General features: G+C 32.7%; 49 protein-coding genes (2 of these 49 cut by a window edge). 31 read left to right on the forward strand and 18 right to left on the reverse strand.

All coding sequences use genetic code 11. The features are described from left to right. From BXU01_RS02120 to rlmH, 6 genes are all read left to right on the forward strand, one after another. Nucleotides 1-472, forward strand: partial view of a pirin family protein gene (locus tag BXU01_RS02120; RefSeq protein ID WP_083691484.1) — the 3' portion only. It extends 410 nt beyond the left edge of the window; 472 of the gene's 882 nt are visible here — the last part of the coding sequence; its start codon lies off the left edge, out of view; it ends in the stop codon at nt 470-472. 3 nt (nt 473-475) lie between these two features. After that, complete coding sequence (locus BXU01_RS02125; protein WP_083691485.1) at nt 476-871, forward strand: OsmC family protein; 396 nt, start codon at nt 476-478, stop codon at nt 869-871. A 6-nt stretch (nt 872-877) separates the two neighbouring features. After that, nucleotides 878-1,162, forward strand: a complete 285-nt coding sequence (locus tag BXU01_RS02130; RefSeq protein WP_083691486.1) for a GNAT family N-acetyltransferase — start codon at nt 878-880, stop codon at nt 1,160-1,162. 247 nt (nt 1,163-1,409) lie between these two features. Continuing rightward, complete coding sequence (locus BXU01_RS02135) at nt 1,410-2,825, forward strand: adenosine deaminase (protein WP_083691487.1); 1,416 nt, start codon at nt 1,410-1,412, stop codon at nt 2,823-2,825. A 170-nt stretch (nt 2,826-2,995) separates the two neighbouring features. After that, complete coding sequence (locus BXU01_RS02140) at nt 2,996-3,298, forward strand: antibiotic biosynthesis monooxygenase (protein WP_083691488.1); 303 nt, start codon at nt 2,996-2,998, stop codon at nt 3,296-3,298. Between the two features lie 122 nt (nt 3,299-3,420). Beyond that, entirely contained in the window at nt 3,421-3,894 is a 474-nt protein-coding gene (gene rlmH / locus BXU01_RS02145; RefSeq protein WP_029269532.1) for a 23S rRNA (pseudouridine(1915)-N(3))-methyltransferase RlmH, read from the forward strand. A 38-nt stretch (nt 3,895-3,932) separates the two neighbouring features. Here rlmH and BXU01_RS02150 read toward each other — a convergent pair whose 3' ends face one another. Continuing rightward, on the reverse strand, nt 3,933-4,565 hold the full coding sequence (locus BXU01_RS02150; RefSeq protein WP_083691489.1) for a hypothetical protein: 633 nt from the start codon (nt 4,563-4,565) through the stop codon (nt 3,933-3,935). Nucleotides 4,566-4,833: 268 nt separating this feature from the next. Beyond that, nucleotides 4,834-5,658 carry a dihydropteroate synthase gene (gene folP / locus BXU01_RS02155; RefSeq protein WP_083691490.1) on the reverse strand — a complete coding sequence of 275 codons (825 nt, stop codon included), beginning with the start codon at nt 5,656-5,658 and terminating at the stop codon, nt 4,834-4,836. A 225-nt stretch (nt 5,659-5,883) separates the two neighbouring features. Between folP and BXU01_RS02160 the strand changes: the two genes are divergently transcribed. From BXU01_RS02160 to tpiA, 4 genes are all read left to right on the forward strand, one after another. Further along, nucleotides 5,884-6,423 (forward strand): DUF1599 domain-containing protein, encoded by a 540-nt coding sequence (locus BXU01_RS02160; protein WP_083691491.1) that lies wholly within the window; start codon nt 5,884-5,886, stop codon nt 6,421-6,423. A gap of 50 nt (nt 6,424-6,473) precedes the next feature. Beyond that, a complete protein-coding gene (locus tag BXU01_RS02165; protein ID WP_083691492.1) occupies nt 6,474-7,595 on the forward strand; it encodes a BT_3928 family protein in 1,122 nt (373 codons plus the stop codon). A gap of 494 nt (nt 7,596-8,089) precedes the next feature. Continuing rightward, nucleotides 8,090-8,584: a TlpA disulfide reductase family protein gene (locus BXU01_RS02170; RefSeq protein WP_083691493.1), complete on the forward strand. Its 495-nt coding sequence runs from the start codon at nt 8,090-8,092 to the stop codon at nt 8,582-8,584. Between the two features lie 93 nt (nt 8,585-8,677). Then, on the forward strand, nt 8,678-9,430 hold the full coding sequence (tpiA, locus tag BXU01_RS02175) for a triose-phosphate isomerase (protein WP_083691494.1): 753 nt from the start codon (nt 8,678-8,680) through the stop codon (nt 9,428-9,430). Between the two features lie 146 nt (nt 9,431-9,576). Here the strand turns inward: tpiA and BXU01_RS02180 are convergent, their stop codons facing one another. Continuing rightward, nucleotides 9,577-11,913, reverse strand: coding sequence for a hypothetical protein (locus tag BXU01_RS02180; protein ID WP_083691495.1), 2,337 nt, complete (start codon nt 11,911-11,913; stop codon nt 9,577-9,579). Further along, nucleotides 11,873-13,009, reverse strand: a complete 1,137-nt coding sequence (locus tag BXU01_RS02185; RefSeq protein ID WP_083691496.1) for a hypothetical protein — start codon at nt 13,007-13,009, stop codon at nt 11,873-11,875. Before BXU01_RS02185 ends, BXU01_RS02180 begins: the two co-directional genes overlap by 41 nt. A 113-nt stretch (nt 13,010-13,122) precedes the next feature. Between BXU01_RS02185 and prmA the strand changes: the two genes are divergently transcribed. The 10 genes from prmA (at nt 13,123) to BXU01_RS02240 (ending at nt 22,218) form a co-directional block, all read left to right on the forward strand. Next, entirely contained in the window at nt 13,123-13,956 is an 834-nt protein-coding gene (prmA, locus tag BXU01_RS02190) for a 50S ribosomal protein L11 methyltransferase (RefSeq protein ID WP_083691497.1), read from the forward strand. Between the two features lie 142 nt (nt 13,957-14,098). Further along, a complete protein-coding gene (locus tag BXU01_RS02195; RefSeq protein WP_055097989.1) occupies nt 14,099-14,374 on the forward strand; it encodes an ATP-dependent Clp protease adaptor ClpS in 276 nt (91 codons plus the stop codon). 448 nt (nt 14,375-14,822) lie between these two features. Beyond that, complete coding sequence (locus BXU01_RS02200; protein WP_083691498.1) at nt 14,823-16,085, forward strand: sterol desaturase family protein; 1,263 nt, start codon at nt 14,823-14,825, stop codon at nt 16,083-16,085. A gap of 14 nt (nt 16,086-16,099) precedes the next feature. After that, entirely contained in the window at nt 16,100-16,777 is a 678-nt protein-coding gene (locus tag BXU01_RS02205) for a lysoplasmalogenase (RefSeq protein ID WP_083691499.1), read from the forward strand. 137 nt (nt 16,778-16,914) lie between these two features. Then, complete coding sequence (locus tag BXU01_RS02210) at nt 16,915-17,367, forward strand: 2-dehydro-3-deoxyphosphooctonate aldolase (protein WP_083691500.1); 453 nt, start codon at nt 16,915-16,917, stop codon at nt 17,365-17,367. 23 nt (nt 17,368-17,390) lie between these two features. After that, nucleotides 17,391-17,876 carry a hypothetical protein gene (locus BXU01_RS02215; RefSeq protein ID WP_083691501.1) on the forward strand — a complete coding sequence of 162 codons (486 nt, stop codon included), beginning with the start codon at nt 17,391-17,393 and terminating at the stop codon, nt 17,874-17,876. Nucleotides 17,877-18,243: 367 nt separating this feature from the next. After that, the gene (gene kdsA / locus BXU01_RS02225; RefSeq protein WP_055097995.1) at nt 18,244-19,062 is read left to right on the forward strand and encodes a 3-deoxy-8-phosphooctulonate synthase; all 819 of its coding nucleotides are present in this window, start codon (nt 18,244-18,246) and stop codon (nt 19,060-19,062) included. Nucleotides 19,063-19,081: 19 nt separating this feature from the next. Beyond that, complete coding sequence (locus BXU01_RS02230) at nt 19,082-19,993, forward strand: hypothetical protein (RefSeq protein ID WP_083691503.1); 912 nt, start codon at nt 19,082-19,084, stop codon at nt 19,991-19,993. A gap of 255 nt (nt 19,994-20,248) precedes the next feature. Continuing rightward, nucleotides 20,249-20,932 carry a YiiX family permuted papain-like enzyme gene (locus BXU01_RS02235; protein WP_083691504.1) on the forward strand — a complete coding sequence of 228 codons (684 nt, stop codon included), beginning with the start codon at nt 20,249-20,251 and terminating at the stop codon, nt 20,930-20,932. Nucleotides 20,933-21,117: 185 nt separating this feature from the next. Continuing rightward, on the forward strand, nt 21,118-22,218 hold the full coding sequence (locus BXU01_RS02240; RefSeq protein WP_083691505.1) for a PAS domain-containing sensor histidine kinase: 1,101 nt from the start codon (nt 21,118-21,120) through the stop codon (nt 22,216-22,218). Nucleotides 22,219-22,285: 67 nt separating this feature from the next. Here BXU01_RS02240 and BXU01_RS02245 read toward each other — a convergent pair whose 3' ends face one another. From BXU01_RS02245 to corA, 12 genes are all read right to left on the reverse strand, one after another. After that, nucleotides 22,286-23,674 (reverse strand): M20/M25/M40 family metallo-hydrolase, encoded by a 1,389-nt coding sequence (locus tag BXU01_RS02245; protein WP_083691506.1) that lies wholly within the window; start codon nt 23,672-23,674, stop codon nt 22,286-22,288. Between the two features lie 96 nt (nt 23,675-23,770). After that, on the reverse strand, nt 23,771-25,690 hold the full coding sequence (locus BXU01_RS02250) for a family 43 glycosylhydrolase (RefSeq protein WP_083691507.1): 1,920 nt from the start codon (nt 25,688-25,690) through the stop codon (nt 23,771-23,773). Nucleotides 25,691-25,695: 5 nt separating this feature from the next. Then, entirely contained in the window at nt 25,696-26,481 is a 786-nt protein-coding gene (locus tag BXU01_RS02255; protein WP_083691508.1) for a glycerophosphodiester phosphodiesterase family protein, read from the reverse strand. Nucleotides 26,482-26,592: 111 nt separating this feature from the next. Beyond that, on the reverse strand, nt 26,593-28,893 hold the full coding sequence (bglX, locus tag BXU01_RS02260) for a beta-glucosidase BglX (protein WP_083691509.1): 2,301 nt from the start codon (nt 28,891-28,893) through the stop codon (nt 26,593-26,595). 10 nt (nt 28,894-28,903) lie between these two features. Then, nucleotides 28,904-29,617, reverse strand: a complete 714-nt coding sequence (locus BXU01_RS02265; RefSeq protein WP_083691510.1) for a prolyl oligopeptidase family serine peptidase — start codon at nt 29,615-29,617, stop codon at nt 28,904-28,906. An 8-nt stretch (nt 29,618-29,625) separates the two neighbouring features. After that, the gene (locus tag BXU01_RS02270; RefSeq protein WP_083691511.1) at nt 29,626-30,999 is read right to left on the reverse strand and encodes a glucoamylase family protein; all 1,374 of its coding nucleotides are present in this window, start codon (nt 30,997-30,999) and stop codon (nt 29,626-29,628) included. 69 nt (nt 31,000-31,068) lie between these two features. After that, nucleotides 31,069-32,532: a RagB/SusD family nutrient uptake outer membrane protein gene (locus tag BXU01_RS02275; protein WP_083691512.1), complete on the reverse strand. Its 1,464-nt coding sequence runs from the start codon at nt 32,530-32,532 to the stop codon at nt 31,069-31,071. 4 nt (nt 32,533-32,536) lie between these two features. Next, entirely contained in the window at nt 32,537-35,560 is a 3,024-nt protein-coding gene (locus BXU01_RS02280; RefSeq protein ID WP_083691513.1) for a SusC/RagA family TonB-linked outer membrane protein, read from the reverse strand. Nucleotides 35,561-35,804: 244 nt separating this feature from the next. Further along, nucleotides 35,805-38,549, reverse strand: a complete 2,745-nt coding sequence (locus BXU01_RS02285) for a histidine kinase (protein ID WP_083691863.1) — start codon at nt 38,547-38,549, stop codon at nt 35,805-35,807. A 100-nt stretch (nt 38,550-38,649) separates the two neighbouring features. Continuing rightward, complete coding sequence (locus BXU01_RS02290) at nt 38,650-39,834, reverse strand: acetate/propionate family kinase (protein WP_083691514.1); 1,185 nt, start codon at nt 39,832-39,834, stop codon at nt 38,650-38,652. Between the two features lie 94 nt (nt 39,835-39,928). Continuing rightward, nucleotides 39,929-42,022 carry a phosphate acetyltransferase gene (gene pta, locus BXU01_RS02295; RefSeq protein ID WP_083691515.1) on the reverse strand — a complete coding sequence of 698 codons (2,094 nt, stop codon included), beginning with the start codon at nt 42,020-42,022 and terminating at the stop codon, nt 39,929-39,931. A gap of 62 nt (nt 42,023-42,084) precedes the next feature. Further along, nucleotides 42,085-43,155, reverse strand: coding sequence for a magnesium/cobalt transporter CorA (gene corA / locus BXU01_RS02300; protein ID WP_083691516.1), 1,071 nt, complete (start codon nt 43,153-43,155; stop codon nt 42,085-42,087). A gap of 178 nt (nt 43,156-43,333) precedes the next feature. Here corA and BXU01_RS02305 point away from each other — a divergent pair, with 178 nt between their 5' ends. Then, the gene (locus tag BXU01_RS02305; protein WP_083691517.1) at nt 43,334-43,936 is read left to right on the forward strand and encodes a transposase; all 603 of its coding nucleotides are present in this window, start codon (nt 43,334-43,336) and stop codon (nt 43,934-43,936) included. 111 nt (nt 43,937-44,047) lie between these two features. Here the strand turns inward: BXU01_RS02305 and dnaK are convergent, their stop codons facing one another. Next, nucleotides 44,048-45,931 carry a molecular chaperone DnaK gene (gene dnaK, locus BXU01_RS02310; protein ID WP_083691518.1) on the reverse strand — a complete coding sequence of 628 codons (1,884 nt, stop codon included), beginning with the start codon at nt 45,929-45,931 and terminating at the stop codon, nt 44,048-44,050. A gap of 394 nt (nt 45,932-46,325) precedes the next feature. On the opposite strand from dnaK, the gene BXU01_RS02315 reads away from it, so the two are divergent. The 5 genes from BXU01_RS02315 to BXU01_RS02335 all read left to right on the forward strand — a co-directional run bounded on the left by BXU01_RS02315 (nt 46,326) and on the right by BXU01_RS02335 (nt 50,200). Continuing rightward, complete coding sequence (locus BXU01_RS02315; RefSeq protein WP_083691519.1) at nt 46,326-47,597, forward strand: Na+/H+ antiporter; 1,272 nt, start codon at nt 46,326-46,328, stop codon at nt 47,595-47,597. A gap of 148 nt (nt 47,598-47,745) precedes the next feature. Continuing rightward, entirely contained in the window at nt 47,746-48,408 is a 663-nt protein-coding gene (locus BXU01_RS02320) for a hypothetical protein (RefSeq protein WP_083691520.1), read from the forward strand. 33 nt (nt 48,409-48,441) lie between these two features. Then, nucleotides 48,442-48,909 carry a hypothetical protein gene (locus tag BXU01_RS02325; protein ID WP_083691521.1) on the forward strand — a complete coding sequence of 156 codons (468 nt, stop codon included), beginning with the start codon at nt 48,442-48,444 and terminating at the stop codon, nt 48,907-48,909. A 32-nt stretch (nt 48,910-48,941) separates the two neighbouring features. Next, entirely contained in the window at nt 48,942-49,616 is a 675-nt protein-coding gene (locus tag BXU01_RS02330; protein ID WP_083691522.1) for a hypothetical protein, read from the forward strand. A 146-nt stretch (nt 49,617-49,762) separates the two neighbouring features. Further along, nucleotides 49,763-50,200 (forward strand): thioesterase family protein, encoded by a 438-nt coding sequence (locus BXU01_RS02335; RefSeq protein WP_055098026.1) that lies wholly within the window; start codon nt 49,763-49,765, stop codon nt 50,198-50,200. 78 nt (nt 50,201-50,278) lie between these two features. Here BXU01_RS02335 and BXU01_RS02340 read toward each other — a convergent pair whose 3' ends face one another. After that, a complete protein-coding gene (locus BXU01_RS02340) occupies nt 50,279-53,269 on the reverse strand; it encodes a LamG-like jellyroll fold domain-containing protein (RefSeq protein ID WP_083691523.1) in 2,991 nt (996 codons plus the stop codon). Between the two features lie 418 nt (nt 53,270-53,687). Here BXU01_RS02340 and BXU01_RS02345 point away from each other — a divergent pair, with 418 nt between their 5' ends. The 5 genes from BXU01_RS02345 to BXU01_RS02365 form a co-directional block, all read left to right on the forward strand. After that, entirely contained in the window at nt 53,688-54,548 is an 861-nt protein-coding gene (locus tag BXU01_RS02345) for a mechanosensitive ion channel family protein (RefSeq protein WP_083691524.1), read from the forward strand. Nucleotides 54,549-54,556: 8 nt separating this feature from the next. Further along, nucleotides 54,557-55,399 (forward strand): maleylpyruvate isomerase N-terminal domain-containing protein, encoded by an 843-nt coding sequence (locus tag BXU01_RS02350; protein WP_083691525.1) that lies wholly within the window; start codon nt 54,557-54,559, stop codon nt 55,397-55,399. A gap of 103 nt (nt 55,400-55,502) precedes the next feature. Continuing rightward, the gene (locus BXU01_RS02355; RefSeq protein WP_083691526.1) at nt 55,503-56,495 is read left to right on the forward strand and encodes an alpha/beta fold hydrolase; all 993 of its coding nucleotides are present in this window, start codon (nt 55,503-55,505) and stop codon (nt 56,493-56,495) included. Nucleotides 56,496-56,608: 113 nt separating this feature from the next. Beyond that, nucleotides 56,609-56,998, forward strand: a complete 390-nt coding sequence (locus BXU01_RS02360) for a DUF1398 domain-containing protein (protein WP_083691527.1) — start codon at nt 56,609-56,611, stop codon at nt 56,996-56,998. Between the two features lie 42 nt (nt 56,999-57,040). Beyond that, nucleotides 57,041-57,671 carry the 5' portion of a sulfurtransferase gene (locus tag BXU01_RS02365; RefSeq protein ID WP_083691528.1) on the forward strand. 224 nt of this gene lie beyond the right edge of the window, so 631 of the gene's 855 nt are visible here — the first part of the coding sequence; the start codon lies at nt 57,041-57,043; its stop codon lies beyond the right edge, outside the window.

A 57,671-nucleotide genomic window follows, 5' to 3' on the forward strand; every position in this document is an offset into this window, starting at 1 on the left:
CCATGTAGAAGCAGATGATATCCCGGCTTGGGAAGAAGATGGTGTTTCATATAAACTAATTGCCGGAGAAGCTTTTGGAAAAAAATCACCGGTTCCGGTTTATAGTCCGTTATATTTTATTGAGATTAAAAGTACCGAAGCTAAAAAAATAAATATTGGACAGCATTTATTTGGCGAAAGCGGTTTGTATATTCTCGAAGGAAGTATCAAAAGCGGTGAACACGTTTACGATCCAAAACAAATTTTAATTACAAACGACAGTACTTTATGCGAGTTTGAAATTTCTGAAAATTCAACCGTTTACATTTTTGGAGGAACTCCTTTTCCGGAAGAGCATTTTATATTTTGGAATTTCGTTTCCTCAGATAAAGAACTATTAGAAAAAGCAAAAAAAGACTGGACAGAACAAACTTTCCCAAAAGTTCCGGGTGAAACTGAATTTGTGCCTTTACCTCAACCAAGAAGTAAATAATATATGGATACTATATCAGCACAAATTGATACTCGATTGTATCGAACGGAAATAAAATCAGCCAGTGAAAATATTTTAATTTCTGATGAGCCTCAGGAATTGGGCGGTAAAAACTTAGGTTTAAATCCAACAGAACTTTTAGCAGCATCATTAGCTTCCTGCACCGTAATTACTTTGCGAATGTATATTAATCGCAAGGAATGGAATGTGTCAGAAATAAATGTCAAAATTGATTTTGACAGGGATTCAGACCGAAATGTTTCTCTATTTACAAGAAAAATCGAAGTAATTGGTGAAATTGACGAAACACAAAGACAACGATTAGAAACAATTGCTAATAGTTGCCCAATTCATAAAGTACTAACACATTCAATCGAAATTAAAACCACATTAATATAACTTATAATGGAAATTCAACAAACAAACGATACAAGAAGAGGCTATTTTGAAGCCATAGAAGACGGAAAAGAAGCTGGAAAAATGACTTATACATGGGCTGGAGAATCAAAATTCATCATTGATCACACTGAAGTAAGTCCGGATTTTAACGGAAAAGGCGTTGGTAAAAAACTGGTTATGGCAGCCGTAGAATACGCCAGAACCAACAATGTAAAAATTATTCCGCTTTGTCCTTTTGCAAAAAGCGTTTTTGATAAAGTAGAAGAAATTCGTGATGTATTGTTCTCTTAAAGGTACTAAGGTTCTGAGTTGCTATCCCGAAGCTTCGGGACTAAGATTTTTTTAACCGCAAAGTTCGCAAAGAATTACGCAAAGTTCGCAAAGTTTTTCAGACAAAGCTTTGCGAACTTTGTGTTTGGTATTAAGTCTTACAGATAAAAAACCTTGCGCTCTTTGCGGTAAAAATCAGCCACTGTAAAAATCAATTTTAAAATCTCCTCAAAAACCATTATATTTGCATGTAATTTAAACTTAGAGTATGACGAGGATAATTACACTTTTCTGTTTTTTTATAGCACAAATTGGCTTTTCTCAAACGGCTGAAAACTATTTAGAAAAAATTAGAAATAACGAAGCTCTCTTAACAGCTTTTTTTCAACAAATGCCTAAAGGCGGCGATTTACACCATCATTTTTCAGGATCAATTTATGCAGAACCTCTTTTAGAAAGAGCAATTGCAGAAGATTTTTATTTGAATTTAGAAACTATGGCGGTTTCGAAAACTAAACCTGAAAAAGGAAACTGGCAAACTTTCTCCACTCTTAAAAACGAAGGAAAACTGGCTTTTTACGAACAACAAGTCATGCAAACCTGGTCTGTTAAAGATTATAACGGTTCTGTTCCTTCTGACGATCAGTTTTTTGATTCTTTTATGAAATTCGAACCTACTATTCAAGGTCATTTTGCAGAAGGAATGCTAGAATTAAAAAAACGTGCTCTTGCTGAAAATGTAAGTTATATCGAAACCCAATTATCAACGATTCCGTGTGATATGAATGTTTCTGACTTAACAGATTTCAATACAAAATTACGCCAGGCGGCAAGTCTAAAAGACGAAAAAGCAGTTCTAAAACTTTTAGACGAATTGTATAAATCTCTTCAGCAAAAAGACGCCAAAAAATATGCTGCAGATTTCAACACTAACTTTATTGCAAAACTTCATAAAGACTTAAAAATTGACGATAACCGTTTTACAATGCGTTATCAAAATTTTGTGCTTCGTTTTATGGATCCGGTTGATTTATTCAAAAACCTGACAATCGCTTTTATCTCTGCAAACGACAGTAAATTGCTTGCTGGTGTAAACATTGTTTCTCCGGAACATGGCGAAAACTCTATGAAAGATTATTGGTTACACATGGTAATGTTTAAATACTGTCATTCTAAATATCCAGACGTAAAATATACACTTCATGCAGGAGAATTAACTTTAGGATTAGTTCAGCCAGAAGATTTAACGTGGCATATAAACGATGCAATTTATGTTGCCGGAGCAAACAGAATTGGTCACGGAGTTGATATTGCTTACGAAGCAAATTCATACGATTTGTTGCGTTATATGGCAAAAAATAATATTCCGATCGAGATTAATTTGACGAGTAACGAATTCATTTTGAAAGTAAAAGAAAACAGACATCCTTTTACACTTTACAAAGAATTTAATGTGCCAATCGTAATTAGTACAGACGACGCCGGAATCTTAAGAACAAATATGACTGAACAATATGTTTTATTAGCAAAAAGATATCCTGATGTTTCGTATGCAATCATAAAACAATATGTTTACAACAGTATCAATTATAGTTTTATTCAGGATGCATCAGTAAAAAAGCAATTAGTGAAGGATTTGGATGCAAGATTTAAAACTTTTGAATCTAAATTTTCTAAGAACTAGAATGTTTAATCGTTGAGAAATTGCACGCAGATTTAAACAGATTGAACAGATTAATGCAGATTTTTTATTTCTGAATGCTTTAAATAAAATCTGCTTGATCTGCTAAATCTGCGAGAAAAAAATTACCTCTCGCAGATTTAGCAGATCAAGCAGATAAAAAGAATATAATTATGATTCTAGAAGCTGTATTTCTTTATGTAAAACCAGATTTTGTGACTCAATTTGAAACTGATTTCATCAAAGCAAGTCAATACATTTCGTCGATTCATGGTTATTTGGGACATCGATTAGAAAAATGTCTTGAAGTCGAAAACAAATATCTTTTATTAGTTGACTGGAATACGCTTGAAGATCATACAGTAGGTTTCAGAAATTCTGAAGCTTATCTGGAATGGAAAAAGATGTTGCATCATTATTACGAACCGTTTCCTGTTGTTGAACATTTTGAAACTGTTTTTATCTATAAAAAATAGCCCACGGATTTTTACAGATTGAACTGGTTTACGCCGATTTTACGCTTTAAAAATTTATGCTAATTCGTGCAATTGCTTCGCCTGTTCACTATCATTCGAGTCGTGGCAAAAAAAACAAACAAATGAATATCAAACTTATCGCCATTGGCAAAACAGATAATAAATCGCTTCAGACTTTGATTGACGATTATACCAAACGTTTGTCCTTTTACATCAAATTTGATTTGGAGATTATTCCGGATATCAAAAACGTAAAAAACTTATCTGAAAGTCAGCAAAAAGAAAAAGAGGGCGAATTGATTCTCTCCAAATTAACACCAACTGACCAATTAATTTTATTGGATGAAAACGGAAAAAACTTCTCCAGTGTTGGTTTCTCTGAAGAATTACAAAAGAAAATGAACTCGGGAATCAAAACTCTAGTCTTTGTAATTGGCGGTCCTTACGGATTCTCAGATACAGTTTACAGCAAAGCACAAGGCAAGATTTCGCTTTCATTAATGACATTTTCACACCAAATGGTCCGTTTATTTTTTATCGAACAATTGTATAGAGGATTTACGATTTTAAGAAATGAACCTTATCATCATCAATAGTTTTTTGTTTCAAGTTTTCTTAGTTTCAGGTTCAAGTTTTAGAAAATGAATTCTACCGGAAGTTTATCAAGATTGTGAGTTACATATTTTTGTAGTAAAATTTTATTCTGAATATATTCTTCATAACTCATATTCTTATCAAATAAGAATACCAGATCTGGTACTTTTTGAAACTTGAAACTATAAAAATATTTCAATATATCTGATATTTTTATTTCCTTATTTCCCATCAAAACCTGTTGTTTTCCTTTTCTAAAATAAAATACAAAGTTTCCTTTATTTGGTTTCTCCATTTTATAATACACTTTCGTGAAAGGCAAAAAGGCTAAATTTTTCCCGATAGAATCTGCATACGAATAATAGTTTTCGGCATTTTCATTTTTGTGGGCACTATCAGCACGTTTTTTCTCCTGTAGTTTTATTACTTCTGGAATTACCAATTTTAAAGGCAAACGCTTGTCGATATTCAAAATCCAATTGGTTGAGATAATACTGTTTTTTCGGTTCACATCTGCAATTGTATCTTTTCCTTCGGTTTTAAAAAAGATGTAAATTGGGGAATGATCCTGAACATCTTTCACAATTGTTACGTTTGATTTTGGAAGTAAAACGTCTTCTTTTTTTCCACATGAAAAAAGAAGGAAAGCGATAATTAGAGTAACGTATTTCATGTTTAATCTTTTTTAAATTAGCTAATAAATAAAAACATAGATTATGATCTTAGTAAAAAACTCTCTAAATAAAAACCAATCTTTGTCGATTTTACAACGGAGATTTCTCCTTCGTCGAAATCACAAACTGTGTGGTCATTATTATTTTCTCCTCGTATGTCATTTCGACGAAGGAGAAATCACACTAGTTTTCTTCAAAGAAACTTGCCAATCTTTGTCGAGTTTCGAGTGTGATTTCTCACTTCGGTCGAAATGACAAACTGGAATATTATAAACTCATTTTACCAAACAATTCCACACATTCCACAGCTTCTTTTACATCGTGAACCCGAAGAATCTTCGCTCCTTTTGTCAATGCAATTGTATTCAGAAACGTTGTTCCGTTGAGCGCATCTTGTGCTGTAATATTAAGTGTTTTATAAATCATTGATTTTCTCGAAACTCCGGCTAAAACAGGTAATTCTAATAAATTAAAAAGTTCCATTTTTTGCATAACCTCATAATTCTGATCGGTTGTTTTTGCAAATCCAAAACCTGGATCAAGAATCAAATCGTTGATTCCGAGGCTTCTTGCTTTTTTTACTTTTTCTGAAAAATAGAAAAGCATTTCTTTTACAATATCGTCATATTCTGTAAGGCTTTGCATCGTTTGCGGATTTCCGCGCATGTGCATCATAATGTACGGAACATTATAATGGGCAATAACATCAAACATTTTATCATCCAGTCCTCCCGCCGCAATATCATTTATAATTGCTGCTCCGCTTTCTATACTTGCTTTTGCAACCTGAGACCTAAATGTATCAATCGATAATAAGGCTTTGGGGAAATGTTTTAAGATCAATTTTATTGCCGGAACAATTCGGTCAATTTCTTCTTGTTCAGTTACAAACTCAGCGCTTGGTTTACTTGAATAAGCTCCAATATCTATAAATGTCGCACCCTCAGACAGCATTTTATCTACTTGTGAGATAACTTCATCTTCATTTTTATATTTTCCTCCATCAAAGAAAGAATTGGGCGTAACATTTAAGATTCCCATTACTTTGGGAATCGACAAATCTATAAGTTGACCTTTGCAGTTAATGAGCATTTTGTTATTTTGTTTCAAGTTTTATTTGTTTCAAGTTGACTCAGATTGCACGAATTTCAAAACTTGAAACCTGAAACTTGAAACTTTTCACATTATTTCCTGGTTTCAAGTTGTTGGCATTAACACTTTGTTTAGAAAAAACTTGAAACAAAGAAAACCTTAAACTTGAAACTCTTTATTATTATCCTTATTTTTGAAGAAATTTTAGCAAATATACAGCAATAAATGAAGAATACTTCCCTTGAATATGATAATGTAATTACGGTTTGCCGCACTTTATTTATCAATAAAATGAAAGATTACGGCAGTGCGTGGCGCATTTTAAGATTGCCTTCATTGACAGATCAAATCTTTATAAAAGCACAAAGAATAAGAAGTTTACAAGAAAACGAAATCCGTAAAGTTGATGAAGATGAAAAAGGAGAATTTATCGCAATCATCAACTACTCGATTATGGCTTTGATTCAATTAGAATTGGGCGTTGTTGATCAACCGGATCTTGATGTAGAAAAAGCAACCGAATTATATGATGCTAAAATCAAATTAACAAAGGAGTTAATGGAAGCAAAAAATCATGATTATGGCGAAGCCTGGCGTGATATGCGCGTAAGCTCATTGACTGATTTGATTCTGCAAAAACTACTTCGCGTAAAGCAAATCGAAGATAACAAAGGGAAAACCCTGGTTTCTGAAGGTATCGATGCTAATTATCAGGATATGATTAATTATTCGGTTTTTGCCTTAATCCTTGAACCCATCAAATAAAGAATAGAATTTCCAAAAAATCAATTGGAATTTAAATTAAACTGTATATCATGAAAAACATCATTACTCAATTCTCAAGATTATTCGTTGGAGTATTATTTATAATTTCCGGATTAATTAAACTGAACGATCCGGTTGGATTCTCTTATAAGTTAGCCGAATATTTTAGCGAACCGGTTTTCAATATGCCTTTTTTAGAACCATTGGCTTTAGGATTAGCGATTTTTCTAGTGATTCTTGAAGTAGTTTTAGGAGTAATGTTATTGATAGGTTACAAATCAAAACTAACGATTTATGCTCTGTTGTTATTAATCGTCTTCTTTACATTCCTTACTTTTTACTCGGCTTATTTTGATGTGGTAAAAGATTGTGGATGTTTTGGAGATGCCTTACACTTAACCCCTTGGGAGTCTTTTACAAAAGATATTGTATTGTTATTCTTTATTCTTATTTTATTCATTAATAAAAATCTTGTAAAACCTTTATTTTCAAGTGCTGTAACCAATATCATTACTTATGCAAGTGTTGTATTGTGCATTTTTATGGCAGTTTGGGTTTTAAATCACAATCCTATAAAAGATTTCCGTCCTTATAAAGTAGGAACAAACATCGAGAAAGGAATGGAAATTCCTGAAGGAGCACCAAAATCTGTCGTAGAAATGATTTTTATCTATAAAGTAAATGGTGTTGACAAAGAATTTACAGAAAAAGATCTGGCTAATATCCCTGAAGGCGCAAAATTTGTTGACAGAAAAGATAAAGTAATTACTGAAGGTTATGTACCGCCAATTCACGATTTTACAATGGTAAAAGATGATTCTGATTACAAAGAGGAATTATTGAAAGAACCAAAATTATTAGTTTTTGTAACCTACGATCTTGCTTTGTCTAATCCTGACGGAATGAAAAAACTGGAAGGTTTAACGAAAGATGCTAAAGCAAAAGGTTACAAAGTAATTGCAATGACAGCTTCCGGAGCTGATGAAATTGCAAAAGCCAAAAAAGAATACCATTTAGATGTTGACTTTTATTTCTGCGATGCTACGGCCTTAAAAACTGTAGAAAGAGCAAATCCAAGTATTGTAGTAATTCAAAAAGGAACTATTATTAAAAAAGTTCATTATAACGATATAAAGGATCTGAAATTATCTGATGTATCGTATAGTCTTTAAAAAATAATAAAAATATAAAGAACGCCAATATCTCTATCTTAGATTTATTGGCGCTTTTTTTTATACTATACAATAGCACAATATGTTTCAATATATTTGGTAAATCCCGATTAATTTTGTTTTATTGGTTGTTTTTATTGAAGGCTTTTTTTACACCAATCTGACGTTTTTTTATCTGTAAAATTTCTTCATTAATAAAAAAACGGAACCTTTTTTTATTTCTCTTTAAATCCCTTCGCACAAAAAACAGGAAAATTGAAGTTTTTTGAGCCTACTATTACGATTTCATTATTGTTTTTCTAACCAAAATTTTCCGTTTTGTGATAAAATAAAGCTGTCTTCAAATTTTGTTAATCTCCATTTCTCATTCGATTTGTTTGTTTAACTTTGTTCGGGATGTTTTTATTTTATGAAATCAATAGAAATTGAAATCTTAAAAAATCAAAAGATCTAAAGAATTTAAATCTAAATAAAAAAGCAAATATTATCACCTTATGAAACAAATAGCCCTAGTTGTAATTGCATTTATTACATTTTCATGTTCACAGGCTCAGAAAACAAGTTTTTCTAAAGAAGCTTTATCAGAAAAATTATTATCGACAGATGATAGTCAGGTAACTTTTAAAAACATATTAAAAAAATACAAAGGCAAAACTTTGGTAATCGAAGTTTGGGCTTCATGGTGTGGTGATTGTGTAAAAGCAATGCCAAAAGTAAAAGAACTACAAGAAAATAATCCTGATGTTTCTTACTTGTTTCTTTCTGCTGATAAAACGGCTGATAAATGGAAAATTGGAATTGAAAAACACAATTTAAAAGGCGATCATTTTATGATGAACGACGGTATGAAAGGTGTTTTTGGAAAAGCTATAGATCTAGATTGGATTCCAAGATACATTATTGTTGACAAAACAGGTAAAATAGTATTATACCGTGCCATTGAAACTGACTTTGATAAAATCAATGAAACTTTAAAAAGCCTGAAATAAAATTCATAAAGGCAATTTAAAAATTCAATATCAATATTGGCATCACCCTAATAACAAGAATAAAAACAAAAAAATAAAATAAAAACTACCAAAATGAGAAAAAAGATTGTTGCAGGAAACTGGAAAATGCATAAAAACGCAGCACAAACTGAAGAATTATTAAGCGAATTAATTACTAAAATACCAGCTCATACTACAGCTCAGGTAATTGTTGCCCCAACATTTGTAAACTTACAGGCAGCTGTTGCTAAAGTTAAAAATACAACTATTGGAGTTGCAGCTCAAAATGTTCACCAAGCTGAAGGCGGAGCTTTTACAGGAGAGATTTCTGCTGATATGTTAACTAGTATTGGTGTAAATACCGTAATTCTTGGTCACTCTGAGCGTAGAGCTATTTTTCACGAAACTGATGCTTTAATCGCTAACAAAGTAGATACTGCATTGAAACATGACTTAACTGTAATTTTCTGTTTTGGAGAAGAATTAAAAGATCGTCAATCAGGAAATCACTTTAATATTGTTGAAAACCAATTGCGTGACGGATTATTTCAAATTGCAAAAGAATCATGGTCTAAAGTTGTTTTAGCATACGAGCCAGTTTGGGCTATTGGAACTGGAGAAACTGCTTCACCAGAACAAGCACAGGAAATGCACGAATTTATCAGAGAAGTTGTTCGTAAAGCTTTTGGAGCTGATATCGCTGACGAAGTTTCTATTTTATACGGTGGTTCTGTAAAACCAGACAACGCTAAAGAGATTTTTGGTAAACCAGATGTAGACGGTGGTTTAATTGGAGGAGCTGCTTTAAAAGCAGATGACTTTTTAGCAATTGTTACTGCAATCTAAAAACATCTAATCATAGATTAAAAATATTAAAAGCGTTCGCATTAGCGAGCGTTTTTTTTACCATATAAGTGATATAAGTTCATTTAAAGTTTTTGCGCAAAGTCAAGCTTAAATTTACTTATATCACTTATATGGTGAAAATTTATTTAGTTTATAAATTCTTTCAACAAAGGACAATCGTATTTTTTAAATGTTGCCGTGGTTTTATAAACCGAATAAAAATTGATTAGCTCCTTCCCTGCCTTAAACGGATTTTTAGCTTCTTCTTCGGCAGAAATTATATTAGTATAATGATTATAATAATTACATTCAAAAATCATTAAACTCGCCATTGCTTTTTCGTTATTATTTTTAGACATTTTCAGGGCTTTCTCATAATACATTTTAGCCATAGTCAGGCTATAATAGTTTCCTTTTTGATATGTTTTTTCATTCTCAGAATTGTCTCCGTAAACATAATCTACATATGATTCGCCTGATGTCCAGTCGTACGCAACCATCATCCAGGAATTTCCTAAATATGAAACATTAAAATACGCATGTGCCAATTTCAAATTACTTGCTGCCGTATTTTGTTTTTTTAACTGAATTAACGTGGCTATAAAGTCGGCTTTGTTAAAACGGTAATCAAATTTGCGTTCTTTATCTTTTTGCAGGATTTTGGGTGTAAATGGATCTTCGTTTAAATAATCTGTAAACGCATAATTCTTTTCCCAGAAATCTTTTGGCATACTTGCAAAGGTTTCATAAGCCAGTTCTAAATTATTATTTCTAAAGGCAATTGTACCTTTAAGGTCTTTATAATAATTTATATTGGGTGCAATTGTTCCGGAACAAATGTATCTCTCAAAAGGTGTTTTATCTTCTTTTTGCTGTAAAGCCATCAGGCGATCCATATCTTCAACAGTTGCAGAACGGTCAAAATAACCTATATAACTGTAAAAATAAGGATTATTGTAAGCTGAATATTCTCCATCGTTTTTAAGATCTGATTTCATCATTAGTAAATTTGCCGTAACACGATCTTCTTTTTTATAGAAATCTGCACTTGCAATACGATACAAACTGTAAAGGTTCTTAAACAATCCGTGATCTGTTTCTACCAGACTTTCTACGGAATCAAAATATTTGAAAAGCTGATTTTGAACTTTCTCACTTTTTAGATCATCTTGTTTTAAAGAAACCAAAGCCAGTTGAATATTCTTTTGCATTTGTATCGATGCATTGGCTTTATCAGAAATCATGTTGGTATATTTTTTACCTAAATCAATATCATCATCTATAAAACAAAGCTGTGCAATTGCTGCCGTGATATACTCTTTTTGCCCGCCTGAAGTTTGTTCACGAATCGAAATCAGGAAATATTCTAATTCTCTTAAGTATGAGATATCTTTATTAAAATTTTCGTCTCTTGCTTTTGCATAATTTCCGTACCAGTCTGTTCCTTCAAATGTAACTGACGGACTACCATTATTGGTATATTGTGGCGTAAAAATCCAGTCTTCTAGTTTGTTGATTTCTCTTCCTATCAAAAAACTCAAGTTGATACTATTGGGACTTAATTTATAAACTTCTTCAATCGTCTTCAAATCTGGCGCAGGATTACGAAAACTTTCAATAGAAAGTATTACGCTTCGTTCTTCGTCATTTTGAGCCAGAGCCAAAGTTTGTTCCGTTAATTTCCAGTTATAATGCTGTAAAACCGCAAATGATTTCTCTTCGCAAGTCGCAAAAACCCTACTCAATAAATAATTTTGCAAAGGCAAATCTTCTAAACACAAAGCTTTATAATACAAAGCCCACGGCTCTAAAATCGTGTTTTTATTTTCGGCAAAATAAGTATCATATAAACGAATCACTTCATTTTTTTCCTGAGCGTAAAAACTATATCTTAACATTAAAAAAGCATATCGCTGCTTTAAGAAAGCATCTTTTGTCGTTTTTATTTTCTTTTCAAAATCTCCTGTATCAGCCAATTTATGATCTTTACTGCCATAACCTACCTGATCCCATGATTCCCATTTTACATCAGTATTGCTGTTGTATTCCAGCTTTTTTGCAAACAAAATGTAGTTTAAAAACGCTTTGTTTTTTGACAATAATAAAGCTTCTATAAACGTATTTTTTTCGAACGCCTTTTTTAGGTTTTTGTTTTCATAAGCTGTTTCAAACAATTCGCCATCTGTTTCATACAAAATGATATGAACATCTTTAGGATCAATTGTATTGCCTAATTTTTTCTTCCATTCCTCGCAATTCAGTTCCTGATCAACACCAGAAACAGTATTGGTCGAATAGTAATAATCTGCTGAATAATAGAAGGGTGTCAGCTTAAAAAAACTTTCCCTTTGCGCTTTAAACAAAGCCAGACGACTGGTTTCCGGCGAAACACTCCAGCCACAGGCAAAAGAAACCTGAAAGCTTAAAACTAAAAGTAAACTACTAAAAACGCGCATAATAACTGGATATATTTTGGGTTCCATAATCGTTGATGTATTTTTTATCAAAAGAGAAAAACGTTACTTTGGTCTGATTATCAATCTTAATTTTACTGGTAATAATCGAAATCATTTTCTCTAATTCTTCTTCAGAAATTTTCTCGATCCTGATCTCGTCTCCATTTCGCAAATACGTTTGACCTACCAAAACATCATCCTGCAGAATATATTTCGTATCTGATGATTTCTTTAATTTAATGCTGTCATTTCTTAACTGATCATAATCTGATAAAATTCCTTTAAACTGATTTCCCCTAAAAACAACTGCCCAACTATATAATGGCAGCGCAATATCAAGTTTTAGTTTGTATTTATCGTGAGTAATATATTGTGCCAGTTCTTCGCTTGTTCCTATAGAATTTTTAGCTTTAAAATCGTCTGGTTTAGTCAAGTTATAACACATCAACAAACCTTTATCTACTGGCGGAATTCCTGCTTTTTCAACATATTTATATTGCCAGAGTCTAATTGTTGCTGAAACCTGCGCAGTTGGAAATTCTTTCTTAATTTGTTTTAATAGATAAAAATAATTGTCTTTTGATTTTTCAGACCAGTCACAATCAATCAGAATTTCTTTAAAATCAACTTTTAATTTTGCAAGTTCAATTGATTTTACTGAGTCATAGTTGATTCGTTTATAGTTTTCCTGTTTGTAATAATCCTTTGGATACACAATTTCATTTGCGATTTTATCAGCTTTTGTTTCATTTAATCTCACACCAATTTTCTGTATGCGTTTTCCAATTCTTGCCGCCAAACTATCGAGTTGTTTTTTATTAGATTGTAAAACAACTTCATTCGTTATAAAAATACTTGGCGTTATTTCAGGATTGCTTTCATTTAACCTTATATCATTAATTGTGGCAACTGGCAGAGGCTCTTTGGCGTAAGGATTCCAGTCGACATCAAAAAAACGAACATACATATGCTGTACTTTCAAATCTTTGATCAGTGAATCCTCTTCTTTCTGGAAATATAAATCGGTTTTCCAATAACAAAATGATCTTACTACTTCATGTTCCTTCTCACAAGTTGCTCCATTAAGTACCACAAAGAGCAAAATAAAAATGATATTCTTCATATTTTAAAAATCCTTACAAATTCAAATCAAAATTAACATTAATAAAGGTAAGGATGTCGATTATTTATGAACAACTTCTACTTTGGATTCTTACCTTTGCAAAAAATTTATTTATGTCGAATATATATTTAGGATATCATTTTACGATTGAACCAAAAGAACCGGGTTCAGAAATTTTAATTGCTGAATTAGGCGAAAAAGCGTTTGAAACTTTTACAGAAACAGAAACTGGAATTTCTGCTTTTGTGAAAAAAGATTTATGGGATGAGAATATTCTGGATGACATCTATATCTTAGAATCTGAGGAGTTTAAAATTGAATATACGATTGAAGAAATCGATCAGGTAAACTGGAATGAAGAATGGGAAAAGAATTTTGAAGCGATTGATGTAGATGGAAAATGTCATGTTCGTGCTCCTTTTCATGAAAAAACTGATGCCGAATTTGATATTGTAATCGAACCAAAAATGAGTTTTGGAACTGGCCACCATGAAACAACACACATGATGATTCAGCATTTACTTGAAATGGATGTTAGAGGTCTTAAAACTCTTGATATGGGTTGCGGAACTGCAATTTTAGCCATTTTAGCTGAGATGAAAGGGGCTGAACCAATTGATGCGATCGATATTGATAACTGGTGTTATTTGAATTCTATCGAAAACGCAGAACGCAATAATTGCAAGCATATTACCGTTTACGAAGGCGACGCAGCTTTATTGGCAGGTAAAAATTACGACCTGATTATTGCAAACATCAATCGTAACATTTTATTGAATGACATGCAAAGTTATGTTGATTGCTTAAATAAAGGCGGCATTATATTGTTTAGCGGTTTCTATGAAGAAGACATTCCGTTTATTGATGCTTCTTGTACAGAAAAAGGCCTGACATATGTTAAAAAATTTCAAAGAAACAACTGGGTTTCATTAAAATACGTAAATTAGATAGTTAATTTTCTAAAATACAAATGATTCACAGATCAATCAATTAGAATATTTACAACGATTTTAGTTTTAAGAATTGATATAAAAATGTAATCTGTGACAAAAGAAATTAGTAATTACAAAAGTACAAAAACCTAAAAAAATGAGTACTAAAGAAAAAGTAAGAGAAAGAGTCCGCGAAAAGGAAGCGACAGGTTTCAATAACGAAATCATTGTTTACAACGACGATGTAAACACTTTTGATCACGTAATTGATACTTTAATGCGTGTTTGCAGTCACACGCCGGAACAAGCAGAACAATGTTCCTTAATTGTACATTATAACGGAAAATGCACTGTAAAAACGGGGTCAATGGACAAGTTAAAACCTCAATGTACACAACTTTTGGAAGCTGGACTAAGCGCCGAAATTGTTTAATTGAAAAATATTTTTTTTTAAGACATTCTGTTTTATTCTGATTTTGAATAAAACAGAATGTTTTTTTTATACAAAAACTTCAAGGCTTTTTTATTGCTGTATTTTAAGTAGTTTGATATGACTTTGATCTAATTGAAAATATTTATCCTATTTTGGAATTTATGTGAATCAATAAAAAAACATAGAATAACAAATGTCAAGGACTAAATATTGAAAAGCTTAAATAGGATTCTTTTTTAAATCTTAAAGGAATACCTCCGGTTTAAGATAAAAAATCAAAAAATTAAAAGTATATGCTGTAATCAATTTTCCTAACTAATTGACTGCTTTACGGCTGCCCGAAATAAATCATAATTGAATATGATTTATTTATAAATCGTTTAATTGAAAATAATTTAAAAAACATTCTATTTTATTCTATATTTGAATAAAATAGAATGCTTTTTTTATGGAAGAATACGGAAAGATATTGATTATCGCAACGCCTATTTTTTTAGTATTAATTATAATCGAAAAAATATACGGCATTTACAAAAAGGACGATACCGCTCCTTTGATCGATAGCGTATCGAGTATTAGTTCCGGAATTACCAATTCTGTAAAAGATGTTCTTGGGTTAAGCCTTACATTCCTATCATATGAATGGATGGTTTCTAAAATTGCCATCTACCATCTTGAAGCCAGCGTTCTCTCCTATTGTATTGCTTTTTTTGTCATTGATTTTTATGGTTACTGGAGTCATAGATGGGCGCATCAAATTAATCTTTTTTGGAACAAACATGCGATTCATCACAGCAGCGAAGAATTTAACCTTGCATGTGCCTTGCGTCAGCCTGTTGCAAGTTTAGTTAATCTGTTTACTTTTTTACTGATTCCCGCGGCATTATTAGGCGTTCCTGCTACTGTAATTGCAATTACTTTACCACTACATTTATTTTTGCAATTTTGGTATCATACCAAACACATCAAAAAAATGGGATTTCTGGAATATATTCTCGTTACGCCATCACATCATCGTGTACATCACGCTATAAACCCGGAATATTTAGACAAAAACCATTCACAGATTTTTATTTTTTGGGATAAACTCTTTGGCACTTTTCAAGCCGAATTAGATGATGTTCCGCCTGTTTTTGGTATTACAAGACCTGCGAATACCTGGAATCCCATCCGGATTAATTTTCAGCATTTGACTTTATTGATTAAAGATGCCTGGAGAGCTGAAAACTGGAAAGATAAATTTACAATCTGGTTTAAGCCAACAGGATGGCGGCCAGAGAATTTTGAAATTAAATATCCTGTAAACAAAATTGATAATGTTTTTGAATTTGATAAATACGGCACACAAAACTCACAGCAACTAATTTACTGGTCTGTTACACAAGTTTTAATAACACTTTTGTTTGTGACTTATTTATTCGATAATATTTCAAAAATTGGCTTGCCTAATATTTTTATCTATGGATTATTTATTCTGATAACAATCTATAGCTACACAGAGCTAATGGATAAAAGCAAATATGCCGTTTTCTGGGAAGGTTTGCGCTTTGCTATTGCCATTGCCATTATAACATATAATGGAGACTGGTTTGGTTTAAATCATGCTTTCTCCATAAGTAATTATATAATTATCAGTTATTTATTTTTATCATTTTTAATTACGATTTACTTTGTAACTACCCATTTCAGAACCCCAATAAATCAAATATAAATTCATAACCGCTTATGAAAAATGTTACTTTTTTTAAAATATACATTATTTTTAGTATTCTATATCTCATTATTCTATTTTTAGGAGATGATAATTTAGATTTATTTTTAAAACCTGTGTTGATTCCATTATTAGGCTTTGGAGTTTACTTTCATCAAAAATTCAGCTCCCGGAAAACCCTTTTAATCGCATTATTATTCTCCTGGATTGGAGACGTTATTTTGCTTTTTGCTGATATTGCCGAAATCTACTTTATTCTGGGTTTGGTTTCTTTTTTAATTGCTCATCTCACTTATTGCTCCCTTTTTAATAAACAAATTGTAGGCGAAATTCAGATTAACAAATTCTTGTTTAGTCTTGGAAGCCTTCTGATTGCTTTTTATCTCATTGCAATGGTTTTGTTTTTGATGCCCAATTTAGGTGATTTAAAAATACCTGTAATTGTTTACGCAGCTGTAATTTCGATTATGCTTTTATTTGCTTTTAATGGCTATTTAATTTGGAAAAAACCCGGAAGATTACATGTTTTTTTAGGTGCTACAGCTTTTGTTATTTCTGATAGTATTCTGGCAATCAACAAATTTCACACACCTATAGAAAGAAGTTCATTTTTTATTATGCTAACTTATCTTGTGGCACAATATCTGATTGTTGTTGGTATTTTAAAATTAAATGCAAAAGAGATAGAATAGTTAGTATATAAAAACATATTTACGGTTTCTTTTTGCACACTGATTGGAAGATACGAACAGATTTTTTGTAAATTTTTTCTAATTCTTTAATCTGTGGCCTAAACATTTTACATTTGCATGACCAATACTTTTTAACCATGAAAAAAATAGTCTTTTTTATTGTTTTGTTAATCACTGTAATTTCTTGCGTGAGCACAAGATCGACCTTGAAAAATGTCGATGACAACGCTCCTGATTTAGTTTTAAAGAAAGACAATACTTTTGTTATTACTCTTTTTAGCACTGATAAAAAATATGGCTATGATCCTGATTATCCTGTAAATATATTTTATAGAAATACAAAAGATGAAGCATTAAACGAAATTCGTTTTTTAAATGCTTTAGCAGGACCAAACGGAGAAAAAATCACTTTTACACGTTTAGAAACCTGTTGTCCTTTCCCAACAAAAAGAAGCGATATGGGCGCGGGATTTTTGAATGTTTATGAATTAAAATGGGAAGGACAGAAGAAACCTGTAAAATTATATCTGAACATTTATGAAAAAGGAATTTTAATGGTTCCAATGGGATTGAGTTTGAAGAAGGGATAGTTTTACTCTTAATGTTATTATCTATGAATCCCGGAATGTTCCCATTAAAAACTAAAACTGCTTTTGCAATTTTCTCATTTGTAACTGTAATTATATTTCCTTATTATATTATTATCTCCGGAATTAATTCAAGTTTTTTAAACTCGATAATTCCGGATTTAAATACCATTATTATACCAGCAAAATTAATTGCGACCTTAATTAAATTTTTTATTCTAATAGTTGTTTCCTCTTATTATTGGAAATTATCTAAAATTACAAAAGAAATAAATTTCAAGAAATTCTTAATTCATTTAACACTAATCGTTCCCGGGATTCTGATAACTAAAATTAATGTATATCAATTCGTTACAATGAATTTTCATGATTTTGAAAGCATATTATCACAAATTCAATTGGTTGTTTTGATTAATATATTAGCGAATATTCTGTTTTTTACCGGACAAATTTTATTTGGGTTTTCTTATCTGAAAATTTCAAAAAACACAATTGTTACGTACAGAAAATAATTAAATTACGATCTTTATAATACTCCTGTAATGATACGAAGAAACATCTTTAATATGATAATTATCATTTAATAGCTTTTTGCAATGTTTTAATATTGCTTTTTTATAAGTCAATATGATTACATGTAAATCCTATAATTCCACTAAATTTTTTAGCCGTGATAACAGCGAAAATCATTTTTTGAGAAAGCCTGTTTTTTCTGGTTTTAGCAGAGCGACCGGAGGAAGCTCCTGCAAAGACCAAGAAAAAAGGGGTTTAGAGAAAAATATTACAGCGGATAGCACGATTGGCTTCTTAAAATAATCTTAAATCTTAATCTCGTATTCATAAATCATAACTACCTTTGCACTGTCAAAAAATCATATTATGAACATACAACATATTCCACAAATTAAGCATACTGAAAGCGGAAATTTCTTTTTATTAGCAGGCCCTTGCGCTATTGAAGGAGAAGAAATGGCTCTAAGAATTGCTGAAAAATTAGTTGGTATTACCGACAAACTTCAGATTCCTTATGTATTCAAGGGATCATTTAAAAAAGCCAATCGTTCCAGAATTGATAGTTTTTCCGGAATTGGTGACGAAAAAGCATTAAAAATTTTAAGAAAAGTTTCTGAGACTTTTCATGTTCCAACTGTAACAGATATTCATACAAATGAGGATGCTGATATGGCGGCGCAATACGTTGACGTTTTGCAAATTCCTGCCTTCTTGGTACGTCAAACTGATCTTGTTGTTGCTGCGGCTAATACAGGAAAAGTAGTGAACCTGAAAAAAGGACAATTTATGAGTCCGGAAAGCATGAAACATGCTGTACAAAAGGTACTTGATTGCCAAAACGAAAATGTGATGGTTACAGATCGTGGTACTATGTTTGGATATCAGGACATGATAGTAGATTTTAGAGGAATCCCTACTATGCAACAATATGCAAGTACGGTTCTTGATGTTACGCACTCGTTGCAACAACCTAACCAAACTGCCGGTGTTACGGGCGGAAGACCTGATATGATTGAAACTGTTGCCAAAGCGGGTATTGCTGTGGGTGTTGACGGTATTTTTATCGAAACTCATTTTGACCCTGCTAATGCAAAAAGTGATGGTGCTAATATGTTACATTTAGACTATTTTGAAGGTTTAATGACCAAATTGGTAGCTATTAGAAAAACAGTTAATTCATTCTAATCATTTTTAAAATAAATAATTGAAAAATAAATTTTTATTCTTGCCTTTCTTCTTAATGTGTTTTGCTGTGAACATGTTTGCCCAGGATGAGATTGCAATACAAGATAAATATACAGCACATAATAAAGGTAAGTTCTTTGTTTCATGGGGTGGTAATAGAGATAGTTATACTAAATCTGATGTAAACTTTAGAGGTAAAGATTATAATTTTACGGTTGCTGATATGAAAGCTCATGACAAACCAAAAGGATATCATATTGATTATGTAAATCCTGCTAACATGACGATTCCTCAGACTAATTTTAGAATGGGATACTTTTTTAGCGATCATTACAGCGTTTCGATTGGATGGGATCACATGAAATATGTGATGACTCAAAATCAAATCGCTAATGTTACCGGTAATATTAATTTACCTGCTGATCAGGCTGGATCTTATTACAACGGAGATTATAATAATACACCTGTAGATATGTCTCAACATGGTGCTCAGGAAGGTGGTATTGCCGGTGGTAATCAGGGAAATCCTCCTGCTTTTTTAATGTATGAGCATACAGATGGTTTGAACTATATTAATACTGAGGTTTCACGACATGATGATATTTCGAATTGGTTGGGTTTACCAAATATTGATAAAGTACAAATTAATTTAACTGAGGGTTTAGGTGCAGGACTTTTATATCCTAAAACAAATACAACTCTATTAGGAAAAGAACGTCATGATGATTTTCATATTTCCGGTTATGGTTTATCTGCAAAAGCGGGAATTAACTTTACTTTTTTCAAGTATTTCTACTTGCAAGGTGAGCTAAAAGGCGGTTACATCAACATGCAGGATATTAGAACTACACAAAGTAATAATGATAAGGCATCGCAGGACTTTTTCTTTTTACAGAGAATTATTGCTGTAGGCGGAATTTTTAGAATCTAATATTTCTCATAAAATATATTTAAAAATAGTTATCATTTTGGTAACTATTTTTTTTTGCCTTTTATTTGCTGAGCTTAATAAAAAAATCGTGCAAGGTCGCAGAGCCGCAAAGTTTTTTGTTTCACGCAGATTAAGTAGATTATAGCAGATATAATCTAAAAATCTGCTATTTATAATTATCTGCGCGTATCTGCCTTAATCTTTTTAAAATCTGCGTGAAATATAATTTTGCGATAAATACCTTAAAACTAAAAGATGAAAAAATCAAAATACTTATTTGTTGGAATTACATTTTTACTGAGTTTCGGCTGTGCATTGTTTGTTGCCATGCAGGTTTTCCCTAACAATCCGTTTTCTAAGACGCACTCTAAAGTCGAAAATACTTTGGAGAATAAAATTCAGGATGGTGATCTTATTTTTCAAACTTCAGAATCGAGTCAATGCGAAGCGGTTCGAATTGCTACTAATTCAAAGTTTTCGCATTGTGGACTTATTTATAACATAAATGGAAACTGGTTTGTTTTTGAAGCTGTTCAGCCTGTAAAACTAACTCGCCTTGAAGATTGGATTCAACATGGAAAAGAGCATAAATATCTCGTAAAAAGATTAAAAAATGCGGATAAAGTATTAACTCCTGCAACCTTACAAAAAATGAAAGATTACAGTCAGGTATTTATGGGCAAAGATTATGATGCTTATTTTGAGTGGTCAGATACCCGAATTTATTGTTCTGAACTGATCTGGAAAATCTATAAAAATGGTGCCGGTATCGAATTATCAAAATTGAAGCAATTAAAAGATTTTAATTTAACGGATCCCAGAGCACAAAAATTAGTAAAGGAAAGATATGGAAATGATATTCCACTTGAAGAAAAAGTGGTTGCTCCGTCTGATTTAGTCGATTCAGATTTACTAAAAACAGTTATAGATACTTATTGATATTTTAAAGGAGAAAAATAAAAAACCATTTATAAGATTTTACTTGTACATTATTTTATCATTTTTGTTGTTCAACGAATTAAATTGTTTTTGAACGAATATCCAATTAAAATGTTAAAAAGAAGATATAACTGTAAAATTTTAATCTTATTTTAGTGATGTAATTTCAAAATTAGGTTTTATCTATGAATAATAGCGCACCTAACCTCACTGAAAAAACTGTTGATTTTTTCAATCAGTTTGAAGAGTTTTTTGATTCTTCGCCAGATCTTTTATGTATCGCCGGATTTGATGGATACTTTAAAAGAATAAACCCATCTGTATCAAAATTATTAGAATACAGCGAGGAAGAATTATTCTCAAAACCAATAAACGATTTTGTTTTTGAAGCTGATAAGGTAACTACTTCTAATTCGAGAAAAAACCTGACCCGAAAAATTGGTTTATACAATTTTGAGAATCGGTATGTTACTAAAAGCGGTAATATTGTTTGGTTATTATGGACTTCGTTTCCCATACAAAAGGACAAACTTGTTTTTGCAATCGCCAAAAATATCACGTTTAAAAAAGAACTGGAACAAGAACGAAACGCTCATTTAACTGAACTTACTAAAATAAATAATGAGCTTAAACAACTTACTTATACTACTGCTCACGATTTAAGATCACCTGTAAATAATTTATTGGCTGTTTTTGATCTTCTGGATACATCGACTATTACAGATCCGGAAACGCTTGAACTGATTTCGATAATAGAAATCGCAACACACAGCTTAAAAAAAACATTGATTGATCATGTCGCTATTTTGGATAAAAAAAATGAAGAAGACAATCAATTAGAAGTATTAAATCTGGATTCGATTTTAAAAGAAGTTTTGTTTTCTATAAACTCTTTAATTAACAATTCAAAAGTGGAATTTTTCATAGATTTTTCAGAAGCTGAAACTGTTCTTTTTAATAAAACTTCGTTAAAAAGTATATTTCTGAATTTGATTACCAATTCAATAAAATATTCGCAACCCGGATCTTTACCTATTATTAATTTTAATTCACACAGGTTTAACGGATCAACGCAACTAACGATTACAGATAACGGAATTGGTTTTGATATGGAAAAAGTAAAGGATAAAATTTTTGGTTTACACCAAAAATTCAATTCGCGAGAAGACAGTAATGGTATTGGACTATATCTGGTATACAATCATGTTACCAATCTTGGCGGACATATTTGCCTGGAAAGCAAAATAAATGAGGGAGCAAAATTTACTATTATTTTTAAAGACTGATTTTATAATTTCAAAAAAAGCTATGAGTAAAACCCATAGCTTTTGTTCATTTTATATGTAGTAAAATTTAGTTTGCTGTTGGCAGAACAATTCCGTTTTGATCTATTAAATAAATCAACGAAGTCATTGTTCCGGCACCAAGTTCTAATTCTCTTTTATTAATTGCATCAAATTTATCGTTTGCTGCATGATGATAATCAAAATAACGTTGTGAATCTGGCATTAAACCAGCTTTTACAATGGTTTTAGACGTTAAATGCTCAATATCTGATCCGCTGTGTCCTTTTATGAAACTATTTACAAAATATGGCTCAAAAAGAGTTGCATATCCTTGAATTTTTTTCAGATTAGCGTCATCAGCTTCTATAGAAAATCCTCTTGGTGTAAATCCGCCGGAATCACTTTCTAAAGCAAAAATGTGATTCTCGTTCTTTTGTTTAGAAACTTCTTCATATTTGGCACCACCTCTTCCACCGTTTTCTTCGTTCATAAACAATACAACACGAATGGTATTTTTAGGCTTATAGTTTAAGTTTTTAAGAATACGCACTACTTCCATACTTTGTACTACTCCTGCTCCATCGTCATGAGAACCGTCAGCAAGATCCCATGAGTCTAAGTGACCTCCTACAACGAGAATATTTTCGGGCGTTACTGTTCCTGTCAATTCTCCAATTACATTATAAGATTGTACATCAGGTAATGTTTCGCAAGATTGCTTAAAGTAAAGTTTCAAGCCCGGAGTACTTTTTAATAATTTACTCAATAGTTCTGCTCCGTTAGTACTGATTGCAGCAGCCGGAATATATTGTTCTTTTGGCAAATCACCATAACTTTGGGCTCCTGCATGCGGAAAATCATCTAAACGAAGGTTTAATGAACGAACAATCGTACCAACTGCACCAAATTTAGCTGCTTCTTTAGCGCCAATGCGTCTTTGGTCCCCTGCTTCGGAATAAGATTCAAAAGTTGCGACATTTTCAGGATTCATTGGTCTGTTAAAGAATACAATTTTACCTTTTACTTTATCTCCTAATTCGTTCAGTTCTTTAATACTTTGTACTTCTATAACTTCTGCTGTAATTCCGGTTTTAGGTGTAGCAACTGATCCTCCTAAAGCGCAAATTGGAACACTCATTTTTACTTTTCCGTCCAGAATAAAAGCGGTTTCTTTTTCGCCACGAACCCAATGCGGAACCGTAACTTCTTGTAAATATACTTTATCAAGACCTAATGTTTCAAGCTGTCTTTTGGTATATTCGACACCTTGTTGTGCGCCTGTAGAACCTGATAAACGGCTCCCAATATCATTAGACAAATATTCTAACCAAGTATAACACTTCGCTTCCGTTAGCGCTTTTTTGTAGAATAATTTAATGTTCTTTTCATCATTTGATTGTGCAAAAGATGTCAATCCGCTCAAAACTAAAGCAGTTAAAAGAATCGTTTTTTTCATATGGTTTATAGCATTTTGGGTTGTTACGCAAAGGAACAAAATTCTTTAGAACTGCCACAGGTTTTATTTAACGATTTCTCAAAATAAAATTAAAAATTATTTTACTTCAATTAATTCATTTTTAGTGCTAATTCCGTTTTCATTAAAGGCTTCAATCGTAAAATAATACTTCGTTCCTTTGTCTAAACCTCTAAAATCATATGAAGTTTCATCATACACCATAATAGTATTGTATAATTTATCAGGCGTAATACCGTAATAAATATTATACCCTATTGCATCTGTTTGTTTTTTCCAGGAAATCATTGCATTACGCGAATCAGATGCATTTCTGTCTACTTTAAAATCAGTAACGGATTTTGGTTTTTCTGCCAGTCCATTACCAAAAACCCTAAAATCAGAAATAGCAAATAATCCTGATGCATTGTGAATATTTTCCATTTTGATGTAACGCGCCTTGATTGCTTTTGTTAATTCTACATAATCATGCGGAACATCTTTTGCATTTTTTGATTTATCTACTACCAATTTCCAGTTTACAGCATCATCAGACATGAAGATTTTATATTGATAATAAATATCCATTGCCTTGTTGTATTGCGTTGCTTTATGATCTGCATAGTTAATCTGCAAAGCATTAATCTGCATTTGTCTGCCTAAATCAAGCTGTAACCATTCTCCCGGATGATCTGTTTTTGCGGACCAATAGGTTTGAATATTTTCATCGGTCAGATTACTGGCTCCATAACAAAACTTCTCATATACTTTTTTACCGCCGTTATCTACTCTGTGCGTTTCGACCTCCATACATTCTTCTGAAGAAGATACTGTCACGGGTTTTTTATACGAAAGTAACATCCAGCCTGAAGAAGCTCCATTTTCCTGATTGCGCTTTTTGGTTGGCAAAACTATAGGAAAATCTCCATAAGAAGTAATCGAATACATCACATCATCTTTATCAAATCCTGCAGGAAACATATCAATACGACGCTCAAAACGATCTTTTATAGATATTTTGCAGGTTCCGGTATTCCAATAATTTCCATAATTATCTGCAAAGGTATTTCCGTGTCCGGCTCCAATTACAAATCCGCCCGGTTTATATGACATTGGATTGTGTTTTTGATATTCAAAAGGTCCCAACGGACTATTCCCTACATGAACACCATTTGCATAACCTTTATATTCTGTTGCCGGCGCTCCGTATTGCATATAATATTTACCGTTGTGTTTGGTCATCCAGGCTCCTTCAATAAAGTTACCCCAAGGCGCCGGTTCCATATCATTATTAGGCCCAAAACGTTCCCAACCGTGAGAAGCCGGATCCAAACCTACAACTTCTTTGATTTGACCATACGGACGTTGAATATCCTCAACTTCTGTTACTTTATATAATTTTTCGTAATCTGCCTGATTCCCTTTTGGAAGCCATGTTTTATAATCTACTTCTACACCCACAAGAGGCAGTTTACCACTTGAACCATAATACATATATACTTTTTTATCATCATCCTGAAAAATAGCCGGATCCCAGGTAGGAAGCATTGCTTTATCTACATGTCTTAACCATTGACCTGATTTTGGATCTGCAGTTTTCCAGATTGGATGATCTCTCTTCCAGGTTGAACCTACATAAAACAACGTATCATTTACAACCCATGCAGCTGGTGCGCATTGATCATCATCTGCAGGTTTTCTTTGAAAACTTCCGTAAACAAATTTCCAGTCAGACATGTCTTTACTCCAGAAATATCCTGCCTGATTTGTAGCAAATAAGTAATACTCGCCTTTATAAGTAATAATCACAGGATCTGCACTGGAACGACGTGATTCCGGAATACCATTATGATTTTCAGTAGTGTAATTATACCCAATATTAACAGGATTACAATACGTAGAGGCTTTTTTATTAGGATCAAACCATTCTGTTTTTCCTGGAATATTCGTTTTTTGCGCCCAATTGTTATTGCATACAAACAAGAGCAATAAAAGTGGTATTGAAAGTAGTTTATGCATTTTTTCTATTTTTTGTTTTTTATTCTTTGATTTAGTAGTTCAGGTTCATTTGTAGTTATGTAATCAAATTTATTTTCAATAATCCAATCCATAACTTCAGGATCATTAACTGTCCAGACATTTAAAATAATCTTATTGTCTTTTGCTTCTTTGATCCATTCTGGATGTTTTTGAAAAACTGAATAATGAAAATCAATTCCTGAAATTTGATCTGATTTAACTTCTTTTGGAGATTTATTGCCTTCCAGATATTGTAAAGAAGTTTTAGTGTCTATTTGTCTGATTTGTTTTAAAATTTCATAATCAAAACTGATGTAACAGGTGCTTTTTTCAGCTTTAAGTTTTTTAATCATTTCAACCGTTTTTAAGGCTGTAAGTTTTCCTCTTTCTTTATTGATTTCCGATGGTTTTATTTCGCAGACTAATAAAGTTTTTTTATTATTTTTTTTACCCTCTGTAATATATTCATATAAAGTTGGCAGTTTTTCGCCGTTCGAAAGCTTAAACTTTATCAAATCAGCATAATTTGTTTCTTCGATAAGTAACTTGTTATAATGTGCATCATGATTGATTATCAAAGAATCATCTGCTGTTCTCCAAACATCAAACTCTGAACCTGCCAATTTTAAATCTATGGCATGCCTTAGAGAAGCAATTGAATTTTCAGGAAAATTATTTTGTTTCCAGGCACCGCGATGTGCAACAATGCCATTTTTCTTTACAGTACAAGAAGAAAAAACAAATAGTACCAAGACTAAAAAAAATAATTGATATTGTTTAATAGTATTCATTTGTAGAAAATTAAAATTGTAAAAAATTACTGTACTTTTTAAGGCTGAAAAGCTAAAAAAAAGCCCTTCGCTAACCAAAGACGAAGGGCTATTAACTAATTAACAAACCAATTATTTAGCTAATTCAAAACTAACTTTCTTATCGGCATTTGAATTTCCTCCAACGAAAATTTCAAACTGACCAGGTTCTGCTACAAATTGTAAATCAGAATTATAAAATTTTAAATCTTCAACCGTAATATCAAAAGTCACGGTTTGTTTCTCCCCTTTTTTAAGTGTTATTTTTTGGAAATTCTTCAATTCTCTAACTGGTCTTGTTACTGAACCAACTAAATCTCTAATATATAATTGTACCGTTTCTTTTCCGTCATAGTTTCCTGTATTCGCTACATCAACTGTTACTTTTAATTTTCCGTCTGCATTCATTTTATCAGATGAAATTTTAAGGTTTGAGTAGTCAAATGAAGTATAGCTTAAACCGAAACCAAATGGAAATAATGGTTCATTTCTTTCGTCGATATAATTAGATCTGAATTTTTCGAATTTGCCTTCTGTGTTAGAAAGTGGTCTTCCTGTATTTTTGTGTGCGTAGTAAATTGGTAATTGCCCAACGCTTCTAGGGAAAGTTGTCGTTAATTTTCCGGAAGGATTTACATCTCCAAATAAAACATCAGCAATAGCATAACCAGCTTCAGAACCTGCAAACCAAACATTTAAAATGGCAGGAACAGTTTCGTTTTCGTCTTTTAAAACTAAAGGACGACCATCAAATAAAACCAATACAACCGGTTTTCCTGTTTTTAACAATGCATTTAATAAATCTTTTTGAGCTTGTGGAATTTCTAAATTTGTACGGCTGCTTGATTCTCCACTCATTTCTGCAGATTCTCCAAGTGCAGCAACAATAACATCTGACTGATTTGCTATTTTTAAAGCTTCTGCCAGTAATTCTTCTTTTGAACGAGCATCTCTATGTAAGGTTTTACCAAACATTGTTGCGTTAGTTTCAAAAGTTTCATCGTAATCTAAGTTACTTCCTTTTGCATATAATACTTTCGCAGAAGTTCCTGCTACTTCTTTAATTCCTGCTAATAACGAAATAGCATTTTCCATTTTTGTAGCTACACTCCAGGTTCCCGGCATATTCTCTTTTGCATCTGCCAATGGTCCGATTAAAGCAATTGTACCTGATTTTTTAAGTGGCAATACCTGATTTTGGTTTTTTAATAAAACCAATGATTGAGCTGAAATTGATCTTGCTTCTTTTCTGCTGCTTGCTGTAAAAATTTCAGTCTTAGCTCTGTTAGCATCACAATATTTATATGGATCCTGGAACAATCCTAAATCATATTTAGCTTCTAAAATTAGTTTTACTGCATTATCGATAGTTTCGATTGTTACTTTTTTCTCGTCTAAAGATTTTTTCAAAGTTCCTAAGAAACCTTCTCCAACCATATCCATTTCAACACCAGCATTTAGAGATAAAGCAGAAACTGCTTGTAAGTCACCCATACCGTGTTCGATCATTTCCGGAATTCCGGTAAAGTCAGTTACTACAAAACCTTTAAAACCCCATTGTTTTCTTAAAATATCTGTCATTAACCATTTGTTTCCTGTTGCAGGAATTCCGTCAACTTCATTAAAAGAAGCCATAACAGATCCTACACCGGCATCAACAGCTGCTTTGTAAGGAGGGAAATAATCATTAAACATTCTGATATGACTCATATCGACTGTATTATAATCACGTCCTGCTTCTGGAGCACCATATAAAGCGAAGTGTTTTACACACGCCATAATCGAATTATTTTTAGAAAGATCATGTTGTTGGTAACCATTAACCATTGCTTTTGCAATTTGGCTTCCTAAGTAAGGATCTTCACCTGAACCTTCAGAAACTCTTCCCCAACGAGGATCGCGAGAAACATCAACCATTGGAGAAAATGTCCAGTTGATTCCATCTGCACTTGCTTCCTGAGCAGCAATTTGAGCACTTCTTTCGATTAAGCCCATATCCCACGTACAAGATAATCCTAACGGAATTGGGAATGTTGTTTCGTAACCGTGGATAACATCCATCCCGAAAATCAATGGAATTTTCAAGCGGCTTTGTTCAACAGCAATTCTTTGTACTTCTCTAATTTTTTGAACAGATTTAATATTGAATAAACCTCCAACTTTACCTTCAGCAATCTTTTTAGCCACATCAGAACTATTTGCTTGTCCTGTAGTAATATCTCCGGAAGTTGGTAAATTAAGCTGACCTAATTTTTCATCCAATGTCATTTTCGACAATAACTCAGCTACAAACTCTGATTTTGGTTTAATTTTTACTGTACTTTTAGTATTCTTTTTCTGGGCGTAACCCAAAACAGCACATCCTAAAAATAGTAAGACTAATTTGTTTTTCATTCTATTATATTTATTTGTTCGTATTCTTTTTTACCTGTTTAAACATCCAGTCATATATTTCCGGATTGTCATAAACTCTTGTCCAGCTATCGTGTCCCGCGTCATCAAAAATGGTCAATTGAACATCTTTCGCATTGCATTTTTTCAATTCTTTATAAATACTTATTGCGTAATCAACTTTTACTACATCATCTAATAATCCGTGAAATATTCTGGTTGGGATATTCGCTATTTTGCAGGCACTTTCAAGCTCAATCAAATCAACAAAGCCAGAAATAGGTACTATTGCCGCAAACATATCCGGATATGAAAGGGCTAAATTCCAAGCTGCCCAGCCTCCGGAACTTAATCCTGTAACATATATTCTCTGAGCATCGATCTTATTCTCTTTTTGAATTTTTAAAATCAATTCGTGAATAGATTCAATATTCCAATTCTCATCTTCTTTACATTGTGGTGCCAAAACATAAGCATCTAATTGATGTGTTTTTAGATATTTTAAAGGTCCATTGATTTTTACTTTTTCAATGTCTGTTCCTTTTTCTCCATCACCGGAAATAAAAACTACTAATGGCTTTTTATCTTTTATATTGGCCGGTTTGTGTAATGCGTAACCCAATTCATAATTGGTTACTACAACTGTCTTTATTTTTCCTGTTGTCTCGCTTTGTGCAAAACCAGCAATAGAAAACAACAGTGCCATAATTGGTAACTTGAAGTTCATTTTAAATACTATTTAATTCCGTATTTTTCAGATTTAAAGCCCAGCTTCACTAAACCTTGTTTTACTTCTGGAGCATTCATGAATAGCTTCCATAATAAACCGGTACGATAGTTTTCGATCATAACAACTTCAGGTCCCTGATCGATAGCTAAATAGCGTTTTGCAACCCAATTATTATTCTGTAAACTCAAAGCATCATAAAAACCGGCATTTCCCCAGGTTTCTTTTTTATGATTATCATATAAATTGCGTATTACGGCCATTGATTCTTTTGGTGTATAAACAATTGAACTTATAGCAGCTGTTGGCGACATCACACCTTGATCGTTGCTTGGCATATGCGCATTGTAACCAATAGAACCGTCAGGATTTCTTGAATATGAAGCACTTAATCCCCAATAATCAGCACTATATCCTTTTTTTGGATTTTCTATACAATATTCATAATTGATTTTTGTCTGATTAACATTCAGATCCCAGTAATTAGCATATTTATCTGTTAGTTGGTTTGGGTCTAAACCTACATAAGAATAATGCGCCCAGAATAATGGACCTCCAAATTCCTGAGCTCCATTATGTTTTAAAACTAATGGAATATTATATTTTGTTTTAGAAGAAACAATCCCTCCACTTCTGGCCCATCCTTCATGGTATGCTTTTGCCTCTATTGAATGTGTTGGCGAAGATGCTGCAAGCACGTAAGTAATTAAACATTCATTATATCCTTCTAAAGGAAAATTCATTTGCCAGTCATATGTTGGTGACCAATGCCAGTACAATACATTTTTATTATTGGTGTACCATTGCCAGTCGACACCTTTCCAAAGTGCGTCATATTTTTGAGCTACAGCTTTCTCTTTTTCTGAACCGTCTTTTAGATATTCGCGAACAGTAATCATCCCTGCAACCAAAAATGATGTTTCGACTAAGTCTCCACCATTATCCTTGGTTCCAAAAGGTTTTACTTTTCCGGTATTTCCGTCTATCCAGTGTGACCATGCTCCGTGAAAACGATCTGCTTTGCCTAAAAAATCAGCAATTTTGTTTAATCGCTCAACTCCTTTTTCTTTAGTAATATATCCTTGGGACATTCCTGAAACAACAGCCATTAATCCAAAACCTGAACCTCCGGTTGTTACTATATTTGCATCATTTTCAGGATAAACTCCGTCCGGATGATAACGTTCTCTTGCTAATCCTGAATTTGGCTCAGCATAATCCCAAAAATATTTAAAGGTTTGTTTTTGAACAGTTGCTAAAAGTTCTTCATCTGTTAATTTTACAGTTGCTGCCTTTTCTCCTTCATTTTCTTTTGATTTATCAGCATTAGAGCCACAACCAAAAAATGTAAAAACTAATAATAAAACTGAAATTCTAACCATTATAAAAAAATTTAAGATTTTATAAATAATCACTTCCTTCAAGATCTTGAAGGAAGTGATATATTAATATTAATTGTAACCAGGATTTTGAGAAGACATTCCTTCTGATATTAAAAGGAACGATGCCGGAATTGGGAATAATTCGTTTTTACCTACTGTAAATACTTTTCCATCTACCGCAAAAGCATCTTTTGCCTGACCAGTTCTAACTAAGTCAAAGAATCTGTCAAATTCAAAAGCTAGTTCAACTCTTCTTTCTTTCCAGATTGCAGTTCTAACTGTTGCCTGAGAAGTTGCCGGAGTATCACCTAGACCAGCTCTGTGTCTGATTATATTTAATAACGGAATTGCCTGTGAAGTCTGTCCTAATTCATTTAAAGCTTCAGCTTTCATTAATAATACTTCACCATATCTTAAATATTTAATGTTAGCATCTGTTTCCCATGCACTTGTATATGCAGAAGAATAAGCTTTTAAATTATATCTCGGATTAGGATCGTCTGCACTTATTACAGGAATTACTCTTCCATCATATAAAGTTGCACCTCTAAAAATAATCGTTGCATCTTTTCTAACATCTCCAGCCTCATAAGCATTAACTAAACTTTGAGAAGGCTGATTGAATCCCCATCCCCATGCATCACGAACACCCTGAACGTTAGAATATCCTTGAATTCCACGAGCTGGTACTGCACCATTACCGTTTATTTCAAAAATAGATTCTCCATCATTTTCTCCTTCTAATCTGAACATTTTAGCATAATCCGGAGAAATAATATAACCTGTAACCAGATTACAATTATCTACAACACTTTGCCATTTTTTTTGATACAAACTTACTTTAGCCAATAAAGCATAAGCTGCTCCTTTTGAAGCTCTGGCTTTTTCTGCATCACCATATTGAGATTTATTTGGTAAAACGGCAGCAGCCTCAGTTAAATCTTTTTCAATAAAAGCATAAACTTCAGCAGCTGATTTACGAGTTAGCTGCATAGCTTTACTTTCTGCTGATAATGGAATACTTGATACTCTATCTACAATTGGAACACCTCCATAACATTTCACTAAAGTAAAGTACATGAAAGCTCTTAAAAATTTTGCCTCAGCCATTAATCTTTCTCTTAATGCCGGATCAGCTTTGTCCAATTTTGGAAGAATAGCTAATGCCTGGTTACATCTGTTGATCCCGTCATAGTTTGCATTAAAAGTACTTTCAGCAGATGGATTTGATGCATTATAAGTTAAGGCATCCAAAACATCTTTATCAGTACCTGTATCACTTGGAGTTGATCCTTTATCAGCATCATCAGAGGTAATACTTGCTAAACCAATCCATCCGAATGAACTCATATCCCAGTCTAAAAATTTACTGTAGATTGAGGTAACAAATGTTTTTGCTCCACTGTCATTGTTAAACAGCTCGATATCATCTGTAGAAATAGTTTCTGTTTGTTTAACATCTAAGTAATCATCTGCACATCCGGTAAATGTAAATGCTGATAACACGAAGATTGATATATATATCTTTTTCATAATATTAAAATTTTAAATTAGCACCAATTACAAATGATCTTAGTGTTGGATAAGCATCCAATTCCACCCCTTGTGTTCCATAAGGATTACCATCTCCATTTAACTCAGGAGAGAAACCAGAATATTTCTGTGTTATAAACGGGTTGATTGCATTAAGATAAATTCTGCAAGAACTAATAAATTGGTCATCTTTAAGAGGAAGTTTGTATCCTAAAGTAATGTTGTTAATTCTAAAGAAATCAGCAGATTCCATATAATAAGTTGAAGCAACAGGAACAGTATTAAATGGTCTTGGATTCTGAGATGTTGTATTTGTTGGAGTCCAATAATCATTTGTCATAGAAGCTTCGACGTTTTCACCTCCAAAACGCTGTGCTTTTTTACCATTATATACTTTTGCTCCACCAGTTCCGTATCCGTCAACTGAGAAATCAATGTTTTTGTAAACAACTCCTAAAGAAACTCCGTAGTTAGCTTTTGGTAAAATTGAACCTACATATTTTTTATCAGCTGTTGCAGATAAAGCATCCTGAGTCACTTTAGCACCAGAAGCATTATAATAAAGCATGTTTCCATTTGCCGGATCTACACCTGCATATTCATAAAGATAAAAACTACCTAATGGCTGACCAACTGAGTTGTTGTATAACAATTTAGTATCTTGACCATTTCCTAAATTACCTCCAATAACCTGAGATAATGAAATATCTTTTAAGCTTGTAAGCTCATTTTTGTTGTGAGAGAAGTTACCTCCAACCCAGTAGCTTAAATCTTCCGTAATTTTATCATCCCAACGTAAAGCAATTTCATAACCTTTGTTTGAAACTTCACCAACATGAGAAGGAGAAGCAGTTGTGATTCCTGAAGTTGGATAAGGTTTTACATATAAAATTACGTTATCTGTATTTTTGTCATAAACATCAAATGATCCTTTCAATCTGCTGTCTAAAAATTCAAAATCAATACCTGCAGAAGTCTCTTCAGTAATTTCCCATGTTAAAGTAGGGTCAATTTGAGAAGTGATACTTGATCCTTCATATAAAATTGAACCTCCTAAATAACTATTTAATCCAGAATTATAACTTTGACTGTTTAATGGTACATTTTGGTTACCCAATTTACCCCAGCTTCCTCTTAATTTGATTAAATTAACTCCTTTAATATCTGACAAGAAACTTTCTTTAGTCATAATCCATCCAAGACCTACAGATGGGAAAGTTCCCCAACGATAATCTTTATCAAAGTTTGAAGATCCGTCACGTCTGATAGTTCCGGTTACTAAGTATTTGTCCATTAATTTATATTGGAAACGTCCAAAATAAGAAGCTAATTTACTTTCGTTGAATACAATATCTTGTAAATTTGTAACAGTACCAGAATAATCCACACCTTTTGCATCTGTAGCATTATATAAAGACCAATAGTTAGAGTCAGGACTTACATTTTTTCTTGTAATTACTAATTTTTCTCTTGGACCTTTTACAGAAGTTTCGATACCTGCTGTTAATTCAACATCATGAATCTGAGAAAATACTTTATTATAAGTAAAATAGTTAGATAAGTTCCAGTTAAAATACTGCTCTCTGCCTCTAGTCAATAAATTGATAGGATCTGTACTTGAATAATCTCCATCTTTACGAGTTGGATTAGCAGCTAACCAAATATTTTTAGTATCCTCGAAGTTATAATTTTTCCAAGTATAGTATTCACCATTAAATTGTGAAGTAAATTTTAAACCTTTTAAGATTTCATAATCCAATTTCAAACCTCCCTGAAGTGTGATACTTCTTTGTTGTTCATTGTAAAAATCTAATTGTGCTACAGGATTACCAACATTGTTAAATGAAGTACCTGTTGGGCTTGCTACTCCGCTTGCATCTGCAAAAGGTGCTCCGTATTGACCATTTGCAAAACGAACAGGAACAATTGATGACTGTTTGTATGCATTTGTAAATGCTCCTAATGGTTTTGGTGTAGAATTAGCCGATGTAAAGCTAAAGTTTTGATTTAAAGTAACTTTTTTAGAAAGTTTAAATTCATTATTGTTTCTAAAACTTGTACGGCTGTAATCTAAACCGTTAAGAATTGCTTTTTCCTGATAGTTACCTGCACTAAAAAAGTATTTAACATTTTCTGTAGCACCAGAAATAGAAATATTATTTTGAGTGTAAGTACCAGTTCTTGTAATTTCATCAAACCAATTTGTATTAACAGGTTGATTTGTTGAGAATCTGTTTGTTCCTAAAGAAGCATTAGAATAGCTTGCATATTGATTAGCATCTGCCATTTTTACTTTCTTAAGCGGCGTTCTAACACCACCAAAACTTTCCACTTCTACAGATATTTTATCACCTTTACCTTTTTTAGTAGTAATAATGATAACCCCGTTTGCAGCTCTGGTACCATAAATAGCTAAAGATGAAGCGTCTTTTAGAATTTCATAAGATGTAATATCATTAGTATTAATGTTATTGATATTTTCCGTTGGCATACCATCAACGATATACAATGGATTTCTTCCTCCTAATGCAGTACCTAAACCTCTAATAACAACTGAAGGTGTACTACCCGGAGCATCTGAAGAAGTTACCTGAACACCGGCAGCTTTACCCTGAATGGCCTGAGATGCATTTAATACTTTTGTTCTTGTAACGTCCTCAGCTTTTAAAGAAGTAATTGCTGAAGTATTATCAATTTTTTTTCTGGTACCATATCCTATTACTACAACTTCTTTTAAGGCAGTATCACCTGCTTCTTTTAAAGTAATTGTCATAGGAGATGTAGTTGCTGCTATAGAAACAGCCTCAAAACCTAACATTGAGATCTTTAAAATCTCGCCCTCTTTGGCATTTATTGTAAAATTTCCGTCGAAATCAGCATCAGTTGAAGTTCTGGAATTAGAAGCTGCAATAACTGCTCCTGGAATTCCCATTCCACTACTGTCTACTACTTTTCCTTTAATTGCTTGTCCAGACATGTAAGCTGGCAGTAGCAAAAGTGCTAAAAAGCTAAAAATAAAATTTTTCATACAGTTTGTAATCGTTTAAGTTAGTAGAGCCAAATTAAACAATTACAACGTTGTAGTACATCAAACACCACTACTACATAGCTACATCATTATGTTAAATCTCAAACATATAGCAATGATAATCAATACAATAAATGTTAATTAAATTTTATTAACATTACATTATGATGTAGTAATGATGTATTGGAATTATATAAAAAATGATGTGTAAAAATATAATATCTTTAAAATTTAAATGCAAATCTTACAGACTTAATAAAAATTTTGAGAGATTTTCGTCCTGAGTGAGGTTTAATTTCTTTCTTAAGCGATATCTGTGCAATTCTACGCCTCGAAAAGAGATATTCATCATAGGTGCAATTTCCTTTGATGAGAGGTTCATTTTAAGATAAACACATAATTTTATATCTTTTGGAGTAAGGTTTGGAAACTTCTTTGATAAACTTATTATAAACTCATTGTGAATTTGATTTAGATTGGTTTCAAAAATTTCCCATTCGTGTTTATTTACTTCATTTATCTTAATAGCTTTCTTGATTTCACTTTTAAGCTTATTAAAATCTTTTTCTGAATCTAAAATACTTTGAATATTTTCGATCATTTCACTTTGCTTTGCAATAGATAAAGATTTGCCGGCAACTTCAGATGATTTTGTTTGTAATTCAAGTTCTAATATGTGTTTTTGATATTCCTGAATATTTAATTCATTCTCGGCTTTCAATTCCATTTCAAGAATTTCTCTTTGATGCTTTAGTTCTTCTGCCTGCAATTTTAATTTTTGCATATAGCGAAGTTTATTCCATTTATAATAGAGAAATAATACAGTGCCTATTATTAACATATATAATAAAACCATCCAGAACGAAAAATACCATGGTTCTGCAACACGAAACTCAAAACTCGAAACTTTTTCATAAGTAGCTCCGTCATGTTTATATACAATGATAGAATGATTGCCGCTGCTCAGGTTATTGAGTACAATCAATCCGCCAGAAATCTGGACAAAGTCATTACTTTTATTCAGCTTATAAAATAAATTAGGTTTACTTGCTCCATAAATACCAGATATCACATTTATCTTGAGCTCTGTATTATATTTAATTTTAGAATCATTAGAAACTAATGCCTTATCATTATAGGCTTCTATCTTAACATCAGAATTTTGCTTGTTTTCATATTTTAACTGAAGCGAAATAAATCCATCATCGAGATTTAGCAAATAATGATTTTGAGTTTTAAAAATTCTTAAATTATCGTTGATTAATTTTCCTTTATAATATTTCTCCTGAATAATATTCCAGACAAATTTATTTCCTGCTGCCTGAATATGATATAAAATTCCGTCTTGAAGCACCATAAAATGATCTTCATCTATGGCAACAACATCCGTTATGTTTTTAAAATTAATATTAAAGAGTTCGTTGCCTTCCAGTTTATTTGTAATAGAATTATAAGTGTACCAGGAATTGTTAATTAGAAAAAGGATCTCATTTCTAAATTCGAAAATTTTAACACCAAAATCATTTTTTATTTTGCTTTGCTGTGTAATATTCTCCACCTTTTTAGTCTTATAATCGTCACTATACAAAACACGATATAATCCACGGTAATTATCGGCTGCCCAGATTTCATTTTTTTTATTCTGAGCGACATATTTTATAGGTTTAGAAAGATCTCCTATTACTTTATTCTGTGTAAGTTTCGAAATATCATCGTATACTAAAACACCACTGTAAGTAGACTGAAAATAGGTGTTATTAATACTGCTTTTAGACAAATTCCAACCTCCGCTAATGTTGTTTGTTTTCACCAAAGAACCATTCTCATAACAAAATGTACCATCGTTATGACCAATAATGTATTTATCATCAATTTTAGTAATATTCCATGCCTGACCTTGTGTATTAGGCATCATATGAAATTTACCGGAATCAAATTCAAAAACACCGTGATTAGAAGCTATCAAATAACCTTTGTTAGTTGTTGCTACTGAATAAACGGAACCCAAAAGCCCGGAATTATCATAAAAAAATGAGATAGGAGAATTTACTTCAACATGCGCAATTCCGTTATCCAGACCCAGCCATAGATCATTTTCCTTATCAAAACCAATACTGAGAATTGAATTATTCATCAGGACATTATTTCTGTCGATATTTTTATAAGTATTGGTAGTAAAGTCATAAATATAAAGCCCTCTGTTTCCTGTTCCTATAACCAATTTGTTTCCTTTAATAAATTTGGCAACATTAATTGTCGCTGCTTTCAAGGTTTCATTTAATGGATTATCCCAGGGTTTTAAACCATTTTTTTCTACTATAAATATTCCTTTCTTCTGAGTAAAAATATATGCCTTGTTTTGATGTTTTTCAATTGCATGAACTACAGTTCTCTTTAGGACATTCCAACCTTTTGGATTGGTAATTCGGGAACCTTTTAATCTAAACAAACCTTTTTCGACTGATGCTACATACACATCATTATCGACTACAAAACAATACGATATTAAGAAAGGAAATTTTATTTTTTGAATGTGTTTTCCATTATAAATAAAAACATCATTAAAGGATTGAAAATAAATGGAACCGTTAAATCTGAAAATTTTCCAGATCTCTTCATTGTCTTTTTCATCAAATAATCTTAGATTTTTGGTAATCGAAACATAATGCATTTTTCCATCTTTCCTGTACCAATAACCAAACTCTTTATAAGATCCGGAATAGATCTTATCACCCTCGATCATAATCGAGCGGATAATAGTTTTATTAGGTAATGTGTATTTTTCCCAAACTACACCATCATATCGCAATAAATAGTGATTATTAGCAAAATACATGGCATTATCCTTACCCTGAACAACATTCCAGATTTGATTGTCACCTTGATAATCTGATTTATTATAATTTTCTACAAAAGGAAGTAATTCTTGTGCCTGTATTTGTGAAACAATGAAAAAGAAGAAAAATAGTTTTAGAAGTGTAGATTTCAAAATATTCGGATTTATTTTCAAAGGTACTGACAAATATTTAATCCTAAAACATAAAAAAAGCTCCTATATAAAGGAGCTTTTTTATATTATTGAAATCATTTTAACTTTGTAACAAATGATAAACCTGATTTGCAATTTCGTATTCTTCATCCGTTGGAACAACTAATACTTTTGTTTTTGAATTTGGCGTACTTATTTCTCTAATTTCTTTAGATCGAATTTGATTTTTTTCCTGATCAAGTTCAATTCCAAAATAATCCATATCAGTACAAACCAACTTACGCATGTATGATGAATTTTCGCCAATTCCGGCTGTAAAAATTATAGCATCCAATCCGTTTAAAGCAGCTGTATAAGAACCAATTGTTTTTCTAATTCTATAAGCATTCATTAATAAAGCCAATTGACAATCTTTATTGCCTTTTTCAGCTTCAGCTTCAATATCACGCAAATCACTATAACCTGTTAGTCCAAGCATTCCGCTTTGTTTCAATAAAATTGCATTTACTTCGTCTGGCGTATAATTCAGGTTTTTTATTAAATAAAAAATCACCGACTGATCGATATCTCCTGCACGAGTTCCCATTATTAAGCCATTTGAAGGCGAAAAACCCATTGTATGATCGATACTTTTTCCATCTTTGATTGCAGTCATACTACAGCCGTTTCCTAAATGGATTGTAATAATTCTAGAATTGTGCTCTAAAAAATCAATTGCTTTTTCTGAAACATATTTATGACTCGTTCCATGAAAACCGTATACACGGACTTTATTCTCTGTTAAAAGATAATTAGGAATTGCATATTTATAGGCTTCAACCGGAATAGTCTGATGAAAAGCAGTATCAAAAACCGCTACTTGTTTTGCTGATGAAAAAATTTCCTCGGCTACGTTTATTCCAACTAAATGTGCCGGATTATGTAAAGGTGCCAGTTCTGAAAGTTCTTTTATTTTTTCTTTTACTTCCTCGGTAATAATGGTGGTGTCAGAAAAATAACTTCCTCCGTGCACCACACGATGACCAACTGCGCCAATTTCCGAAGTAGATTTTATAACTCCTTTTTCAGGATCTAAAAGCATTTCGGCTACTTTTTGCAGTCCTATTTTATGCGATGTAATTGGTAATATTTCCTCAATAGAATCAGAAGAAGTTTTATAGGTGATATTCGAAGTTTCGAGCCCAATTCTGTCAATCATACCAGAACAAATTACTTCGTTTGTTGGCATAACCATTAATTGATATTTTATTGATGAACTTCCAGAGTTTATAATTAATATTTTCATTGTTTATTTATTTTTAGCTGCTAAGATGCTAAGGCACTAAGGTTCTAAGTTTATTTAATTTACTAAAGAGGCAAAGTTTATAATTAATAATTATCTAAAGTCCCTGCGCCTGAATCGCTGTAATTACTACTGTATTTATAATATCGTCTACTGTACAACCTCGGCTTAAATCGTTTACAGGCTTATTTAAACCTTGCAGCATTGGTCCAATGGCCAAAGCTCCGGTTTCTCTTTGCACTGCTTTATAGGTATTATTTCCTGTATTTAAATCCGGAAAAATAAGTACACTCGCCTGTCCTGCAACTTCAGAATCCGGCATTTTGCTTTTCCCAACTACTTTGTCTACGGCAGCATCGTATTGAATTGGTCCTTCAATTTTAAGGTCCGGTCGTTTTTGCTTCACAATTTCGGTAGCAGTTCTAACTTTATCCACTTCATCACCTTTTCCTGATGCTCCGGAAGAATACGAAAGCATGGCAATTTTTGGTTCAATACCAAAGGCTGAACTTGATTCTGCCGATGAAATTGCAATTTCTGCTAATTGTTCTGCAGTTGGATTTGGATTAATAGCACAATCTCCAAAAACAGAAACCCTGTCTTCTAAACACATAAAAAATACGGATGAAACGACAGATGAATTTGGTTTGGTTTTTATGAATTGTAGGGCTGGTAAAATGGTGTGTTGTGTAGTATGTGCTGCTCCTGAAACCATTCCGTCAGCGTGACCTTTATATACCATCATAGTGCCAAAATAAGATACATCCTCCATTAAATCCCTTGCCATTGTAATACTTACATTCTTAGCTTTTCGAAGTTCATAATATGTATTAGCGTAATCCTCATAGAGTTCAGATTCTTTTGGATTGATAATATTAACTTTTGTAAAATCGAAAGTAATTCCAAGTTCTGCAATTTTATTTTCGATTTGCTTTTTATCGCCAATTATAGAAATATCAACTACATCCATGTCTAACAATCTAGAGGTAGCAATGATAATACGGTCATCATTTCCTTCCGGTAAAACAATATGTTTTCGATGCTGTTTAGCTCTTTTTACCATATTGTACTGGAACATTTTTGGCGTCATTCCTTCCGGTACAAAAGTGATTAACCTTTCAGACAAAGTTTCAACTTCAACATACTTTTCAAAAGTCGTAATCGAGGTTTCGATTTTATGTGTATTATTGGCATAAATCTCTGATCTTATTGCTCCAATTTTGTTTGTAATATGATAGGTGCCGCCATCAACAGCAATAATAGGAACTATGGCAGAAAGTCCTTCGATAAGCTTTAGAATGCTTTCTTCCGGAACAATATTTCCCGTCAGGATAATTCCTGAAATGGTTGGATAATTTGCTGATTCATTTGCTTGCAAAGCGCCTAAGATAATATCAGAACGATCTCCGGGCGTAATTACCAAAGCATTATCATGCAGATGAACCAGATAATTGTGCAATTGCATCGCTCCTACACTATAATGTCCAATTTCATTGTTTAAATAAGCATGTCCAAACAATACTTTTGCATTAAGCTGATTGACAATTTCCTGCATCGTTGGATTATTCAAACTTGAAATCAGCGGAATTGTGTTGATCAGAACATTGGCAGGTAAACTTTTCTGTAATCCCTGCGTCACTAATTCTATATTCTCAATCTGCACTTTGTTGGCAATAACAGACAATACCTCAACTTCTTTTACTTTAAAAGAATCATAAACCAAATAAAGGCTGTCTACTAATTCTTCTAATGTTTTCCCAACTCCTGAGCCTATAATTATAGTTGGAATTCCGAGATTTTTGGCAATTAAAACATTCAAATCCAATTCGATCGAGGTTCCTTCGCCGGTAAAGCTTGTTCCTTCCACCAAAACAAAATCAAAACGTTCTTCAAGTTTTTTATATTTTTCAATAATCAGATCTAGAACCTCTCCTATTTTACCTTTATTTTTCTTTTTAATTAATTTGCTTTTTGTGATCGCGTAGGCATCTTCAAATTTAATATCAAGATCAAAATGTGACAAAACTGTTTCGATATGATTGTCTAATTCTCCATCAACAAAATCTTCTATAATTGGTCTAAAATAGCCCACTTTTGCTGTTTTACCAATTAAAATACTCATCAAACCGAGCGTAATAATCGATTTCCCGCTATTTTGATCACTAGTGGCTATATATATCGCTTTACTCATAATTTATATGTTATATCTAAACAAATGTACTTTAAATCGTGTTTTTACTATTGTAAGAAACGTTAAAACCAACGTCTTTTTTTGAAATAAATAATCAGTGCGATCACTAAAAAAAACATTGCAATCATCACGCTGTGATATCCGTATTTATACCGAAGTTCCGGCATATTCTCGAAATTCATTCCGTATACTCCAACAATAAAAGTAAGCGGAATAAAAATAGCGGAGATAATAGTTAAGGTTTTCATGATCTCATTCATCTTTCTGCTTTGCTCAGAAAAATAAAAGTTTGACGCACTTTCCAGCGAACTCATATCCGACTCAATTTGCTCTAAAAGCTCTAAACTTTTTTGATGTAACCTGATGAAAAAATTAAATGTATCTTTTTGAATTAAACTATTTGTATCATCATCTTTAATTGTTTTAAGATAATACAGCGAATCCCGAAGCGGAACTATAGCGCGTTTTAGAAAATTGAAGTTATCACGATGATTCTCAATTTTTTCCAGAATAACAGGATCTGCACCTTTTTTAGTCAAATTGATTAATTCTTCAATTTTCTCTTCTTCATCTTCAATTGTAATGTAGAAGTTTTCTATTACGGCATCTAATAACAGATACAATAAATAATCCACTTTTTTAGTCCTTACAATTCCCGCATGTGTACGAAGACGTTCGCGTATATGGGTAAAAAAATCGCTTCGTTTTTCCTGAAAAGAAATCAGAATTCCATCTTTCAATATAAAACTAATTTGCTCAACACTAATATTATCAGAATATTCAGAAGGCAAAAGTGATTTTATATTAAAAAATAAAATATTTTGTTGCTCTTCGAGCTTAGTTCGCTTAGTTGTATTCAAAATATCTGCCAGCAAAAAGTCATCCAGCTTAAAATGAGAACCAATAGTTTTAAGTAAACTTATATCATTTAAGCCATGAACATTTAGCCAGTTATTCTTTGTATAATCAAAGCAAGAATCTAACGCAGCAACAGTAAACTTTTCATATTCAACAACATCTGCATCGTCATATACAAAAAGCTGCATCTCTGTTTCATGCTCTTTATGCGTTCCTGTATACTCTAAAGTAATATGCTGCAGCTTGCGTCCTTTCTTGTATTTTATCTTTCTCATTCAAAAATATTTACAATAGTAATATTACGAAAAAGAATCTGATTGGGAAATGACATTTATCATTTTGATGGTAAAATATTTTTGAGAGACCTGTACTTATTGTAATATTTTTATTACTTTTAAACTAAACCCGACAGGTTTTAAAAACCTGTCGGGTTTGACAATGAATATATAAAATATGCAAATAACCGAACCTCTAGAATTTGGAAAATACTATCACATTTATAATCGCGGGATCAACAGCGAAAACATCTTTAAAGAAAATAGAAATCACGAATATTTTCTAATTCTTTACAACAAATATATTGACCCAATTGCCGAAACGTTTGCTTGGTGCCTATTAAAAAATCATTTTCACTTATTAATTAGAATAAAAACTTTTGAAGAGATTTTAGAAAATCAACAAGAGCATGAAATCAAAAAAATTATTCCTCCTCATCAATCTTTTGGTAATTTATTTAATGCTTACACAAAGGCAATCAATAAAGGATACAACAGACATGGTGCGTTATTCGAAAGGCCTTTTAAAAGAAAACTAATAGATAATGAAACTTATTTAAAAACAGTTATAAAATACATTCATCATAACCCTGTAAATCATGGGTTCTGTGAGCATCCTATAGAATATCCATGGAGCTCCTATCTAACTTGTGTTTCTGAAAAACCAACTAAATTAAAACGCGAAAAAGTAATTTCATTATTTAACAATATTGAAGATTTAAAAGCTATTCACAATAAAAAAGAAAACTTTAATTCTTTAGAAGAGTTTCTTAATTTATAACAACAGCCAAACCCGACAGGTTTTAAAAACCTGTCGGGTTTAATACGTAAAACTAAGACATAAAAAAACCGAACTATTTCTAGTCCGGTTTTCCTTATTGTGAAAGAAGAATTATTTTACTTCTTCGAATTCAACGTCTTCAACATTGTCACCTTGCGATTGCTCTTGTTGTGGAGCTGCTTGTTGACCTTCACCACCTTGAGCGTACATTGCTTCTGTAGCTACTTTCCAAGCTGCATTTACATTGTCTAATCCTTTTTGGATTGCTTCAAGATCTTGAGATTGATGAGCAAATCTTAATTCAGTTAAAGCAAATTCGATAGCTGTTTTTTGATCGTCTGTTAATTTACTTCCCAATTCTTTCAATTGACTTTCAGTTTGGAAAATAGTACTATCAGCTTCGTTCAATTTCTCAGCTCTTTCTTTAGCTATTTTGTCAGCATCAGCGTTAGCTTCAGCATCTTTTTTCATTTTTTCGATTTCTTCAGCTGTTAATCCAGAAGAAGCTTCGATACGGATATCGTGAGATTTTCCAGTTCCTTTATCAGTTGCAGAAACTTTGATAATACCATTAGCATCGATATCAAAAGTAACCTCGATTTGAGGAACTCCTCTTGGTGCTGGTGGAATACCATCTAAGTGAAAACGACCGATAGTTTTGTTATCAGCAGCCATCGCTCTTTCTCCTTGCAATACGTGAATTTCAACAGATGGTTGAGAATCAGCAGCAGTAGAGAATACTTGAGATTTTTTAGTTGGAATAGTTGTGTTAGACTCAATTAATTTAGTCAATACACCACCCATAGTTTCGATACCTAAAGATAAAGGCGTAACGTCAAGTAACAATACATCTTTTACATCTCCAGATAAAACTCCACCTTGAATAGCAGCTCCAATAGCAACAACCTCATCAGGGTTAACACCTTTAGATGCTTTTTTACCAAAGAATTTTTCAACTTCGTCAGCGATTCTTGGCATACGAGTAGAACCTCCAACAAGGATAACTTCGTCAATATCAGATGTAGATAAACCTGCATCTTTTAATGCTTTAGCAACTGGCTCCATAGAACGTTTTACTAAAGTATCAGATAATTGCTCAAATTTAGCTCTTGATAATTTTTTTACTAAGTGTTTTGGTCCTGAAGCAGTAGCAGTTACGTATGGTAAGTTGATTTCAGTTTCAGCAGAAGATGATAATTCAATCTTAGCTTTCTCTGCTGCCTCTTTCAAACGTTGCAATGACATTGGATCTAAACGTAAATCAATACCTTCTTCAGATTTGAAATCGTCAGCTAACCAGTCAATAATAACCTGGTCAAAATCATCACCACCTAAGTGAGTATCACCATTTGTAGACAATACTTCGAATACACCGTCTCCTAATTCAAGAACAGAGATATCAAAAGTACCTCCACCTAAATCGTAAACAGCAATTTTTTGATCAGTTCCTTTTTTATCTAATCCGTAAGCAAGTGCAGCTGCAGTTGGCTCATTGATGATACGCATAACTTTAAGACCAGCAATTTCACCAGCTTCTTTAGTAGCTTGACGTTGTGCATCATTAAAGTAAGCAGGAACAGTAATAACTGCCTCAGTTACAGTTTGACCTAAATAGTCTTCAGCAGTTTTTTTCATTTTTTGAAGTGTCATTGCAGACAACTCCTGAGCAGTGTATAAACGACCGTCAATATCCACACGTGGCGTATTGTTGTCACCTTTTACAACACTGTAAGGAACTCTTTTTGCCTCTTCTTGAGTTTCAGCAAAAGTGTGTCCCATAAAACGTTTAATAGAAGCAATCGTTTTTGTAGGATTCGTTACCGCTTGTCTTTTTGCAGGATCACCCACTTTAATTTCTCCACCTTCAACAAAAGCGATGATAGATGGCGTTGTTCTTTTTCCTTCTGCGTTAGGAATAACAACTGCTTCGTTACCTTCCATTACAGAAACACAAGAGTTCGTCGTACCTAAGTCAATTCCGATTATTTTACCCATTTTTTATATATTTAATTTTGATATACTAATTTATAACTCAGGTGGCATAAGTCAATCTTTGTGCCAATATAAAAAACCAAAGTAAATTGTCAGTTTTACTGTCGGCACAATAAAAACAATCTGACAACATGACATTTTCAAAACCTGACATTCGTGGCATATCAGTACGTTACGTGTCATTGTAAGGAGCTGTTTCCTGCTTTCCTTCCAGATCTTTTCCTTGCTAAACAAGCAAGAAAAAGGATTTTCCTCCCGAGTCTTCGGGACCATCAGGGCTAGTCATTCGGTTTCATCAGAAAATTATCTTTATTTGATATTTTAATGTCTTTCAATATTTTCAATTAAAGTCTGAAATATATACATTAGCAAATTCCTTCAATTCAATATCATCAATATGGAAAACTACAGCATTATCATTTTTATACTCGCCATCGTCATAGGACTATCTGCATTTGCTGATACAATAAAATTACCACAGCCCATTCTTCTTGTTATCGTAGGAGTTGCAATTGGTTTTATACCTACAATGACCGAGATTGAAATTAATCCTGAAATTATATTCCTGATATTCCTTCCGCCATTATTATACGATGCATCATTTAATATCTCACCTAAAGACTTCAAAACCAATATTAATACCATTGGCACACTTGCCATATCGCTGGTTTTCCTGACTACTATTGGTATTGCAGTTGTCGCTTATTTTATGATCCCGGGAATGACCTGGCCATTAGCGTTCGTTTTAGGCGCCATACTTTCTGCAACTGATGCTGTTGCAGCAATAAGTATCACAAAAGGACTCGGAATATCGCATAAAACCTTAACCATACTCGAAGGCGAAAGTCTTATCAACGATGCATCTGCACTTGTTGCATATCGTTTTGCGGTAGCTGCCGTAATGGGATCAGCTTTTATAATCTGGAAAGCAACATTACAGTTTTTACTATTGCTTGGAGGCGGATTTTTAGTAGGTTTTGTAATGGCGAAAATCCTGTCTTTTATATTAAACAGAGTTCACAAAAATGCAAATGTTACAATTAGTTTTATGCTCTTAATGCCATTTGTCACCTATCTTATTGCAGAGCATTTGCATGTTTCCGGAGTTATTGCAGTGGTAATTTTAGGACTGGCAATTGCACGATTCAGTAAAAAGATATTTCCGGAAAGTCTAAAAAACCAATCCAGAAGTCTTTGGGACATAATTATTTTTTTACTCAACGGATTAATCTTCATTTTAATTGGGCTTAACTTTAGATATATTCTAAAAAATATTGACGACCATATGATTTTACCGTACATAGGATATGCTGTTATCATAACAATTGTCGCTTTACTTATTAGAATGGCAAGGATATTTCTTCAAAAAATCAATCTTCAAAAAGCATTTCAGAATAATAAAGGAAAAAGAAGAGTAAGCGAACATGCGCTTTTAGATTTCAATAACAGCATTATCCTGAGTTGGTCCGGAATGCGCGGAATTGTTTCTCTTGCAATCGCAATTGGTATTCCAAAAGAACTCGAAGACGGCTCCCCTTTTCCTGAAAGAACTGTTATTATATTTATTTCTGTAGCCGTAGTACTTTTAACGCTTATTGGGCAAGGACTTACTTTGCCCTGGATTGTCAAAAAATTGAGTACTAAACAAGATGCAGAATTACATTCATAGCTTTTGTTTTAACATCCTGAATCTTTCTAGCCAATTCATTACTAAAAAACATTTGAACAAATAAAAATCATTTAAATATTTGTAATGATTTTTCTATATTTTTACCCGGCTAAAAACACCTAATTAACTAAAACCAAATACCACATTAATGAATGATAATTTAAAATATGTTACTAAATTATTTAGTAGCGCAACCTTTAGTTTCTTTAAAATAAACATCCTGGGACAAATATTATATGCCATTATAGGCGTATTTACCTTATTTACCATAATTTATCAATCAGGTACAGGACTGGGACATGTATCCGGCTCAGCTGCTATAATGCTATTATTCGCTTTGCGTCCAATTGGTTTTGGTTTAAACGTGATCTCCATATTTGCAGGTCCGTTTTTATTGTTTTCTTTTGGCAATAAATATATAATATCAAAAACTATCCATAAATTATTATCAGACAAAGGAGAGGCTTTGCTATTTCCTATTATTGATAAAGTATTGAACAAAGTCAAATCTAATCAGCCTGATTTACTGAGACAAGGAGCCGATAAAACCAAATTACAACTCAAGCTAATACAGGAAATTAGGGATTCTAATGATAATAAATGGTTGAAAAAAATCATTATTTATGGTTTTAAAAAAATAAAGCTGGAGGAAGTCGATTTTAAAGATGAAAATGTAAATTTTCCTGACATCATAAAAAACAAAATAATTACGGGTTTAAAAAATGTTTCGCAGCCAAGCAGAAACTTTTTCTGGATCATTCTAGGAATACAACTAACTATTTTAATCCTGATTCTTACCCAGGTTATATAATTTGAGACGTAAAATAAAATCAAAAAAAACATCATGAATCAGGAATTAGAAAGTCATTTTGACGAATTTGATAAAGCACCCGTAATCAGAAGAAAACTTTTGCCATGGTGGATTAAAACATTTTGCTGGATCTTTATGATTTTAGCAATTTGTGCTTTAGGCTCCATTATAATGAGCTTTTTCATATCAAACGTAAATGTTTCTCTTTATCGTTTTTCGAGTGATACAGCTCTTTCACCAATCGGAATGTTTATTGTTGCCATTATGGTATTGAAAGGTTTTGCTGCTTATTCTCTTTGGTTTGAAAAAGCAAATGCCATCTCAATAGGGAAAATTGACGCCGTTCTGGGAGTTGTAATCTGCATTACTTCCATGTTTGTGCTTCCTTTTACAACCAATGATGGTCATTTTCCATTAAGATTAGAAATTTTATTGCTTATTCCGTATTATAGAAAACTCAACAAAATAGAATACGAATGGGATAATTTAGAAAGCTTGTAAAACACATCGGTATTAAACAAAAAATAGTCAAAATGAAAAAATTAATCTTATTCCTTATCTTCATTTTTAATCTGAATTTGGCTTTTTCGCAACAAAAAACGATTAGTAAAACCACAAAAAACAAAACGATTAGAAAACATGATACTTTTAATGAAACTGTCGTAATTACCAATCAAAAATTAAAATCATTCATCCCAAAAGGTTACGAGGCAATTATAGAAGAAAAAGGCGATTTGAATCTGGACAAAATAGAGGATTGTATTTTGGTTTTACGCAAAGCTACAGAAGAAACTACCTCGAATATGGAAGAAGGCAAACCTGACAAAAGACCTTTACTGCTATTGTTAGGCCAAAAGGATGGAAATTATAAATTAGCCTATAAAAACGAAAATGCTGCCTATTGTATTGATTGTGGGGGATTATTTGGAGATCCGTTTAATGCGATTGTCATCAAAAATGGTTATTTTTCTGTCGAACACAGAATTTCTGGCGGACATCACTGGGAACATATCACGACTTTTAAATTCAACAAAACAAAAAATAACTGGTATTTATACAAAGATCATTTTATCAATTATATCCTCAATCCAAGCCAGGATCCAAATGCTGAAGCTTTGATAGCAAATGTTGACAAACTGGAAACGGTTAAAGATTTTGGAGAAATTTCGTTTCAGCAATTCAATATTTATTCTAAAAGAGGATATTAATTTCTCCTCAGGAAAATAAGACTTTAAACTTTCTGACAAACAATTTCCTTTTTTATTTGTAATTTCGACTTTCATTAAAACGGATGCTTTTTATAGAAAACAATCGATGTAAAAGCATTCAATACAATTATAAATACAAGTAAATAATGGCTTCATTTAAAAAAGAAATATCATTTCGCTGGTCTGATCTTGACCCTAATTTTCACGTTCGTCATAGTGCTTATTACGATTTTGGTGCACAACATCGTATCGAAATACTCGAAGAACTGGGTTTAACTTTAAAAGTAATGCAGACACAAGGTTTTGGTCCGGTTTTATTTAGAGAAGAATGCGTTTTTAGAAAAGAATTAAAACTTTCGGATAAAATATTCATTCACACTAAAACTTCAAAAATGAAAGCTGATGCTTCACGTTGGTCCATCATTCATGAATTTAGAAGAGAAGATGATACACTTTGTGCTGTTATTACGGTAGATGGCGCCTGGATGGATACAAAACTTCGTAAATTAGCTTCACCAACTCCTGAAATAGCAATCGAAGCTTTGAGCATCTTCCCTAAAAGTGATGATTTTGTTGGGCTTTAAAATTAAATCCTAATTACTATTTATAAAAAAGACCGTTACAGAATTTGTAACGGTCTTTCTAGTTTATAAAGGTGATCCTTATTCTACAATAATTTTAAAATTGCTATTCAAATTCTCTCCTGAAACATTCAGCATATATATTCCGGATACTTTTTTATGGGCAATATTTAAGGTAAAATCCCCATTTCCGTCAGAAGAAATCTTTTCTTTTAGAATAATTTTCCCCGTCATATCGCTTAATGTAGCTGTTGCATATGATAAATTATAATCAGGAATAGCAATATGAAGCTGATCTTTTACCGGATTGGGGTATACAATTATATTACTTTTATTTTGACTGAATTTATCTGTACTCAAAAATACCTGCGTGTACAATCCCATTACTTCAGCAGCATTTAGCGGATAATTAAATAATTGAAGTTCATCAAACAAACCTTTATAGGGCGCTGGAGCAGTACCGGATGACAGTTCAAGTTCGCCAATATTGCCTATTATTAAATCTGTAGGTTCAGCAATGCCTGTAACTGCTGTTTCATCAAGTTCTGCTGAGAAAACACCATCTGTGTAAATTCTCATTTTATGGGCAATAATATCCCTCATAATAACCACATTTACCCAATTTCCAGTAAAATATTTTGCTGCAGCTGTAGTTACTTCTCTTTTTGTAACATCATCATCTATTGCAAACCGTAAAAGTCCGCCTTTGATTTCTATATTATATCTTTTGCCGGTTGCTCCTGTCGTAGCATTTTTTGTAAATGAACCCTTGCACAACACATAAATACTCGTTGCGGAGGAACTTGGCAATAGAGAAGGAGCAGCTTTCATCCAGAAAGAAACAGTAAACGAATTTTTATCAAATAATAAATAATCCTGATTTGGAATATTCACCAACGATTTATTACTAAGTGATGTCGAAAAATCGATCGCATTGTTTGCCTTTCCAGGAACTCTGACAGCGGCATTATCAAAAGAAATATCCAATACACCGTGATTTGCATAAGTTGTGATATCAGCAATTTGTTCTCCATCTAAGGCTGATTCTTTAAACGGCCAATGCCCCACAATTCCTGGTTGTATCGCACTAAAATTCCATACATCTCCCGTCGCAGTTCCTCTAGCATTCATTGCATCAATCCTCCAGTAATAATTTGTTGCAGCACTTAATCCTGTAACCTGATAAGATGGATTTGCAGAATATGCTACATCAGCCAGCTTGGTTAGGTTTGGAGGATTGGTACCAAAATATACCGCATAATTAAGCGTATTAGAACTTCCTGTCCATTTTAGACTCAAATTGCTATTTGCCAATTCTACAGTATGAGATCCAGCAGCAGGTGTTGGTATAGTTACTTTTGCCGGAGCAGATGGAATTGGCGGTGTTGTTATTGCAGCTACAGTATTATACACTGAAGATTCTGTGCTATTTGTAGCCTTAACACGATAATAATATTGCGTATCAGGAATCAAACCTGAATCATTATAAGTCGTAATATTAGCTCCTAATGTGGCAATTATCGTAAAGTCAGTTCCATTGGCAGAACGCTCTAAAACATAATGATCTTCATTTGCTGCATTATCACCCCAATTTACAGTAACTGAACTCGATGCCGGAACTTCGGTAGAAACCACATTCGTAAAAGTAATATCAGATGGTGGAATAATAAAATCCGGCGGAGTTTCGTTTGTCAATCCATTTATATAAACTTCAATATTCAGATAAGGTGCATGAGCTGCGCTTACCAATAAGGCATCCGGAACATTTTTATTCAAACCGTTTGCATCTTCCCATGCATCAGGCATTCCATCATTATCAGAATCAATTGGAGCCGGCGCGCCATAAACATGTCCCGCACCACCGTTTATAAAACCAAATTTTTGTGTTAAATCAGTTTGAACATACACATAAGTCGCTGTTGTTCCTTTAGACATTAAATCAGAAATCATTAGATTATCTACCTGATCACGTCTTGGGTACGAAGCCCCAACATTCAGCACTATTTTATTATAAGCATCCTGAGCCGTGAGTGTTGTATTTTTCATGGGATAATCATAAGGAGTCGATAATATAGTAGAGGCATCTCCGGTAGGATATCCTGTTAAGTCTGCCGGAACTATAGTGCCGTTTAAAATTCCATCCTTATTATTATCAAAATAATTCCCTGAACCGTACAAAGAGAAATTGTCATTTCCTCTGTTAAAAGGCGTCGAAATCGTAGTGCTGGTATTTGGACCGCCAATGAAATAATTATTGATAATATTAACATCAGATCTTCCTGCAGAATCTCCTCCCATAATATACGCATCGCCAGATTCTGTATGTCCGTAAGTATTGCCGTAATTGCCCCAATTATAAACTACATTGTTCACGAACTCATTAATTCCTTTTATTTTATTGTTGCGCGTTTTATTACAGATATACAAGTTCCCTATTAAACTTATTTTCCCTCCAGAAGGCTGCATCAAACCACCCGCCGAATGATTATGCCGATGTAATCCCTGACCAATAATCGAATTCTGAATCGTGATATTATCCGGGCTTACTCCTTTATTATCCCAATTAATAGAGAAAACTTCATCTGTTCCCCAGGTAAAAGTCATGTGATCAAAAATGAGGTTAGCACCATTTGATAATCCTGATGCATCCTGATTTTGAGCCGTGCCTCCATAACGAATCCGAAGATATCGGGCAATTGTATTACTGGCTCCGGAAAAAGTAACACGAGGGCCTAAAAATACAATTCCTTCTCCGGTTGCAGTTTGACCCGCAATGGTTGTATTACTTGCCACAACAACCTGAGTTTGCAAATTTACAATGCCACCAACTCTAAAAATTACAAATCGGCCTTCCTGGCTAACGGCATCTCGAAATGATCCCGGTCCGTTGTCATTTAAATTAGTTACTAAATAAATTTGAGGATTTGCAGCACCTCTTGCTCCTGTAGTAAACCTGCCAAAACCTGTAGCTTCAGGAAATGCAAGTGTTTGAGCATCGCAAATGTGTACAAAAAATGTACAAATTATAAAAATTTCAAGAGCATGCGTAAAGGTTAAAATTCTTTTTTTCATGATAAATTGGTTAATTTGGTTAAATAGTTATAACCAAATTAGCAATATCACTAAAAGAGACCGTCCTGCCCTATCCTGATTTACATTATTAATTATCAACACATTATATAATTCATAATAATATAGAAACCACATTAAATGAAAATAACTTAAAATTAAAAAAACATTCATTTTACATGATTTACTTTAAAAAATGTAACAAAAATTAATATTATTACAAAGTAAATAACCCAAATTCATTATATCCTCTTTTTGATTTAAAATGGAAATTAAAAAATTAACACTTCCTGCAAACTATTGAAATAACTATACCTTCAAAGATGTAAAACTTCGTAAATTAGCTTAAAACTGAAATTCTCACTTATTTATTAAATTCAAAATGATAGTATTTGGATTTTTTATAAAAACTTAAATCTTTATGATCGACTTTTCAAAAGACTTTAGAATAGCTATAATAATTGCCATAATCGCCTTTACAACAATTGTTTTAGGCGCTTTGACCGAGAAAATTTTACGCTATTTTTTATATCGAAAATTAACCGATAAAGAATATGACGCAACAGGTTTCAGGTTTTTAAAACATTTAATCATTACCGTAATTTATATTTTAGGCTTTGCTTTTGCCCTCATACAAATTCCTGAATTCAAGATCATTGGCCATTCCTTTTTAGCAGGCGCAGGCGTTATTTCGTTAGTAGCTGGTTTAGCTTCCCAACAAGCTTTAAGTAATATTGTAAGCGGAATTTTTCTGGTGATTTTTAAACCTTTCCGAATCAATGATAAGATTACCATAAACAGTTTTGTTGGCACAGTTGAAGATATCAATTTGAGACAAGTCGTATTGAAAGATGCTGAAAACAACCGAATCATAATACCAAATTCTGTTATCAGCAATCAGATAATTGTAAATACCAATATGCATGATACCAAATGCTGTAAAATAATCGAAATAGGAATTGGTTATGAATCTAATATCGAGAATGCATTAGCCATCATGCAGGACGAGATTGCCAAACATCCTCTTTTTATTGATACCAGAACACCCGAAAATAAAAAGCAAAAAACACCTCTGGTCATTGCTCGTGTTGTGGCACTTGCAGATTCAAGCGTGACACTAAAAGCATGGGCATGGGCAAAAAACTCTACAGATGGTTTTGTGATGTATTGTGATTTATTGCAAAGCATTAAAAAACGTTTTGATGAGGCTAATATTGATATTCCTTATCCACAAAGGGTTGTGACTTTAAAAAATAAAGAAACAAACACTACTGAAAAATAACTCTAATTATGGCATCTCCAGAAATTGTTCCTATAAAAACAGTACACCTTTTTTCTATTTTAGACGACTTATTGATAGAACTCTTAAATTCGTTAACTGATGAAGAATGGAATATACAAACCGTTGCCAGAAAATGGACCGTAAAAGATATTGCTTCTCATTTGCTGGACGGAAATCTAAGAGGTTTATCGATATTAAGAGATGGTCATTTTGGAGAAAAACCAGAAAATATTAATTCCTATAATGATCTGGTTACATTTTTAAATCAGCTTAATATGAACTGGACAAATGCAACAAAACGATTAAGTCCGGTTGTATTAACTCAATTATTAGAAACAACAGGCAAGCAATATTCAGAACATTTATTGACATTAAATCCATTCGAAAATGCTGTTTTTTCGGTTGCATGGGCAGGAGAAGAAACCTCGTTGAACTGGTTTCATATTGCTCGTGAATACACTGAAAAATTTTTACATCAGCAACAAATTAGAGACGCCGTTGGAAAACAGGCACTTTTAATAAAGCCTTTATTTCATCCGTTCATCAGTACATTTATGTATGCATTACCTCATACCTATAAAAATGTAGCGACCGAAATTGGTACAATTGTAACGCTGATTGTAAATACAGAAATTGGTGGTCAATGGAATATTATTAAGCAAGAAAATGAATGGACATTTACAGAATCGTCAAGTACAGAACCAAGTGCAATTATAAAAATTGATCCTTATGATGCATGGTTATTATTTTCTAAAGGAATGACTCCTGAGCAGGCAAAAGAAAAAGCAGAAATTACCGGAGATAAAAAACTAGCCGAAATTGCTTTAAATACCGTAGCAGTAATGGCATAATCTTTATATAGATATTTTCTGATAATTTTAAGATTTTATTTTTTGAATTTAAAAAGGTTAACTTTAATTTTATAAATACTCCAAAACCAAATACATTCAAAAGATGAAAAATATAAAAATTATAATTCTGTTGCTTCCTTTCTTATGTTTTTCACAGCAAGAAAATATAAAAGCACTCGATATCAACTTAACGAATTATGAATATCCTTTTACAGTACAATTTTTAGAATTGAGCAATCAGCGTCAATATCTTAAAATGGCCTATATGGATATTAAACCTGAAAATTATAATAATAAAAATATTGTTTTACTGCATGGTAAAAATTTCAATGGCGCTTATTGGGAAACTACTATAAAAGCCTTGACTAAAGAAGGTTTCAGAGTTATTGTTCCAGATCAGATAGGATTTGGGAAATCATCTAAACCAGACAATTTTCAATATACATTTCAGCAGCTTGCAGAGAATACAAAAAAACTATTAGATCATTTAGGAATCGAAAAAGCAACTATTTTAGGACATTCCATGGGCGGAATGTTGGCCACAAGATTTGCTTTAATGTATCCGGAAACTACACAAAAATTAGTATTAGAAAACCCAATTGGTTTAGAAGACTGGAAACTGGTTGTGCCATACAAACCTGTAGATTGGTGGTACGAATCTGAATTAAAACAAAACTATCAAAACATAAAAAGCTATCAAATGGCAAACTATTATGATGGCAAATGGAATGCCGATTTTCAAAAATGGGCAGAACTTTCTGCAGGCTGGACCACTGCTCCGGATTATACAAAAGTTGCCTGGAATTCTGCGCTTATGTATGACATGATTTTTACACAACCCGTTTTATACGAATTTAAAAACATCAAAAGTCCAACACTTCTAATCATTGGTACAAGAGATAAAACCGCCATAGGAAAACCTTTGGTATCTGAAGAAATAAGAAAAACGATGGGTAATTACATGGAACTGGGCAAAAAAACGCAAAAAGCAATACCAAATGCAAAATTGGTAGAAGTGCCAAATACCGGACATTTACCACATATCGAATCTTTCGATCAATTTATAAAACCATTAATCGTATTTTTGAAATCATAATTTTTTTATGCGACCAATTACACGAATTAGCACTAATTTTTTATTCAAAATTGTTAATTATTATTCGTGACAATTCGTGACAACCCTTAACTTTAACTTTAAAACTAAAACACATGTTTACAATCGAGCAAATAAAAGAAGCACATGCCAAAGTACAAAGCGGTGCAGATTTTCCAAATTATATACAAGACCTAATCATTTTGGGCGTAAAAGGTTACGATACTTACGTTAACAATGGAAACGTTGAATATTACGGAGTAAATAATTACAAAGTTTCTGCAGATGAGAAATATCCTGAAATTCAGGTTGCCCCTGTTGCCAATAAAGAACGTTTTATCGAATTTCTGGTAATGCACCAGGATGGTCAAACAGACTACTTAACATTTTGCCAACATGCAGCGCAATCCGGAATTGCAAAATGGCGCGTTGATATCATCGAAATGACTTGTACTTATTACGACAAAGCAAATAATGAAATATTGATCGAAAAAATCCCCGGTTAATACATCACAGCTATTGTTTCTGAACAAAAATGAATTTGTAAAATGTCAAACAAATTATCTCCCATTATAAATCCGGAAGAACTTTTAACACTAAAAGATTCTTCTAGCGTTATATTAGTTGATGCCAGAGCAGGAATTAATGCCGAAGAAAACTATCAGAACAAACATCTAAAAGGCGCGCGTTATGTAGATTTGAATCGGGATCTGGCAACAGTTGAAAATCCCGCAAACGGAGGAAGACATCCTTTACCATCACTTGAAAAATTTTCTGAAGTACTTTCTAAAATCGGAATTTCACCATCAAGTCATGTTGTAATTTACGATGATAAAAACGGATCAAATGCTGCGGCGAGATTTTGGTGGATGCTACGCGCAATTGGTCATGAAAAAGTCCAGGTTTTAAACGGAGGTTTACAAGCTGCGATAAAAACTGGTTTTCCTGTAAGTTCAGAATTAGAAACTTTTGAACCTATAGAAAAATATACAGTTACAGAATGGAAATTAGCACAAGCCGATATCGATGAAGTCGAAAAAGCCCGAAATAACGAGGAAAGTATAGTAATTGATGTAAGAGATAAAAATCGTTTTGATGGCTTAACAGAACCACTTGATTTAATCGCAGGACATATTCCGGGCGCCATAAATATTCCTTTTAGTGAAAACTTAAACGAAG

The sequence above is a fragment of the [Flexibacter] sp. ATCC 35103 genome (assembly GCF_001975985.1).
Lineage (GTDB): Bacteria > Bacteroidota > Bacteroidia > Flavobacteriales > Flavobacteriaceae > Flavobacterium.

What these genes read in the sequence shown, in the direction of transcription:
- BXU01_RS02330 (WP_083691522.1), top strand. Translation starts at nt 48,942, where the DNA reads ATGAAAAAATTAATCTTATTCCTTATCTTCATTTTTAATCTGAATTTG.
- BXU01_RS02275 (WP_083691512.1), bottom strand. Translation starts at nt 32,532, where the DNA reads ATGAAAAAGATATATATATCAATCTTCGTGTTATCAGCATTTACATTT.
- rlmH (WP_029269532.1), top strand. Translation starts at nt 3,421, where the DNA reads ATGAATATCAAACTTATCGCCATTGGCAAAACAGATAATAAATCGCTT.
- BXU01_RS02290 (WP_083691514.1), bottom strand. Translation starts at nt 39,834, where the DNA reads ATGAAAATATTAATTATAAACTCTGGAAGTTCATCAATAAAATATCAA.
- BXU01_RS02265 (WP_083691510.1), bottom strand. Translation starts at nt 29,617, where the DNA reads ATGAACTTCAAGTTACCAATTATGGCACTGTTGTTTTCTATTGCTGGT.
- BXU01_RS02140 (WP_083691488.1), top strand. Translation starts at nt 2,996, where the DNA reads ATGATTCTAGAAGCTGTATTTCTTTATGTAAAACCAGATTTTGTGACT.
- BXU01_RS02245 (WP_083691506.1), bottom strand. Translation starts at nt 23,674, where the DNA reads ATGAAAAAAACGATTCTTTTAACTGCTTTAGTTTTGAGCGGATTGACA.
- BXU01_RS02165 (WP_083691492.1), top strand. Translation starts at nt 6,474, where the DNA reads ATGAAAAACATCATTACTCAATTCTCAAGATTATTCGTTGGAGTATTA.
- BXU01_RS02235 (WP_083691504.1), top strand. Translation starts at nt 20,249, where the DNA reads ATGAAAAAATCAAAATACTTATTTGTTGGAATTACATTTTTACTGAGT.
- BXU01_RS02205 (WP_083691499.1), top strand. Translation starts at nt 16,100, where the DNA reads ATGAAAAATGTTACTTTTTTTAAAATATACATTATTTTTAGTATTCTA.
- BXU01_RS02170 (WP_083691493.1), top strand. Translation starts at nt 8,090, where the DNA reads ATGAAACAAATAGCCCTAGTTGTAATTGCATTTATTACATTTTCATGT.
- BXU01_RS02125 (WP_083691485.1), top strand. Translation starts at nt 476, where the DNA reads ATGGATACTATATCAGCACAAATTGATACTCGATTGTATCGAACGGAA.
- BXU01_RS02195 (WP_055097989.1), top strand. Translation starts at nt 14,099, where the DNA reads ATGAGTACTAAAGAAAAAGTAAGAGAAAGAGTCCGCGAAAAGGAAGCG.
- BXU01_RS02350 (WP_083691525.1), top strand. Translation starts at nt 54,557, where the DNA reads ATGGCATCTCCAGAAATTGTTCCTATAAAAACAGTACACCTTTTTTCT.
- BXU01_RS02200 (WP_083691498.1), top strand. Translation starts at nt 14,823, where the DNA reads ATGGAAGAATACGGAAAGATATTGATTATCGCAACGCCTATTTTTTTA.
- BXU01_RS02320 (WP_083691520.1), top strand. Translation starts at nt 47,746, where the DNA reads ATGAATGATAATTTAAAATATGTTACTAAATTATTTAGTAGCGCAACC.
- BXU01_RS02215 (WP_083691501.1), top strand. Translation starts at nt 17,391, where the DNA reads ATGAATCCCGGAATGTTCCCATTAAAAACTAAAACTGCTTTTGCAATT.
- BXU01_RS02150 (WP_083691489.1), bottom strand. Translation starts at nt 4,565, where the DNA reads ATGAAATACGTTACTCTAATTATCGCTTTCCTTCTTTTTTCATGTGGA.
- BXU01_RS02325 (WP_083691521.1), top strand. Translation starts at nt 48,442, where the DNA reads ATGAATCAGGAATTAGAAAGTCATTTTGACGAATTTGATAAAGCACCC.
- BXU01_RS02130 (WP_083691486.1), top strand. Translation starts at nt 878, where the DNA reads ATGGAAATTCAACAAACAAACGATACAAGAAGAGGCTATTTTGAAGCC.
- pta (WP_083691515.1), bottom strand. Translation starts at nt 42,022, where the DNA reads ATGAGTAAAGCGATATATATAGCCACTAGTGATCAAAATAGCGGGAAA.
- BXU01_RS02335 (WP_055098026.1), top strand. Translation starts at nt 49,763, where the DNA reads ATGGCTTCATTTAAAAAAGAAATATCATTTCGCTGGTCTGATCTTGAC.
- BXU01_RS02255 (WP_083691508.1), bottom strand. Translation starts at nt 26,481, where the DNA reads ATGAATACTATTAAACAATATCAATTATTTTTTTTAGTCTTGGTACTA.
- BXU01_RS02180 (WP_083691495.1), bottom strand. Translation starts at nt 11,913, where the DNA reads ATGGAACCCAAAATATATCCAGTTATTATGCGCGTTTTTAGTAGTTTA.
- corA (WP_083691516.1), bottom strand. Translation starts at nt 43,155, where the DNA reads ATGAGAAAGATAAAATACAAGAAAGGACGCAAGCTGCAGCATATTACT.
- BXU01_RS02185 (WP_083691496.1), bottom strand. Translation starts at nt 13,009, where the DNA reads ATGAAGAATATCATTTTTATTTTGCTCTTTGTGGTACTTAATGGAGCA.
- BXU01_RS02360 (WP_083691527.1), top strand. Translation starts at nt 56,609, where the DNA reads ATGTTTACAATCGAGCAAATAAAAGAAGCACATGCCAAAGTACAAAGC.
- BXU01_RS02250 (WP_083691507.1), bottom strand. Translation starts at nt 25,690, where the DNA reads ATGCATAAACTACTTTCAATACCACTTTTATTGCTCTTGTTTGTATGC.
- BXU01_RS02135 (WP_083691487.1), top strand. Translation starts at nt 1,410, where the DNA reads ATGACGAGGATAATTACACTTTTCTGTTTTTTTATAGCACAAATTGGC.
- BXU01_RS02355 (WP_083691526.1), top strand. Translation starts at nt 55,503, where the DNA reads ATGAAAAATATAAAAATTATAATTCTGTTGCTTCCTTTCTTATGTTTT.
- BXU01_RS02345 (WP_083691524.1), top strand. Translation starts at nt 53,688, where the DNA reads ATGATCGACTTTTCAAAAGACTTTAGAATAGCTATAATAATTGCCATA.
- kdsA (WP_055097995.1), top strand. Translation starts at nt 18,244, where the DNA reads ATGAACATACAACATATTCCACAAATTAAGCATACTGAAAGCGGAAAT.
- BXU01_RS02340 (WP_083691523.1), bottom strand. Translation starts at nt 53,269, where the DNA reads ATGAAAAAAAGAATTTTAACCTTTACGCATGCTCTTGAAATTTTTATA.
- BXU01_RS02280 (WP_083691513.1), bottom strand. Translation starts at nt 35,560, where the DNA reads ATGAAAAATTTTATTTTTAGCTTTTTAGCACTTTTGCTACTGCCAGCT.
- bglX (WP_083691509.1), bottom strand. Translation starts at nt 28,893, where the DNA reads ATGAAAAACAAATTAGTCTTACTATTTTTAGGATGTGCTGTTTTGGGT.
- folP (WP_083691490.1), bottom strand. Translation starts at nt 5,658, where the DNA reads ATGCTCATTAACTGCAAAGGTCAACTTATAGATTTGTCGATTCCCAAA.
- prmA (WP_083691497.1), top strand. Translation starts at nt 13,123, where the DNA reads ATGTCGAATATATATTTAGGATATCATTTTACGATTGAACCAAAAGAA.
- dnaK (WP_083691518.1), bottom strand. Translation starts at nt 45,931, where the DNA reads ATGGGTAAAATAATCGGAATTGACTTAGGTACGACGAACTCTTGTGTT.
- BXU01_RS02240 (WP_083691505.1), top strand. Translation starts at nt 21,118, where the DNA reads ATGAATAATAGCGCACCTAACCTCACTGAAAAAACTGTTGATTTTTTC.
- BXU01_RS02315 (WP_083691519.1), top strand. Translation starts at nt 46,326, where the DNA reads ATGGAAAACTACAGCATTATCATTTTTATACTCGCCATCGTCATAGGA.
- BXU01_RS02210 (WP_083691500.1), top strand. Translation starts at nt 16,915, where the DNA reads ATGAAAAAAATAGTCTTTTTTATTGTTTTGTTAATCACTGTAATTTCT.
- BXU01_RS02160 (WP_083691491.1), top strand. Translation starts at nt 5,884, where the DNA reads ATGAAGAATACTTCCCTTGAATATGATAATGTAATTACGGTTTGCCGC.
- tpiA (WP_083691494.1), top strand. Translation starts at nt 8,678, where the DNA reads ATGAGAAAAAAGATTGTTGCAGGAAACTGGAAAATGCATAAAAACGCA.
- BXU01_RS02270 (WP_083691511.1), bottom strand. Translation starts at nt 30,999, where the DNA reads ATGGTTAGAATTTCAGTTTTATTATTAGTTTTTACATTTTTTGGTTGT.
- BXU01_RS02305 (WP_083691517.1), top strand. Translation starts at nt 43,334, where the DNA reads ATGCAAATAACCGAACCTCTAGAATTTGGAAAATACTATCACATTTAT.